The 57671-nt window shown below is 40.2% G+C and carries 56 protein-coding genes (1 of these 56 running past the window's edge); 35 read left to right on the plus strand and 21 right to left on the minus strand.

Features of this window, described 5'->3' with window-relative positions; all coding sequences use genetic code 11:
• Positions 1–238 precede the first annotated feature (238 nt).
• The 3 genes from pyrF to R1T16_RS16565 are packed head-to-tail and all read left to right on the plus strand — an operon-like array spanning position 239 to position 2768.
• The gene (pyrF, locus tag R1T16_RS16555; RefSeq protein WP_317502245.1) at positions 239–1063 is read left to right on the plus strand and encodes an orotidine-5'-phosphate decarboxylase; all 825 of its coding nucleotides are present in this window, start codon (positions 239–241) and stop codon (positions 1061–1063) included.
• 30 nt (positions 1064–1093) lie between these two features.
• Positions 1094–1981 (plus strand): helical backbone metal receptor, encoded by an 888-nt coding sequence (locus R1T16_RS16560; protein ID WP_317502246.1) that lies wholly within the window; start codon positions 1094–1096, stop codon positions 1979–1981.
• Between the two features lie 55 nt (positions 1982–2036).
• On the plus strand, positions 2037–2768 hold the full coding sequence (locus R1T16_RS16565; RefSeq protein ID WP_317502247.1) for a hypothetical protein: 732 nt from the start codon (positions 2037–2039) through the stop codon (positions 2766–2768).
• Here the strand turns inward: R1T16_RS16565 and R1T16_RS16570 are convergent, their stop codons facing one another.
• The 4 genes from R1T16_RS16570 to R1T16_RS16585 all read right to left on the minus strand — a co-directional run bounded on the left by R1T16_RS16570 (position 2769) and on the right by R1T16_RS16585 (position 5479).
• Complete coding sequence (locus R1T16_RS16570) at positions 2769–3209, minus strand: thioredoxin family protein (protein ID WP_317502248.1); 441 nt, start codon at positions 3207–3209, stop codon at positions 2769–2771.
• A 126-nt stretch (positions 3210–3335) separates the two neighbouring features.
• Positions 3336–3746 carry a hypothetical protein gene (locus tag R1T16_RS16575; protein ID WP_317502249.1) on the minus strand — a complete coding sequence of 137 codons (411 nt, stop codon included), beginning with the start codon at positions 3744–3746 and terminating at the stop codon, positions 3336–3338.
• Between the two features lie 262 nt (positions 3747–4008).
• The gene (locus tag R1T16_RS16580; protein WP_317502250.1) at positions 4009–4725 is read right to left on the minus strand and encodes a DUF4197 domain-containing protein; all 717 of its coding nucleotides are present in this window, start codon (positions 4723–4725) and stop codon (positions 4009–4011) included.
• A gap of 16 nt (positions 4726–4741) precedes the next feature.
• Positions 4742–5479 (minus strand): DUF4197 domain-containing protein, encoded by a 738-nt coding sequence (locus R1T16_RS16585; protein WP_317502251.1) that lies wholly within the window; start codon positions 5477–5479, stop codon positions 4742–4744.
• Positions 5480–5734: 255 nt separating this feature from the next.
• Between R1T16_RS16585 and R1T16_RS16590 the strand changes: the two genes are divergently transcribed.
• A complete protein-coding gene (locus R1T16_RS16590) occupies positions 5735–7219 on the plus strand; it encodes a catalase (RefSeq protein WP_317502252.1) in 1485 nt (494 codons plus the stop codon).
• 174 nt (positions 7220–7393) lie between these two features.
• Complete coding sequence (locus tag R1T16_RS16595; RefSeq protein WP_317502253.1) at positions 7394–7897, plus strand: hypothetical protein; 504 nt, start codon at positions 7394–7396, stop codon at positions 7895–7897.
• Between the two features lie 37 nt (positions 7898–7934).
• Here R1T16_RS16595 and R1T16_RS16600 read toward each other — a convergent pair whose 3' ends face one another.
• Together R1T16_RS16600 and R1T16_RS16605 are read right to left on the minus strand one after the other, a co-directional pair.
• Entirely contained in the window at positions 7935–8357 is a 423-nt protein-coding gene (locus R1T16_RS16600; RefSeq protein WP_317502254.1) for a hypothetical protein, read from the minus strand.
• 42 nt (positions 8358–8399) lie between these two features.
• Positions 8400–9293, minus strand: a complete 894-nt coding sequence (locus tag R1T16_RS16605) for an EamA family transporter (protein WP_317502255.1) — start codon at positions 9291–9293, stop codon at positions 8400–8402.
• A gap of 214 nt (positions 9294–9507) precedes the next feature.
• Between R1T16_RS16605 and R1T16_RS16610 the strand changes: the two genes are divergently transcribed.
• From R1T16_RS16610 to R1T16_RS16645, 8 genes are all read left to right on the plus strand, one after another.
• Positions 9508–10155, plus strand: coding sequence for a hypothetical protein (locus R1T16_RS16610; RefSeq protein ID WP_317502256.1), 648 nt, complete (start codon positions 9508–9510; stop codon positions 10153–10155).
• Positions 10156–10185: 30 nt separating this feature from the next.
• A complete protein-coding gene (locus tag R1T16_RS16615; protein WP_317502257.1) occupies positions 10186–10791 on the plus strand; it encodes a hypothetical protein in 606 nt (201 codons plus the stop codon).
• Between the two features lie 353 nt (positions 10792–11144).
• Positions 11145–14573: a methylmalonyl-CoA mutase family protein gene (locus R1T16_RS16620; protein WP_317502258.1), complete on the plus strand. Its 3429-nt coding sequence runs from the start codon at positions 11145–11147 to the stop codon at positions 14571–14573.
• A 108-nt stretch (positions 14574–14681) separates the two neighbouring features.
• Positions 14682–15302, plus strand: a complete 621-nt coding sequence (locus tag R1T16_RS16625; protein ID WP_317502259.1) for a hypothetical protein — start codon at positions 14682–14684, stop codon at positions 15300–15302.
• Between the two features lie 93 nt (positions 15303–15395).
• Positions 15396–15899 (plus strand): hypothetical protein, encoded by a 504-nt coding sequence (locus tag R1T16_RS16630; protein ID WP_317502260.1) that lies wholly within the window; start codon positions 15396–15398, stop codon positions 15897–15899.
• A gap of 453 nt (positions 15900–16352) precedes the next feature.
• Positions 16353–17228, plus strand: coding sequence for a hypothetical protein (locus R1T16_RS16635; protein WP_317502261.1), 876 nt, complete (start codon positions 16353–16355; stop codon positions 17226–17228).
• 86 nt (positions 17229–17314) lie between these two features.
• The gene (locus tag R1T16_RS16640) at positions 17315–18556 is read left to right on the plus strand and encodes a T9SS type A sorting domain-containing protein (protein WP_317502262.1); all 1242 of its coding nucleotides are present in this window, start codon (positions 17315–17317) and stop codon (positions 18554–18556) included.
• A gap of 404 nt (positions 18557–18960) precedes the next feature.
• On the plus strand, positions 18961–20721 hold the full coding sequence (locus tag R1T16_RS16645) for a tetratricopeptide repeat protein (protein WP_317502263.1): 1761 nt from the start codon (positions 18961–18963) through the stop codon (positions 20719–20721).
• On the opposite strand, the gene R1T16_RS16650 is transcribed toward R1T16_RS16645, so the two are convergent.
• A complete protein-coding gene (locus tag R1T16_RS16650; protein ID WP_317502264.1) occupies positions 20707–21273 on the minus strand; it encodes a DUF1543 domain-containing protein in 567 nt (188 codons plus the stop codon). The two genes, R1T16_RS16645 and R1T16_RS16650, sit on opposite strands and share 15 nt — an antisense overlap.
• A gap of 114 nt (positions 21274–21387) precedes the next feature.
• Between R1T16_RS16650 and R1T16_RS16655 the strand changes: the two genes are divergently transcribed.
• Complete coding sequence (locus tag R1T16_RS16655) at positions 21388–21909, plus strand: hypothetical protein (RefSeq protein ID WP_317502265.1); 522 nt, start codon at positions 21388–21390, stop codon at positions 21907–21909.
• A 199-nt stretch (positions 21910–22108) separates the two neighbouring features.
• Here R1T16_RS16655 and R1T16_RS16660 read toward each other — a convergent pair whose 3' ends face one another.
• On the minus strand, positions 22109–24475 hold the full coding sequence (locus R1T16_RS16660) for a glycosyltransferase (RefSeq protein WP_317502266.1): 2367 nt from the start codon (positions 24473–24475) through the stop codon (positions 22109–22111).
• A 161-nt stretch (positions 24476–24636) separates the two neighbouring features.
• Entirely contained in the window at positions 24637–24897 is a 261-nt protein-coding gene (locus R1T16_RS16665; RefSeq protein WP_317502267.1) for a hypothetical protein, read from the minus strand.
• 351 nt (positions 24898–25248) lie between these two features.
• On the opposite strand from R1T16_RS16665, the gene R1T16_RS16670 reads away from it, so the two are divergent.
• From R1T16_RS16670 to R1T16_RS16695, 6 genes are all read left to right on the plus strand, one after another.
• Positions 25249–27438 (plus strand): glutamine synthetase III, encoded by a 2190-nt coding sequence (locus R1T16_RS16670; protein ID WP_317502268.1) that lies wholly within the window; start codon positions 25249–25251, stop codon positions 27436–27438.
• Positions 27439–27654: 216 nt separating this feature from the next.
• Positions 27655–28416: an OmpA family protein gene (locus tag R1T16_RS16675; protein WP_317502269.1), complete on the plus strand. Its 762-nt coding sequence runs from the start codon at positions 27655–27657 to the stop codon at positions 28414–28416.
• Between the two features lie 126 nt (positions 28417–28542).
• Positions 28543–29328, plus strand: a complete 786-nt coding sequence (locus R1T16_RS16680) for an OmpA family protein (protein ID WP_317502270.1) — start codon at positions 28543–28545, stop codon at positions 29326–29328.
• Positions 29328–29810, plus strand: coding sequence for an OmpA family protein (locus tag R1T16_RS16685; RefSeq protein ID WP_317502271.1), 483 nt, complete (start codon positions 29328–29330; stop codon positions 29808–29810). Before R1T16_RS16680 ends, R1T16_RS16685 begins: the two co-directional genes overlap by 1 nt.
• A 156-nt stretch (positions 29811–29966) precedes the next feature.
• Positions 29967–30725 carry an OmpA family protein gene (locus tag R1T16_RS16690; RefSeq protein WP_317502272.1) on the plus strand — a complete coding sequence of 253 codons (759 nt, stop codon included), beginning with the start codon at positions 29967–29969 and terminating at the stop codon, positions 30723–30725.
• A 263-nt stretch (positions 30726–30988) separates the two neighbouring features.
• Positions 30989–31885, plus strand: a complete 897-nt coding sequence (locus R1T16_RS16695) for an OmpA family protein (protein ID WP_317502273.1) — start codon at positions 30989–30991, stop codon at positions 31883–31885.
• A 1076-nt stretch (positions 31886–32961) separates the two neighbouring features.
• Here R1T16_RS16695 and R1T16_RS16700 read toward each other — a convergent pair.
• Together R1T16_RS16700 and R1T16_RS16705 are read right to left on the minus strand one after the other, a co-directional pair.
• On the minus strand, positions 32962–33651 hold the full coding sequence (locus R1T16_RS16700) for a M949_RS01915 family surface polysaccharide biosynthesis protein (protein WP_317502274.1): 690 nt from the start codon (positions 33649–33651) through the stop codon (positions 32962–32964).
• Between the two features lie 6 nt (positions 33652–33657).
• On the minus strand, positions 33658–34740 hold the full coding sequence (locus tag R1T16_RS16705; RefSeq protein ID WP_317502275.1) for a DUF695 domain-containing protein: 1083 nt from the start codon (positions 34738–34740) through the stop codon (positions 33658–33660).
• Between the two features lie 219 nt (positions 34741–34959).
• On the opposite strand from R1T16_RS16705, the gene R1T16_RS16710 reads away from it, so the two are divergent.
• Positions 34960–36153: an AIR synthase related protein gene (locus tag R1T16_RS16710; protein WP_317502276.1), complete on the plus strand. Its 1194-nt coding sequence runs from the start codon at positions 34960–34962 to the stop codon at positions 36151–36153.
• Here R1T16_RS16710 and R1T16_RS16715 read toward each other — a convergent pair.
• Positions 36150–36449: a hypothetical protein gene (locus tag R1T16_RS16715; RefSeq protein ID WP_317502277.1), complete on the minus strand. Its 300-nt coding sequence runs from the start codon at positions 36447–36449 to the stop codon at positions 36150–36152. The genes R1T16_RS16710 and R1T16_RS16715 overlap by 4 nt on opposite strands.
• An 18-nt stretch (positions 36450–36467) precedes the next feature.
• On the opposite strand from R1T16_RS16715, the gene R1T16_RS16720 reads away from it, so the two are divergent.
• Complete coding sequence (locus tag R1T16_RS16720) at positions 36468–37214, plus strand: DUF2071 domain-containing protein (RefSeq protein WP_317502278.1); 747 nt, start codon at positions 36468–36470, stop codon at positions 37212–37214.
• A gap of 241 nt (positions 37215–37455) precedes the next feature.
• Here the strand turns inward: R1T16_RS16720 and R1T16_RS16725 are convergent, their stop codons facing one another.
• Positions 37456–40116, minus strand: coding sequence for a T9SS type A sorting domain-containing protein (locus tag R1T16_RS16725; protein ID WP_317502279.1), 2661 nt, complete (start codon positions 40114–40116; stop codon positions 37456–37458).
• Between the two features lie 179 nt (positions 40117–40295).
• Between R1T16_RS16725 and R1T16_RS16730 the strand changes: the two genes are divergently transcribed.
• Positions 40296–40733 carry a hypothetical protein gene (locus R1T16_RS16730; RefSeq protein ID WP_317502280.1) on the plus strand — a complete coding sequence of 146 codons (438 nt, stop codon included), beginning with the start codon at positions 40296–40298 and terminating at the stop codon, positions 40731–40733.
• A gap of 51 nt (positions 40734–40784) precedes the next feature.
• Here the strand turns inward: R1T16_RS16730 and R1T16_RS16735 are convergent, their stop codons facing one another.
• A complete protein-coding gene (locus R1T16_RS16735) occupies positions 40785–41414 on the minus strand; it encodes a metalloregulator ArsR/SmtB family transcription factor (protein WP_317502281.1) in 630 nt (209 codons plus the stop codon).
• A 71-nt stretch (positions 41415–41485) separates the two neighbouring features.
• Between R1T16_RS16735 and R1T16_RS16740 the strand changes: the two genes are divergently transcribed.
• The gene (locus R1T16_RS16740) at positions 41486–42097 is read left to right on the plus strand and encodes a superoxide dismutase (RefSeq protein ID WP_317502282.1); all 612 of its coding nucleotides are present in this window, start codon (positions 41486–41488) and stop codon (positions 42095–42097) included.
• 6 nt (positions 42098–42103) lie between these two features.
• Positions 42104–42631, plus strand: a complete 528-nt coding sequence (locus tag R1T16_RS16745; protein WP_317502283.1) for an NADPH-dependent FMN reductase — start codon at positions 42104–42106, stop codon at positions 42629–42631.
• 69 nt (positions 42632–42700) lie between these two features.
• Here R1T16_RS16745 and R1T16_RS16750 read toward each other — a convergent pair whose 3' ends face one another.
• From R1T16_RS16750 to R1T16_RS16780, 7 genes are all read right to left on the minus strand, one after another.
• Positions 42701–43819, minus strand: coding sequence for a peptidylprolyl isomerase (locus tag R1T16_RS16750; protein ID WP_317502284.1), 1119 nt, complete (start codon positions 43817–43819; stop codon positions 42701–42703).
• Positions 43820–43838: 19 nt separating this feature from the next.
• Positions 43839–44399 carry a gliding motility-associated peptidyl-prolyl isomerase GldI gene (gene gldI, locus R1T16_RS16755; RefSeq protein WP_317502285.1) on the minus strand — a complete coding sequence of 187 codons (561 nt, stop codon included), beginning with the start codon at positions 44397–44399 and terminating at the stop codon, positions 43839–43841.
• A 4-nt stretch (positions 44400–44403) separates the two neighbouring features.
• A complete protein-coding gene (locus R1T16_RS16760; RefSeq protein ID WP_317502286.1) occupies positions 44404–45417 on the minus strand; it encodes a bifunctional oligoribonuclease/PAP phosphatase NrnA in 1014 nt (337 codons plus the stop codon).
• Between the two features lie 154 nt (positions 45418–45571).
• A complete protein-coding gene (locus R1T16_RS16765; protein WP_317502287.1) occupies positions 45572–46249 on the minus strand; it encodes a DUF4919 domain-containing protein in 678 nt (225 codons plus the stop codon).
• Between the two features lie 65 nt (positions 46250–46314).
• Positions 46315–46551, minus strand: coding sequence for a hypothetical protein (locus R1T16_RS16770; protein ID WP_317502288.1), 237 nt, complete (start codon positions 46549–46551; stop codon positions 46315–46317).
• Positions 46552–46553: 2 nt separating this feature from the next.
• Positions 46554–47114 carry a hypothetical protein gene (locus tag R1T16_RS16775; RefSeq protein WP_317502289.1) on the minus strand — a complete coding sequence of 187 codons (561 nt, stop codon included), beginning with the start codon at positions 47112–47114 and terminating at the stop codon, positions 46554–46556.
• An 89-nt stretch (positions 47115–47203) separates the two neighbouring features.
• Positions 47204–47599, minus strand: coding sequence for a VOC family protein (locus R1T16_RS16780; RefSeq protein ID WP_317502290.1), 396 nt, complete (start codon positions 47597–47599; stop codon positions 47204–47206).
• A 218-nt stretch (positions 47600–47817) separates the two neighbouring features.
• Between R1T16_RS16780 and guaA the strand changes: the two genes are divergently transcribed.
• From guaA to R1T16_RS16830, 10 genes are all read left to right on the plus strand, one after another.
• Positions 47818–49347, plus strand: coding sequence for a glutamine-hydrolyzing GMP synthase (gene guaA, locus R1T16_RS16785; RefSeq protein WP_317502291.1), 1530 nt, complete (start codon positions 47818–47820; stop codon positions 49345–49347).
• A 121-nt stretch (positions 49348–49468) separates the two neighbouring features.
• The gene (locus tag R1T16_RS16790) at positions 49469–49855 is read left to right on the plus strand and encodes a LysM peptidoglycan-binding domain-containing protein (protein WP_317502292.1); all 387 of its coding nucleotides are present in this window, start codon (positions 49469–49471) and stop codon (positions 49853–49855) included.
• Between the two features lie 146 nt (positions 49856–50001).
• Positions 50002–51966, plus strand: coding sequence for a LysM peptidoglycan-binding domain-containing protein (locus tag R1T16_RS16795; RefSeq protein WP_317502293.1), 1965 nt, complete (start codon positions 50002–50004; stop codon positions 51964–51966).
• A 2-nt stretch (positions 51967–51968) separates the two neighbouring features.
• On the plus strand, positions 51969–52367 hold the full coding sequence (locus tag R1T16_RS16800) for an OsmC family protein (protein WP_317502294.1): 399 nt from the start codon (positions 51969–51971) through the stop codon (positions 52365–52367).
• A 101-nt stretch (positions 52368–52468) separates the two neighbouring features.
• Positions 52469–52924, plus strand: coding sequence for a lipocalin family protein (locus R1T16_RS16805; RefSeq protein WP_317502295.1), 456 nt, complete (start codon positions 52469–52471; stop codon positions 52922–52924).
• Positions 52925–53028: 104 nt separating this feature from the next.
• Positions 53029–54321 (plus strand): hypothetical protein, encoded by a 1293-nt coding sequence (locus tag R1T16_RS16810; protein ID WP_317502296.1) that lies wholly within the window; start codon positions 53029–53031, stop codon positions 54319–54321.
• A 7-nt stretch (positions 54322–54328) separates the two neighbouring features.
• Positions 54329–54766, plus strand: coding sequence for a hypothetical protein (locus R1T16_RS16815; protein WP_317502297.1), 438 nt, complete (start codon positions 54329–54331; stop codon positions 54764–54766).
• 113 nt (positions 54767–54879) lie between these two features.
• Complete coding sequence (locus tag R1T16_RS16820) at positions 54880–55605, plus strand: hypothetical protein (RefSeq protein WP_317502298.1); 726 nt, start codon at positions 54880–54882, stop codon at positions 55603–55605.
• Between the two features lie 80 nt (positions 55606–55685).
• Positions 55686–55916 carry a DUF3820 family protein gene (locus R1T16_RS16825; RefSeq protein WP_317502299.1) on the plus strand — a complete coding sequence of 77 codons (231 nt, stop codon included), beginning with the start codon at positions 55686–55688 and terminating at the stop codon, positions 55914–55916.
• A 276-nt stretch (positions 55917–56192) separates the two neighbouring features.
• Positions 56193–57671, plus strand: partial view of a CTP synthase gene (locus tag R1T16_RS16830; protein WP_317502300.1) — the 5' portion only. Its footprint extends 138 nt past the window's final position; the window shows 1479 of its 1617 coding nt (coding positions 1–1479); the start codon lies at positions 56193–56195; the stop codon falls past the right edge of the window.

A 57671-nucleotide genomic window follows, 5' to 3' on the forward strand; every position in this document is an offset into this window, starting at 1 on the left:
TAATTACTTTTACCCTAACATCATGTTTTTCCATATCGTTGACATTTATTAGTCAACTTTTTTCAGGACGAGACAAATCTTATTGAGTTGGAGTTATGTTATTCTGAACGTAGCAAAGCGGAGCTGAAGATCTCAAATCTGTGTTGCCACCTCACAGGCGCAGGGCCATATTGTCTTTTTCTATTCGCCAATACCAAAACAAAATCGTATTTTTGTACCCGAAATAAAAACAACTTTCATGACGACAGAACAGCTTTATGCCCAGATTCAAAAAAAGAAATCTTTTTTATGCATTGGTTTAGATGTAGATTTAAACAAGATACCTAAACACCTCCTTGCAACCGAAGACCCTATATTTGAATTTAATAAAGCTATTATAGATGCCACATACGACCTTGCCGTTTCATATAAGCCTAACACTGCTTTTTATGAAGCTTACGGACTAAAAGGCTGGATGTCGCTTGAAAAAACAATAAAATACCTTAACGAAAAACATCCCGACGTATTTACCATTGCCGATGCAAAGCGCGGCGATATAGGGAACACATCTACCATGTATGCTAAGGCTTTCCTGGAAGACCTGAATTTTGATTCGGTAACTGTTGCTCCGTATATGGGTAAAGACAGCGTAGAGCCTTTCCTTGCGTTTAAGGATAAGTTCACGATCCTTTTAGCCCTCACCTCAAACGAAGGTGCTTTTGATTTCCAGACTAAAACAGCTGATGGTGAAGAACTATATAAAATGGTTCTGAAAACGTCTAAAACATGGAAGAACAGCGAAAACCTGATGTATGTTGTTGGCGCTACAAAAGCTGAATATTTTGCAGGTATTCGCCAGATCATACCGGACAGTTTCCTGCTAGTACCGGGAGTAGGCGCACAAGGCGGCAGTCTTGAGGAAGTATGCAAATATGGTATGAACGACAGGGTAGGTTTACTTATCAACTCATCGAGGGGAATTATATATGCATCAAACGGGGAAGACTTTGCAGAAAAAGCAAGGGAAGAAGCGTTGAAGATGCAGCAGGAAATGGAGCAGCTGCTTAACCACAAAGCCCAATAAGAACGCACAAGATTCACAAAGCTTTGTGTCATGACGAAAAGCTTCGTGCTCTTTGTGGTAAAAAAAACAACATTGGAATCTAAAGCTAAGACTTTTACCGACCAGATAGGTAACACCATAACACTAACCGATACGCCAAAACGTATCGTATCGCTTGTTCCGTCGCAGACTGAATTGTTATTTGATCTGGGACTGGAAGACAAGATTGTGGGTATTACCAAATTTTGTGTGCACCCGTATCACCTAAAATCGACTAAAAAGATAATTGGAGGTACAAAAAAAGTGCATATAGAAAAAATACGCCTTTTACAGCCCGATATCATTATTGCCAATAAAGAAGAAAACACCCTCGAGATCGTTGAATCTTTGCGGGACGTTGCACCGGTTTGGGTTAGCGATATCGTTACGATTGAAGATAACAATGCAATGATAAAGCAGTTGGGGCAAATCTTCTCGGTACGTACTCAGGCACGCCAATGGATTGATAAAATAAACTATGGCCTTGCCGATTTTAAAAAGTTTATAGAAGACAAGCCAGTTAAGCGCGCTGCTTATTTTATATGGAAGAATCCGTATATGGTGGCGGGTAATGATACGTTTATTAATGAACTGCTTACGCTTAGTAAAATTCAGAATATTTACGAAAAGAATGAAGGCCGCTATCCTGAGGTTATCGTTCAGAAAATGAGGATACAGGGCGACCCGCAAATTGTTTTCCTTTCGTCTGAACCCTACCCGTTTAAAGATGAAGATGCTTTTGAGCTTGGCCGCCATACCCATCATGCACAAACTATTTTTGTGGATGGCGAAATGTTCTCATGGTATGGCACTAGGCTGGTAAAGGCTTTCCCGTACTTTAAGCAGATACGGGAGCGAATGGTTGATGACGATGATCATGACCATGGGCATCATCATTAGGCCTGTTTTTTGATATCCCGTCAAATAATCCTTAAATTTAAAAGTTACTATAGTTATGAAATACCTTTTTACTTTTTTATTCTTATCTGTTGTTTCGTTAACTTTTGGCCAGCAGGCTGCAATTGTGCCCGGCAACACTACCCTTCAGACGAAATATATAAAGGAAGATACCTACCAGATGAAATGGTATGTTATCAACGAGAATAAAAAGCACGAAGTAGCAAGGATAAATACAAAGATCCGCCCGGGCAAGACGAGGCTTTCAATCATATCAAGCGTAGACGTAAATAATGCCAAGACTACGTGGATAGATTCGACGGTCGTAACTATTAAAGGGCTTTCTCCGCTACGCCATTATTCTGATAATCTTGAGAGGAGTATCAGTCTTAAATTTGGAACCACAGAAGTTACAGGAAAATATAATGATAAACTGAAAAAGCAGCAGACTACAATAAATGCTCCGGTTAAAGGACAGTATTTTGACAGTAATTTTTATCCGTATTTAGTACGTTTGCTTCCTTTAGCAGAAGGCTACACCCAAAATATAGTTACCTACGACTACAGCCCAGCAAAACAAGGTCTTATCATGGCACAAATTAAAGAAGTAAAATCAGGCGTCTATAAAAATAAAAGTGGCAGCAATGCCGTATGGATTGTTACGTCGCTTGAAACCATAAAAGGACAGCCTGCACAGGTTAATTATTTTATAGACAAAGACGACAGAAGGATATGGAAACAGGAAATATTTGATGGCACGCAGCACACCCTTATTGAGCGTTCAGAATAATCACTTAGCCATTTTTTTGAAAAGCGTAACATATTCCCCGGCAGTTTCCAGATCTTCATAACCTGATTTAGAAAGTACTTTTCCGTTTTTATCGAGCATCACAAAGAAAGGGAAGAAACCGTCACGGTTGTATTTTTCGGCCAATATCATTTTCATGTCGTTTACATTCACAGGCTCAGGATTTCCTTTTTTCTGTAAAAAATCAGCGCGTAACAATACCCAGCTTTTATCGGCCGCAAGCTTAAACTCTTTGCTTGGCCACACTTCTTTATCCATATAGATGCAGGGAGTGCACCAGTCTGACCCTGAAAATACAAGGAGTATGTTCTTGTTTTCGGCCAAAGCTTTCTTTTTAGCAACGCCCAGATCCGTATTCCAGTCCTGTGCCATTGCCATTGTACTTACCATCATAAGGCATATTATAACTACGCTCTTTTTCACTTCTCCTGATTTTTGGCAAAAATAGAAAACTAATAGTTTTCGCAATGTAATGCGGTCTTAATTTTCTATTAAAGTACAAAAAAACCGCTGACGAAAAGTCAGCGGTCATTGAAATATTCTAATTGTTTACCGTCTTCCAAAAAGCATAAACCTCCAGTCTTTGTAGTGTGACAAAAGTATCAAAACTGTAGCTGCCAAGGGGATGCCTGTTTCAATAAGTTCATCAGGCCTATTGTCTATAAGCAGGTGAAACAGAAATATAGTGCCTATGACAGGCATAATCAATATAGTTCCAAGCAGCCTTGTACGCGGAAAAACAAGCAGCAATCCTGCGAGCACTTCAAAGAAGCCAACGATCTTTGTAAATCCCGAACCGCACAATGCAGTCATAAGGTTCATGTAGTCCTGGGGTAATGTACTGTCTGGCCCATATACTTTACAGGGGGATAGGAAATGTTTGTCTACGCCTTTGTAGGCAAAAAACACACCTAATGCAGCACCTAAAAGTGCCATAAGTATAGGTAATAGTGGTTTCATAATGTATAATATTGGTTTCGGTAAATGGTAAAATACTTAATTAAATGTTAAATATAGAGATTATTTAGAATTCGTCTCAATTATTTTGTAGATATTTTCGTGATAAAAAATAAAAATGCCGGTAGTTGTCTACCGGCATTCTTGTAACTAACCCTAACCAAATGTGAGAAAACCATTTATTTGCATTGCAAATTACTTAAATTAATTTGGCAACAATGTTAAGGATATGTTATTTGTATCTGTCTGATAACTAATTTTTTATCTATTTACTGTCTTGTGCTGAAAACACTTTTTTTAACAAAGTGCTGGTTCTGGCGTTAACGTTAGTCCTTATGTCTTTTTCCTCTACGGCTATCATTTTATAAACGCCGTCAAGGGCTTCATTAGTAACATAGTCGGTAAGGTCAGGGTTTACTTTGTTTACCAGCGGCACCTGGTTGTATCGCGTAATAATGTTTTTCCAAACTTTATCGGCACCTACTTTACTGAAAGATGACTTTATAACCGGATTAAATTTTGCATAAAGCTGCGTTGTAGTTTTTGTTCGTAGGTAAGAAGTCGCAGCTTCATCGTTGCCCATCAAAATGTTTCGGACATCGGTAAACGTAATTTCTTTAACTGCGGTTACAAAAATTGGCGTAGCTTCTTTTACGGCATCTTCGGCAGCGCGGTTCATCATCTTAAGGCCCTCGTCGGCAAGGCTGCCAAGACCAATATCACGTAATGTCTTATCTACCTTTTGCAGCTCGGCAGGCAAAAGTATCTTAACCAGCTGATTTTTATAGAAACCATCGGTCTGGGTAAGTTTTGTAACCTGCGTGTCTATCCCTTTATCAAGTGCTTCACGAAGTCCGGCGGCAATATCGGCAGTAGTCAATATGTTTCCCGCCTGCGGAATTTGCGAGGCAACCTGCTGTAATTCGGCACAGCCTGAAAGCGTCAGGCAAAGCGCTGTAAGAGGGATGAGTATTTTTTTCATAGTTGCTGCTTAGGAGTTATTTCTTGTCCTGTAAAGCAAATACTTTTTTCAATATATCTGAAGTACGCGATGATAAATTTGTCCTAATATTTTTCTCTTCCACCGATATCATTTTGAACACGCCATCCATGGCTTTATTGGTTACATAGTCGGTAAGGTCAGGGTTTACTTTTGTAATTAGCGGAATGCTGTTATACTTTGTAATGATCTTTTCCCAAACCACATCTGCGCCTACATTACTAAGCGAAGTTGTTACTACAGGGCTGAATTTTGAATACAGTGGTTTGCTCGTTGAGGTTTGCAGGTAGGTAGTAGCCGAATTGTCTGCACCCATCAGTATGTTTTTAGCATCGGTAATGGTCATGCTTGTAATGGCATTTACAAATATTGGTGTAGCTTCTTTAACAGCATCTTCGGCGGCACGGTTAAGCACTTTAATACCTTCATCTGCCATGCTTGAAAGCCCTATCTGGCGAAGTTTCTTATCTACCTTTTGCAGTTCTTCCGGCAGGAGGATCTTTACCGCTTCATTTTTATAGAATCCTTCTTCGGCAGTAAGCTTGGTTACCTGTTTTGTAACGCCTTCTTTAAGCGCAGCCTTAAGTCCGCTGCCAATATCAGCATTACTTAATGAACCTGTGCCGGTTTTGCTTTCTACAGTACTTTTTGCTTTATCTAAAAGGCCTTTTAATTGTGCATTTGCTCGCGCAGGCACAAGCGCTGCAATTAACAGGGAGAACAGAAGTTTTTTCATAGTGTGAGTGAATTTTTTCAAAAGTAAACAAAAACTGTTCCTTTTTACAGCAAACGCTGGATGTTAGATAAAATTACGGGATATCGTTAAAGAAAAAATAAATCATTATCTTTAATAGGTTGATTTTATTTAATTTGAAAATCAGGCATTTTTTTAGCGTGCTTATCCTGATATAAATAAAATCAATTGCCCCAGGGGGAAATGCGTTTTATTGACAGCTAAATTTGTAAACAGAATCAGTAAAATCAAAATAATATGTCACACAACAAACTAACTACAGCATCTGGCAAGCCGTTTGCCGAAAATGAAAATTCGCAGACAGTAGGCCCCAGAGGTCCTGTTTTATTGCAGGATTTTATCCTTCACGAAAAAATGGCCCACTTTAACCGTGAGCGAATTCCTGAACGCGTAGTGCACGCAAAAGGCTCGGCAGCCTTTGGAACATTTACCGTAACACATGATATCACTAAATATACTAAAGCAAAAATATTCTCTGAAGTAGGCAAGCAAACCGATATGGTTATCCGTTTCTCGACTGTAGGAGGTGAGAAAGGATCGGCTGATACGGAAAGGGACCCGCGCGGTTTTGCCATGAAGTTTTATACCGAAGACGGCAACTGGGACCTTGTAGGTAACAACACGCCGGTTTTTTTTATTAAGGATGCCAAAAAATTTGGCGATTTTATACATACCCAGAAACGCGATCCGCAGACGAATCTTAAGTCGCCTACCATGATGTGGGACTTCTGGTCGCTAAACCCGGAAAGCCTTCACCAGGTACTTATATTGATGAGCGACAGGGGAACGCCCCACGGCTACCGCCACATGCACGGTTTCGGAAGCCATACCTTCTCATTTATCAATGCACAGAACAAACGTTTTTATGTGAAATTCCATTTCCTAACGCAACAGGGCATCAAAAACTTTACCGATGCCGAAGCTGCCGAAATGAAATCGAAAGACCTTGACTTTGCACAGCGTGACCTTTTTGAAAACATTAAAGAAGGAAACTTCCCAAAATGGGATATGAAGATACAGATCATGACCGAAGAGGAGTCGAGATCATACCATATCAATCCGTTTGACCTGACTAAGGTTTGGCCCCATGGCGATTATCCATTAATCGATGTTGGTTTCTTTGAGCTTAACCGTAACCCTGATAACTATTTTGCACAGGTAGAGCAGGCAGCCTTTGCCCCGGCGCACGTGGTAGACGGCATAGGCTACAGCCCGGATAAAATGCTTCAGGGCCGACTATTGTCTTATCCCGATGCACACCGTTATCGCCTTGGCGCTAACTATGAGCAGATTCCTGTAAATCGCTGCCCGTTCATGGTAAACAATTACCAGCGTGACGGCCAGATGCGTGTTGATGGCAATGGCGGAAGCAACCCTAATTACTTCCCTAATAGTTTTGACAACATTGTTGTTGACGAAAGCTATAAAGAACCGGCATGGGAACTGGAAAGCAGCCGCGCCGACTGGTACGACCGCAATGCAGAGGGAGAGAATGATCACTATACACAACCGGGTAACTTATTCCGTTTGATGGATGAGCAGGCAAAGAAAAACACGATAAGTAACATTGTTGGCGCCATGAGCGGTATTGAAGGCCCTATGCGCGACAAGATCGTGAACCTGCAATTGTGCCACTGGTTCAGGGCAGATATTAACCTTGGCATGGGCATCGCACAGGGACTTGGGGTTAACATTGACCCATCTATGTTCAATAAACATTAATATCCCCAAAACTATTATATTTTTACTTCCCTTCCGGATTTGTTTTCGGGAGGGTTTTTTGTTTTGCTGTTATTGGTAAAAATGGGAAAATAAAGTTTATAGTTATTCATATTTGCCGATAGAGATTGTTTTTATTCAAGATTATTAGGTATATTTCAGCATATAGTTATTTATATGAAAATAATCCTGGAACGTAACCTTGATTTTAATCAGTTTAAAAATATATTCATTTTAGATTTTCTGAGCCTAGCATTTTTTGTAGTGCTTTTTAAATTAGAGGCTACACTTGTTTTGCAGATAATTGCAGTAGCAATAATTCTTTTACTGACATCTTTATTATTCATCAGGAAGGGAATAATTGTTAAGAATGAAAGTCTTTTTATTGGTTACTTTTTATTTGGATTACAAATAATTAAAAAAGAGGTCTATCCCGACGGAATGAATATCATTACGCAGTTAGTCTATCAAAAATCAACAAATTATAACTACGGTACAAAATGGGAACCTTGTTTTGATTTTAAAACACCATCATTTGAATTGTATTTCGTAAATGAAAAGCACACTACTAAAAAAAAGATTTTAGGCCTTACTAACGAGGAGAATTCTGAAAAGACAATTAACTTTATATTACTCAATTCAATGTTTCAGTTCCAAAAGTATAGTCCTGATTTTTACTAGGATGCGACTGTACTGTTCACGCCAATTCAGTGCGACACTAATTTTTGATTGATCGTTCTTCCAAATCAGTACTTCCTATCCACTCACCAACCTCCCTCTGTATGTACAGTAATGCGCCATCTATTTTTCTTATGTATACAAAATATTGAACCAATTCTTCTTGATTGCCAATTTTCTCATACTTGATCATTTTGACTTTCCAAATGTCATTTTTATTGACTAATGTGGCCGTAACGGAATTATAAATTTGAAAGTCGATGTTTTGTTTGTAATAATAGGTGCTTAAAAATGTAAGTCCCAGCTTTATTGCATTTTCGGAATTATTTAGAAAAGGATAGGAAATTAAACTCTGCTTTTTATATGGAGCAGAATAAATAATTTTAACAGGATGTTCATATGCAGTTTTACTTTTGCATCCGCATAAAACTGTTATTAATATTAGCATCGCTAAATTTTTCATCTTGTATTCATTACACTATTCTCATATCAGCTAAAATAAGAATTATTCCCCTCTCTTCATCTTCAAATAACTTCCAATATTAAATATCACTATGGATACCACTATTAAAGAATACGAAACTATCTGCTCTAAAGATATATCTTCTTTATAGTAAAATATCGCCAGCATAAAAGCAAACAGTGGGTTGAGGTATATTAGTATCCCCACTGTAGATGAGTTTATGCCTTTCATTGCAAACAGGTTCAGGAACATAGGGATTATGGTAAATAACACCGCAATAAGCAGGATATACAGATAAAAAGACATTTCTACCGGAGGTGCTGCACTATAAACAGGGTAGAATGGCAGCAGTAGAAGCGCGACAACGGCTATTTGCAGTGTGAGGAGTATAAACCTGTCGGGCATCGTGATGCGCTTTTGCAGTACAAGGTACAGCGCATAAGTAGCAGCGACTAAAATACTGAACATAGCATCGTTAAGATTGTTGTAAGCGAGTATGGAGCAGCTTGTAACGCTTATTAAAACCGCAAACCATTGCAGCCGGGTTAGCTTTTCCTTTAGTATTAAAAAGGCAAAAACTGTGGTTAGTATAGGGCATACAAGGTATGCAAACGATGCTGCCTTAACGCTTATGTGGTTCATTACAAAAATGAACATTCCCCAATTACCTATCAGTAAGACAGAACTTCCGGCGATTAGCAGCCATTGATTACGCCTTTCCGTAGGTGTAAGTGTTTTAAGGTAGGTGCGGGTTTCTTTTATCTTATCTCTTCTTATGGCTGCGTTGATTACCAACATTAAAGCGATACAGGTAAAAACGCGGTAAAAAAGAATGTCCAGGGATGGATAGTCGTGCAGCGGTTTTAGTCCGAAACTAAAAAAGCCCCAGATGATAAAAGCGGTTACTGCGGCAAGGTAGTATTTTGGGAATTTCATTATGTGGAAATTTGATGCAAAAGTAATGAATTGCTCTAATGATTGGCTCGTGTTTTGATGTATTTATTATGGATGGAAATTGATAGCATTTTTTATGCAATTAATAAATGAACGTCAATTAAATTACGAATGTGGGAAAACCGAATATTTGTGATTTAATTACGTATTTACAGGAGTATTTATCACTAAATTAGCGTCTTGCACCATACAGAAAATGAATATTATTGAGCTTGAATTACTGAGTGATGACCTTATTGCCACCGAAAAATTTTACAAAAAGGTTTTGGGGCTTAACCCTTCTTTTGTGGAAAAGGAAGCCCTTTTCTTTGAGGTGGGCTACACAAAGCTGATCTTTAAAAAATCGGACAATCAAAAACCCGTTTATCATTTTGCCATAGACCTCCCCAATAACCGCTTCTTTGATGCCCACTATTTCATCAAGGCTAACACAACTCTCATAAAAGTTGAAGACGATGAGATTGCCAATTTTGTGAATTGGGATGCCAAGTCATTTTATTTTTATGACAATAATGGTAACATAGTAGAATGCATAACGCGCTATCCGCAGCGGCCATACGATGAAGCAGCTTTTAGCAGTAAGTCTTACATATCGGTTAGCGAAGTAGGCCTTGTAACCAATAACGTAAAAGAACTTGCCGATACCCTTGCCAGGGAAGAGGGCGTGCCTATTTTTAAACGCCAGCCGCGAACAGATACGTTTACGGTTTCGGGAGATGATGAGGGTTTATTTATTATTGCGCTCAAGGGGCGAGACTGGTACCCTACAACTTTAAAAGCGCAATCTTTTCGTACGCGTGTGCTCTTTATGCAGAATGGCGAACTGGAGCATATTGTAAGATAAATTTGTAAATTTGCTTTTTTTATGTAACAAATGACAGCAGAAAAACTAACAACTATTGCTTATCAATATTTTCCAAAAGGGATTGATAATCGTGCCGAACACGACAGATACGTGACTTCAGCGGAATTCAAAAACTTATCTAACCATTGTATTACTATTTTTAACAAAGAGCAAAATGGTGATTTTGATAATTTTTATGACCGGATCAGGTTATTAGATACTTCGAAGAATTTTCATAACGCTGCGCTTTTTCACTGGAATGACAGATGTTATAATGTACAGCTTGCAGAATTGATTGGCGATAAACATTATTCAGTTTGCTTAAATGTAAGTGTTATCGTTCCGTTCTATTTAGTTTACGTTTTAGAAACCACTTTGACAGATACAACAAATGAACCCGGAAGTTTTGGAATCCCGCGGTTTACAAAACCTGTAATAAATACTGAAAAAGCGAGCGATTATAAAATGCTGATGCAACAAATGGCATCCGTGGCAGAAAGCTATTTTAACGTAAAACCATTTCCTGAAGAATTACTGAATGACGTTATTTCTGATTTGACATTAGAGGACATAAAATTGGGGGCGCTTACTTTTTTCAATGCATTTTTTCTTGATAAATATGAGATACGGATATGAAATACCTTTTTATGCTTTAATAATATTTGCATTAGGATTAACTTTTTATGGGGTTCTAAACGAAAAAGAAATTTTTGTTTTTGATGTTTACCATTCGTATTATGTGGTTAGTTATAAGTTTTTAGGGTTATTTATTTTTGCAATTTCTATCTTTATTGGATTAGTATCTTTTTTGTTAAGACGAATTAAAACAAAGTATGATAGAAATTAAGATAGTGTTTTTCTATCGGATTTAAATTTAATCTGTAAGGTAGTTCTTTAAAGCGTTACTATAACGTTTTTTAAAGCCTGTTTTGCTTTGAAATTTTCAATAAATACGTAAATTGCGAGCTTAAAATTGAAGATTATTCATAATGGAACAAGCACAACCTTATATTCCTAAACATAAAGTAAGAATTGTAACTGCTGCATCCCTGTTTGACGGGCATGATGCTGCAATCAACATAATGCGCCGTATCATTCAGGCTACAGGTGTTGAGGTGATACACCTTGGGCACGACCGCAGTGTGGAAGAAGTGGTAAACACTGCCATTCAAGAAGATGCCAATGCTATTGCAATGACATCTTACCAGGGCGGGCACAACGAATATTTTAAATACATGTACGACCTCCTTAAAGAAAAAGGAGCAGGACATATTAAGATCTTTGGCGGTGGCGGAGGGGTTATCCTTCCGGAGGAAATAAAGGACCTGCATGAATACGGCATTACGCGTATTTATGCTCCAGATGATGGGCGTGAGCTTGGCCTTCAGGGTATGATAAACGATTTGGTGCAGAAATCAGATTATGCTATTGGCGATGTGCTTAACGGTGAGATAAACCATCTGGCAGAAAAGAACCCTACGGCTATTGCAAGGGTTATATCTTCGGCAGAGAACTTTCCTGAGATTGCAAAAGAAACACTGGATAAAATCCACGAACAAAATAAAACGACTAACATTCCTGTACTTGGAATTACCGGTACGGGTGGTGCAGGTAAATCGTCTCTTGTAGATGAGTTGGTACGCCGTTTCCTTATCGATTTCCCGGAGAAAACAATAGGGCTTATTTCGGTAGATCCATCAAAACGTAAAACAGGCGGTGCACTTTTGGGCGACCGTATCCGTATGAATGCCATCAACAACCCGAGGGTTTATATGCGTTCATTGGCTACGAGGCAGTCTAACCTTGCGCTTTCTAAATATGTTGCCGAAGCCATTCAGGTTATCAAGGCAGCAAACTACGACCTTATCATTCTTGAAACTTCAGGTATCGGGCAGTCTGATACCGAGATCATGGAACACTCTGATGTTTCATTGTATGTAATGACACCTGAGTTTGGTGCTGCTACTCAGCTGGAAAAAATCGACATGCTTGATTTTGCCGATCTGGTAGCCATCAATAAATTTGACAAACGCGGTTCGCTTGATGCACTTCGCGATGTTAAGAAACAATACCAGCGCAACCACAACCTGTGGGATGCCAATCCTGATGACCTTCCTGTATTTGGTACGATAGCCTCTCAGTTTAACGACCCGGGCATGAATACCCTTTACAAAAAGATAATGGACAGGGTAGAGGAAAAGACTCAATCAGGCTTAAAATCTACGTTTGAGATTACCCGCGAAATGAGCGAGAAGATATTTGTTATCCCTCCGCACAGAACGCGTTACCTTAGCGAAATTGCAGAGAACAACCGAAAGTATGATGAGGTTGCCCTTAGCCAGCAGGATGTTGCCCAAAAGCTATACGGAATATTCAAAACCGTAGAAACTGTTGCAGGTAAAGTTCCGGCTATTGATAAGGCGGGTATTGTTGAGTCTTCTGTTGAAGTGAAAGAAGAGGACAAACAACTGTTCATGTCGCTGCTTCTTAAGGAGTTTGACCGTGTAAAAATGAACCTTGATCCATACAACTGGGAAATTATCCTTACCTGGGATGATAAGGTAAATAAATATAAGAATCCTGTTTATTCGTTTAAAGTAAGGGATAAAGAGATAAAGATTCAAACGCATACCGAATCGCTTTCGCATTCGCAGATACCAAAGGTGGCCCTGCCTAAATACCAGGCTTGGGGCGATATCCTTAGATGGTGCCTTCAGGAGAATGTACCGGGAGAATTCCCTTTCACATCAGGATTGTATCCGTTTAAGCGTGAAGGCGAAGACCCGTCGAGGATGTTTGCCGGAGAAGGTGGACCGGAGCGTACAAACAAACGTTTCCATTATGTGAGTGACGGATTGCCTGCAAAACGTCTTTCTACAGCGTTTGATAGTGTTACCCTTTATGGTAATGACCCAGATCTGCGTCCGGATATTTACGGAAAAATCGGTAATGCCGGGGTATCTATCTGCTGTTTAGATGACGCCAAAAAATTGTACTCGGGCTTTAACCTTGCCCACCCGATGACGTCGGTAAGTATGACGATAAACGGGCCTGCGCCAATGCTGCTGGGCTTCTTCATGAATGCGGCAATCGATCAGCAGTGTGAGATCTACATCAAAGAAAACGGACTTGAAAAAGAAGTTGACAAAAAGATAAACGATATATTCAAGGCTAAAGGGGTAGAGCGTCCGCGTTACAACGGCGACCTGCCAAAAGGCAACGATGGCCTAGGGCTTATGCTGCTTGGCGTAACCGGCGACCAGGTACTTGATGCCGAAGTATATCAGGATATAAAAGTGCGCACACTTTCTCAGGTGCGTGGTACCGTCCAGGCAGACATCTTAAAAGAAGACCAGGCACAAAATACCTGTATCTTCTCTACAGAATTTGCTTTGCGACTGATGGGAGACGTTCAGGAGTATTTCATCAACAGGAATGTAAGGAATTTCTATTCGGTTTCCATATCGGGCTACCATATTGCTGAGGCGGGTGCCAACCCAATAACTCAGCTTGCCTTTACGCTGGCTAACGGTTTCACGTATGTAGAATACTACCTGAGCCGTGGCATGAATATTAACGATTTTGGTCCTAACCTGTCATTCTTCTTTAGTAATGGTATAGATCCTGAGTATGCGGTTATTGGCCGTGTGGCACGTAAGATATGGGCGAAAGCACTTAAGAATAAATACGGTGCTAACGAGCGTGCACAAATGCTAAAGTACCACATCCAGACATCTGGCCGTTCGCTTCATGCACAGGAAATTGACTTTAACGACATACGAACTACGCTTCAGGCGCTGTATGCAATCTATGATAATTGTAACTCACTGCACACCAATGCTTATGACGAGGCAATCACTACGCCAACGGAAGAAAGCGTTCGCCGTGCAATGGCTATTCAGCTTATCATCAACAAAGAGCTTGGACTGGCTAAGAACGAAAACCCTATACAGGGATCGTTCATTATTGAGGAGCTTACCGATCTTGTTGAAGATGCAGTACTGGCCGAATTTGACCGTATTACAGAGCGTGGCGGTGTGCTTGGCGCAATGGAGACCATGTACCAGCGTTCTAAAATCCAGGAAGAGAGCCTTTACTACGAAACGCTTAAACACACGGGCGAGTTTCCAATTATTGGGGTAAATACGTTCTTAAGCTCAAAAGGGTCGCCTACGGTGGTTCCTGCTGAGGTTATCCGTGCTACCGAAGAAGAGAAGATGTTCCAGATCAAAACGCTTGAAACGCTTCACAAAGCAAATGACCAGCAAGTAAAAGACAGCCTGGCTGTTATTCAGGAAGCTGCCATAACCAATAAAAACATATTTGAAGAGCTTATGGAAGCTTCTAAAGTGTGTTCCCTTGGCCAGATTACAGCTGCCCTTTTTGAAGTGGGCGGACAGTACCGACGTAATATGTAAATCATTTAATGATTTAAAAATTAAAATATTTAGAGATTAAGCCTCCGCGAAAGCGGAGGTTTTTTTGTAAGATAAATTTTGTATTTTGCGATGTAAACGAATACTGTAATGAAATCTATTATCTTCTGTTTTATTTTTCTTTTTACCCTTACTGTTTCGGCTCAAATTGTCAGCAAAGATTCTGTTTATCATCTCAAAGAAGTTGCCATTAGCAAAAAGCAAAAGAAGGCAAAAACGGTTACAATAAAAACTAAAGGAGAAGAGATGGGAGGCGATATTCGCCCTGGACAATCTATCATGAACCGTTTTGATGTGCCGGACGGCGAATTGAAAACCGTTACCATGTATTTTAACTCAGGTTTGCTCAATATCGTAAAAGGGCCTTTGAATATTGAATATCAGGACACCGAATTTACGCTGCTCATCTATGATGTGGACGACAAGGGTAAACCGGGAAAATCATTGATTGAAGAGGTAAAGTTTATCGTGAAAAAGAAACAAAGGGGTGCGCTTGATATCGATGTTAGCGCTTTGCACCTCAATGTTTCAGGTAAACTTTGCATAGGCCTGAAACGCGAAGACAAAAAAAGTAAAAAAGAGCCGATAGCCTTAAAAATAGAGATAAATAAAAATGCTGCCGTTTTTTCCAGAGGATCAGATACTATGGGCTGGGGCAGTGGTGGCGATCATTGGGTAAAAATGAAGCTCAAGATAGCTGTTCCAAAATAAAATTTGGTTTGTAATAACCCAGCTATCATCTGTACTATAATCTTAGCATTTAAATAATTGTATTGTTTACTTTACAGTACCAATCAACAGGATATGAAAAAGATAGATGTTACTCAGGAAAATTACAGGGTGCTTACCGCGCTTGAAAAGGATGTGCAGTTAGGCAGGATTATTTATACCAAATGGTATTCTAACAGTAAATCAGAAATCACCGTAGGAAACAAGGAACTTTACACGATGGTCCCTAAAGGGTTCTGGCAATCGAAATTAGAGATACTTCACGGCGATGTTGTAGTGCTTAAAACCGAAACAAAATTTTCAGGCTACACCATGAGCAGGCCGATAGACCCTGACCGTCCTTACAAGATTAAGCACAAGGGCTTTTTTAAGAATGGCTACATAGTGGTAAATTATAAGGATGAGGTTCTGCTGGAGATTTCTCCCAATTTCAGCTGGAGAAAAATGTATCCCGGTTATACGATTGCGTGCGCCGACACCTTTGGCAATGATGATTTTGAAAAACTTCTCATAATGCTTTCTGTACATTACTGCAGGAATATGCAAAACGCAGCGGCAGCTTCAGCGACAAATGGCTGATACCGTTTTGGAAATAAAAATTAGCCGTTATACTTATGCATTGTTGTAATACGATAACGGCTATTTGTATAAAAAAAACAACTTTAAAAAAGCTGCCCCAGTATATAATACAGTATGACAAATACTATAATTGTGCCTACGCAGCCAAAGCCCATTTTTTTTGCGCCCCAGCCTGCTAATATTGTTTTGAAGAATCCGTTCATGGTGTGTTTGTTTTTAGTGTTTGATTAAAGGTAGAAACATTAAAATTTGAAACGAAGTCCTTTAACTTTTGCTAAAGAATTTGTGATCTCTATGTTATGTGAGATTTTATGCTGAGACTCCCCACCGTGTCAAACAATAAAAGCCATCATTCCAATGGCTTATTTACTGTAGTTTTTTAAGCATTAACCGATTATTCTTTGATATATAATTTTTTTGAACGTATTTAGTAGCGTAAAATCCCCCCAGATTATGAAATTAAAACTACTTATTGCATTTTTTGCAGTTGCGCTTGCATCATGTTCTCATGACAGCAGGAACTTTAACCCTATTGACGAAGACCCGGATAACGGAAATACAAACGGCGATGCAATGAACCGTATCGTGCAGACCGATTTTAACGAAGACGGATCTGTAAAAGTAACTACACGTACTGAGTTTGATGAAAATAATAAGGCGCTGCATATTTTTGAACATGATGCATCCGGCGCATTAACCTCGACTACAGATTATACCTATAATAAAGACGGACAGGTAGAAACCATGGCGTATTTTACGGCTGCGGGTGGAGACCTTCCGGTAAATACATACTCAATTACGTATGATGGAAGTGGAAAGATTGCTAACCTTAGTGAAACAACCGCATCAGTAAATTCATCTACAGATTTTGTTTATAATCCTGACAATACCATTACCGCTGCTAAAACAATTAGCGGAGGCACACTAGAGGTTACAAAATATTTTTTGAGTTCTGCAGGGCTTGTATACAAGAAAACAAGTACCAGTAGCAATGAAGAAATTATTTACAATGGCGAAAATATCCAGACCTATACTACTGCTACTGTTACCTCTACTTACACTTATGATGCTGAACATGAACTAAAAGGGCAGCAGCAGGCTGTAGCAGCTAACCAGTTTAAGGGCAATATGGTAAACACAATTATTGTAAATGGTTTTCAGTCTATAGCGTTAGGAAAGACTAAATATGTATTGCAAAAATTGGATGACAACGGAGATAGATATGATTACACCTATCAGTTTGATGATAATGGCTATCCTGTTAAGGTGCGTTGCTTTAAGAACCAGTCGGCAACCCCATTTTTTATAAGGGAAGTGTCGTATAAATAAGATTGAGCCATCGTTGAGATGGCTTTTTTGTTTAGCTTATGCTAAAGGCTTATGAAAAATCTACAGCTATTGCTATCTTGCTGCTTATGAGTAAACAGGTTTACATATCAATCCTATTTTTTTTAGTAACCGGGTATGTGCATTCGCAGGTGAAAGGATGTACTGATCCGTTGAGCAAAAATTACAACCCGATGGCGACTGTTAACGATGGCAGCTGCGAATATAAATCGGCTTCAGTGAGTGCAGTCTCCTCAGTAAACCTGCCCGAAAAAGTTCTTGAAACCTCAGGGCTTATCATGTGGAATGATGCCTTATACACTCAAAACGACAATACCGATAATAGTCTATATGCTTTAAACCCATCTACAGGATCGATAACCGGTACATTTTCTTTAACCGGTACTACAAATCAGGATTGGGAAGAGATAGCCCAGGATAATGATTACCTCTACATAGGCGACTTTGGCAATAATGTGACCGGCAACAGGAATAACCTTACCATACTTAAAGTAAACAAGTCATCGTTAACGGCAGGGACTCCGCTTATTGAAACCATTGCATTCAATTATTCTAACCAAACCGATTTTTCGGCGCTCGGTAATAACGAAACCAATTTTGATTGTGAGGCCATGGTTGTATCGCAAGACAGCATTTACCTGTTTACAAAACAATGGTCTGCCAAGAAAACAAGTCTGTATAAGCTGCCCAAAACGGCAGGCAGTCATATAGCACAGCTAAAAGCTACGCTGGATGTAAGCGGACTTATAACCGGTGCTGCCTATCTTGAAGACAAAAGACTTATAGTACTGAGCGGATACAACGGTTTGGTACAGCCTTTCGTTTATTTGCTTTATGATTTTAACGGGCATAATTTTTTCTCTGGAAATAAACGAAAGATAACGCTTAGCGGTATGTCGTTTCATCAGGTAGAGGGTATTGCTACTTTAAACGGGCTTGATTACTATGTGTCTAACGAATTGTTTAGCCAGCAGCCATTTGTAAGTGTGGGGCAAAAGCTCAGCAGGTTAAACCTCACTGAATTTTTAGGCGATTACCTTGAAAATCTTTCGCTTGGTAAAATGCAGAATAGCCTCAGGTCTACTCTGCGTATTTATCCTAATCCGTCAAGAGATGTTGTTTTTATAGAGAATAATATCGCATTAAACGGCTATCATTACGTGCTAATAGATGCAAATGGCAGGGAAGTACTTAGGGGGACTTTACAGGGAACAATATCACGCGTGGATGTACATAAGCTGAGCGCCGGATTATATACCATAAGAATTAATGAATATCCTGAATACAGTTACAGGTTAATTAAACAATAGATATCTATATTGTATATAAATTAGGATTACTTCACTTGCTAAGACCGAATTATTCCTACAAAAATTTTAAACTTCAGTCTTTCGTTTTGGGCAATAATATAATTAATGCAAAATTAAAGATGAATTTTTTGAACTGCCATATAACGACTTAAGTTGTTTTTCGTCGATTTAAAAACGCAATTTTAATATTTTGGTTTAAAAACCAGGTAAAAATACGGGTATAAGAATTTGCTTATAACCATCGTTTTGTTGCTGAATAAGCAGAATATCTTACAAATAAATGCTTAAAAAAAGTATAATATCTGTTTTTAGTAATATTTAGCTAAATTTATTAGTGGATTAACATTTTATTTACTTTGTGATTGTTTTTTCATATTTTTGTTAGTGCCCCTAAAACTCAATTAATGAAAAAATACTTACTTTTTTTCGTGCTATTTTGCTGTAGCTTCTGTTTTGCACAGAAGTCGGCAGCTGACCTCCAACAGGAGGCCTCGCAGGAAATCGCTGCGGGTAACTATTCATTTGCAATTGGGTTGCTAAAAGAGAGTGCAGCTGCTGCACGCGAAAGCAAAGACAACAGGGCTTTAGGTAAATCCCTTACGGCTTTAGGCGATGCCTACTCAAAAATAGGCAGTAATGCAGAAGCATTAAAAAACTATCAGCTTGCACTGCCGGAACTCAAAAAAATACACGACAATCTTGGCGTAGCCAATGTTTCTAAGGAATTAGGGAGATTATACGGCCACCTGAATAAATATGAGCTTGCTTTAAAATACTACACCGAAGCAGCAGCCATAGGTAAACAGCTAAATAACGAAATCCTTACTGCCGACTGCCTTAGCGGCGCAGGTCCTATGTATGAGGAAATGCACCAGATAGAGAAAGCACTGGAAGTATACAGCCAGGCACTTGCCATTTACAGGGCAAGGGGCATGGAGATACTTGCGGGCGAAACGCTTAGCAGCATGGGTAACGCCTATAAGAAACATGGCGATTACCCGCAGGCAATATTGAACTATAAAGAAGCTCTTGGTTACTTTAATAGCGCTAACGACCACAAAAAGGTTGCCGATGTACTGAGCAGCCTGGGCAGCGTTCAGGTGCTTATGGAAGACCACAATGAGTCGCTTAGGTTATATGAGCAGGCGTATCTTGATGCAGTAGCTATTCAATATGATAAGGTTATTGTAGAGGCAAGCCTTGGCATGGCTAATGCTTACGAAAATTTAAGGCAGTATCCTGAGTCTGTGCGTTATCATAAGATATACGAGCAAAAAAGCGAGATATACAATAAAAAACTCCAGACAGAAGAATTTGCCAAATACAAAGAGAGAATGGGCAAAGGCAAAACTGTTACTGTGACAACTACAGGAAGCGATACGGCATCATCTACACCATTCATGAAAGACAAATATGCTCTTTTTGGAATAGGTGCTGTAGGTGTACTTTTGCTTATGCTTGTGGCAGGGTTTTTCTGGAGAAGGAGCCTGCTTAAGAAAAATCAGGAAGATACCATGTTTAGCGAAGCCGAAGGGCAGGAGCGCCTAAGGATGGTGCAAAACATACACCAGGACCTTGATACAAAACTGGAGGAGATAAATTCATTAAGTGAATCTATCATGGAAAGGGCAAATGGTATGCCTACCATTAAAATTCAGGGTGAGGCAATGCAGGAAACCACTAAAAAGATCGAAGAGAACATCCGCGACCTTGTGTGGCTGCTTACGCCAAAAACAACCACGCTTACAAACTATTCAGGCAGTATAAAAGAGTACGTTCTTGACTACTTTAGCGACAGCCCTATTGAAGTGCTTGTTTCTGAACCGGAAGGAATGTCAAGCACAATAATTACAAAAGAAAGCCAGCTTGGACTATTGTCTGTAATTAAGGAAACACTTGTATTTATTAAAGAAGATCCTCAGGCATCTAAAGTGTTCTTTGGTATTACGTACAGCGGTACGCGTTTAATGGTGTCTATTAAAGACAACGGACGCGGCAACGATATTACTGATGCCGACAAAAAACGCCTTGACGGACACCTTAGCCCAACGGGCGGTATAATGAGAATGGACTGCGACCCGGGATGGGGAACTACAGTTAAGATCATTATACCGGTAGATAAATCTACAAAGCGTAAGCCTGCGGGAGCCCTAAACTTTTTTTAATTTAGTATAGCCTATGTGCAGTACGTCTTCAATTCCTTCATCGGTCTTGGAGATTTTTATGCTATACAGCGATTTCAAATGCGGGGCAAGAACATCCTGTACCTTATGCATATCGTCTACATCAAGTGCATATTTTTCGTCAATGTGAGATTCGGCGCCTTTGCCTTTAAAGGTATATTGCTGATAAAAAGCCGATTTCTTAGACTCCTTAATTGCCTCAGACATTTTTTTAGCTACGACCAGCGTTTTGTAATGGTACTCTTCAAACTCGCCGGGGCGGTAACCGCCAAGGTTAAGCAGGAACAGGTGATGCTCCGGTACGACGGCTTCTTCTTTGGGAACGATAGTAATATCATAACCATCTATGCAGGTTACTTCGCGCCACGCGTCTATGTGGAGGCCTCCGCTATCAGGCCAGAAGTCGTACATATCATTTGCCATTGACTGTAGCGATGTACCAATCCCAAAAAATATATCATGCTGTTCGGTTAATCTGCCTTTTGGTGTACAGCCCAGCAGAACCATGTATAGTTTTAAATTGTTGTTTGCCATGGTACAAAGGTATTTAAAACTTTTTTTAGTAATTTTTTATCAGTTTAAATTTTTGGTTCAGTTTTTGGAATACTATCTTTAAATCTTTATCAACAACTAACACATTTTTAAAACATGAAAAAAATATTTTTACTTCTAAGCATTGTGAGTGTATTTGGCCTGACGGGCTGTAGCAACGACGATGATGTTGTAGTTTCGGGAGATGGCGATACTTATCCTGAAGTATTTGATACTGCAGCGATCAATTTTACACCGGATGAGAATGGACGATATTCTGCATTGGTTCCTTTAGATCCCGCAATTCTAAGCAGCGACGTTGTACTGGTTTACAGAAGGGTAGTAGATGACGGGTTTACGGTGTGGCAGCCAATACCAGATACTGTTTATCTGCCTAATGGAACAGAACCCGATTTAGAGATTGACTATAAATTCAATTTTACTACAACAGATGTTTTACTTTACATGCAGTCAACGTTCGCGTTATCAACAGTTCCCCAGTATACAAATGGACAGGTTTTCAGAATAGTGCTTGTTCCGGGCTATATAGCTCAGAATTTAGATAATACAAACTATGATACTGTAATGAGTGCCGTGAAAGAAGCAAACGGTTCAGTAGAAATACAGACTATTAAATAATAGTCCTTTTTCGGTCACTTCACTATATATAGATTACTAAACTCTCTGCTTGTGCAGGGAGTTTTTTTATGCACATAATTCAGAGCTATACTATTTCTTTTTCAGGGATTCTATCGATTTACCATCATGCATAAAACCCAAAAAGGCTTCCTGTTACGGAAGCCTTTTCTGTCTTGGGGACACAGCTAAGGTGTGGCTATTATATATCTGAAGTGCGCAGGGCGGCAACTTTTGCTGCTCTCTGCTTCCTTCTAAAGTAAATCATATCGGCATTGCCAAAGTATTTTGTAATGGTAAGCCTTGCCATAAGATAGCTTACTGTACTTTCGGCACCCTGGTTAAGGTTTACGTTGTATTCTTCAAGTCCGTCAAAGCATCCTCCTGTGCACGGATTGTAAACAATCTGCTGTAAGTGGTTATTACCCAGGAACCAGTTGAATGCCATTTCCATTTTAGCAAGGTATTCTTCATCCTTGAATATGTCATGGAACTTGCGTAATGCTAAGATTGTATAAGCAACGTCAATTGGCTGTTCGCCATATTGCTCTCTTTTTCCGCCTTTTTGCAGCCAGCTCCTGTTAGATATTATCTTAATAGAGTGGTCATCAAATGTCTGCGAAAGCAAAAAGTCAAACGATTCTTTTGCTATGTCTTTGTATACTGCATCATTAGTGATGGTGTAGCATAGTAATAACGCCTCAGGTAATACACTATTAGCATAGGTTAGATAGCCTTCAAACCATTTCCAGTCGGCATCAGCCTCGTGGCGGTACATTTGCACAAGCCTGTCGGCAAATAATTTTATGTAAATAAGGGTATCGGCGTCTTTAATCCTGCGGTTGTAATAGTACAGGCCTTTAATTACAAAAGCCATTGCTCTTGTAGAATAGATGTTCTTGGTAAGCGATAGTGTTTTTTGGAACAACGTTGCAGCCTGTGCCGACATTTCAATCGGCAGTATGTTGCCTAAAGAAACGATATATCCTAATGCCCACATAGCGCGACCTGAACTGTCTTCAAGGTTTTCGTTATTATTTTGGGCAGTAATCTTTTTATTTACATCTACATAGTTTATGAATCGGCCATCTTCAAACTGGCAGAATTGAATATAATCAAGGTAAATCTGAATGTATTTAAGTACCGATGGATCTTTATAGCGTTTGTAGTGCTGACCCATAGCGATCATAGCCCTTGCATTATCGTCTATAGTATATCCTGAGTTTACATCGGGCCTGTTCAGCTGGCTAAATTGCAGCATACCAAAATCGGTAGTCATGGCCTTGATGTGGTCAAGGTTTACTTCAGGGTTACGGTATTGCAGTTTTATGCCTCCGGCAGTTTTTGCCAAAAGCTTAGCATGGTTCACCGCAGAGTTTTCCCATGTAGTATGGATTATCTTGTGCAGGCCGTTAAGCACCATAGTATTCCTTAATTCAGGATTGAATAACAGGGTGTTGATTGCTTCTGCAAGTTCGTCGTGGTTTCCAAAGTCAAACGTAATACCTGTTTCTCCTGCCAGTACCTCTTTTGCATGAGGTATTGGGGTAGAGATGATAGGGCATCCGCAGCTAAGGGCATACGAGAAAGTTCCACTTACTGCCTGGTTAGGGTCTTTTGAAGTAAACAGGTAGATATCGGTAAGCTGAAGGTATTCCAAAAGCTCATTAAGGTCTACATATTTATTTATGAATTTTACATTTTCTTCGATACCCAGTTCGGCAATCTTTGCAATAAGGGAATCGCGGTATACCTCGCCCTCATTAAGCGCAACGGTAGGGTGTGTCTTGCCTATGATAAGGAAAAGGACATCTGGTGTTTTGTCTACAACATGAGGCAGTGCCTCAAGAGTAGTCTCTATACTTTTACCGGCACTCAGCAAACCAAATGTAGAAAGTATGGTCCTGTTCTGGAATCCGTACTTGCGTTTTAGTTCATCTTTGTCGGTATGGGCAACAAGGTGGGTGCCGTGAGGGATCATTGTGATTTTTTCGCGGTCTACTATATAGTCGCGTACCAGTATGTCGGCAGCGTTGTTTGTCATTACAATAAGAGAATCGGCACGGTTAAGTATGTGCTGAACATTAGCCCTTAACTCATCGTTAGGGCCGGGAAGTACCGTATGGAAGACCACGGCAAGCGGTTTCCTTACATCGTCTATAAAAGTATTAAAGTTGGCAACGCTCTCGTGAACCAGTCCAAATTCATGCTGTATAAGCACAATCTTCAGGTTCTCATCTTCATTGATTGCATTTGCAAGGTCGGTATACGACTGCGGATCAGATACATTCAGTACATATTTTACTGATGGGTCTGTATAGGTATGTCTTTCGTGCTGGTTTTCAAGGGCACAAATCTTAATGGAGAAAGAATCTACATAATGATCGTTAAGCGCCTTGATAAGGTCCTGCGAATAAGTGGCAATACCGCACTGTCTTGGCGGAAAAGTAGTTACAACTAAAATTTCCGGTAGTACTGTATTTTCGGCATCGATAGCCTGTGCTGCCAGCTGCTCGATCAGGCTGTTGTAAGGTTGGAATTTATGTCCTGCATTTTTTCTCGTTTTCATGGCGCATTAAAGGGTATTAGTAGTTTTTAGTCTTCATTAAATTGTTTTACAGATGTAAAAAGTGAAAAAACCGGCTACATTATATAAGAATATAAATACTAACCGGTTTTTAATCTTAAAAGACAAGCTGTTAAGATTAGCTGGTTGATTTTGGTTTTATGTTATGCGTTGACTTTGTTAACCCAGTCGGTAGCCCTGTCTTTAGCTGAGTTTACAGCATCTTTAAGATCTTCGGCACCATTTTTAAGTTCTCTCTTTGCCTTACGCTCAAGTTCATTAAGCTTTCCTTTAAAATGATCACGTGTTGCGGTGATATCCTGTTCGTAGTTTTTCTTAGCTCTTCTTCTTGCAATTACTACTGCTGCTCCTGCAAGTACTGCAGCTCCGGCAGCAATTCCAAGTATAAGTTTCTTGTTTCTCATGATTATTACGTTTTTTGGTTAAAGAATTAATCTTCGACTAAATTATGTAATCTTCATTCAAAGGGCAATTTGCTTAGTAAATTTTTAACTCAATTAACAATGGTTTGGGAATTTTATATTTTTATTAACTGATGTAGGAATATTATTGAAAATACTGTAATCCCGTATTGAGTTGTTATGTAAATGTAATGAAAAATACCTTTACATGTTAAAATAGGGGTGTTATTGCGGATTTAGTAAAAAAATAATTTTTTGACCCCCTAAAAAAATAGGGGTATTTAAAATTTGAAACATTTTTTTGTACATTTGCACAGAATTTAATTCATCATTAACATTAAAAAATAAAGTTTCATGTCAACATTTCGTTTTCAGGCACTACAACAAACTGCAAGCAGAAAAGCAGTTAAAGTAGAAGAACTAGACAAAAAGTCGATCATTTTTGGTAGTAATGTGTTTAACGACAAAGCAATGCGTCAGTTTTTGACGTCTGAAGCTTACCAGGCTGTGAAAAACGCAGTGCAGCACGGAACTAAAATAGACCGTAAACTGGCAGATTATATTGCAATGGGTATGAAAGAGTGGGCACTTTCTAAAGGTGTTACTCACTATACACACTGGTTCCAGCCACTTACAGGTACAACAGCAGAAAAACACGATGCTTTCTTTGAAACATCGTATGATGGCAGCGACCCGGTTGAAAAATTCGGCGGAAGCCAGTTAGTACAACAGGAGCCGGATGCATCAAGTTTCCCTAACGGAGGTATCAGAAATACATTTGAAGCTCGTGGTTATACAGCATGGGATCCTACATCTCCTGCATTCATATATGGTACTACACTTTGTATCCCTACAGTATTCATCTCTTATACAGGTGAAGCACTTGATTATAAAACGCCATTACTAAGAGCGCTTCAGGCTATTGACGAAGCAGCGACTGATGTATGCCGTTATTTTGACAAAAACGTTAAGAAAGTAACTGCAACCCTGGGATGGGAGCAGGAATATTTCCTTGTAGATGCTGCACTTGCTAATTCAAGGCCAGACATTACACTTACAGGACGTACACTACTTGGACACACTTCGGCTAAAGGCCAGCAGTTAGAAGACCACTATTTTGGTTCTATACCTACACGTGCCCTTAACTATATGAGGGATCTGGAAAACGAGTGTATGCTTCTTGGTATACCGGTAAAAACCCGTCACAACGAGGTTGCACCTAACCAGTTTGAGCTTGCGCCGATATTTGAAGAGACTAACCTTGCAGTAGACCACAACTCATTACTTATGGATGTTATGCAAAAAGTTGCAGAGCGCCATGACTTTAAAGTGCTTTTCCACGAGAAGCCATTTAAAGGAGTAAACGGTTCTGGTAAGCACAACAACTGGTCGCTTGCTACAGATACAGGAGTTAACCTTCTTGGTCCCGGCAAAACGCCAATGAGCAACCTGCAGTTCCTTACTTTCTTTATTAACACTATCAAAGCGGTGTATACTAATGAAGAGCTAATGAGGGCATCTATTGCTACAGCAACTAACGACCACAGGCTTGGTGCTAACGAGGCTCCTCCTGCAATTATATCTGTATTCATTGGGCAGCAGCTTACTAAAGTTCTTGAAGAACTTGAAGGCGTGTCTAAAGGAAAACTTTCTCCGGAAGAAAAAACAGACCTTAAACTTAATGTAGTAGGTAAGCTTCCGGACGTTCTTCTTGATAATACTGACAGAAACAGGACTTCTCCTTTTGCCTTTACAGGTAACAAATTTGAGTTCCGTGCAGTAGGTTCAAGCGCTAACTGTGCTAATGCAATGACAATCGTTAACTCTATCGTTGCTAAGCAGCTTAAAGACTTTAAAGCTTCTGTAGATGCACTTATAGAAGGTAAAGACATGAAAAAAGACGATGCTATCTTTAATGTGCTTAGAGAGTACATCAAAGAAACTAAAGCAATCCTTTTTGAAGGCGACGGTTACAGCGATGCATGGGAGCAGGAAGCGGCTAAACGCGGACTAAGCAACTTTAAGACTACGCCATCGGCACTTAAAGCAAAAGTATCTGCACAGTCTCTTGCTTTATTTGAAGAGCTTGGCGTAATGAACCATGTAGAAGCTGAAGCACGTTACGAAATTGAACTTGAAGAGTACACTAAAAAGATCCAGATAGAAGGAAGGGTTCTTGGCGATATCGCAAGAAACCACGTAGTACCAACAGCTATCCGTTACCAAAACATTCTTATTGAGAACGTAAAAGGCCTTAAAGAGATCTTTGGCAGCGAGTTTGAAACTGTAGGTAAAGAGCAAATTATCCTTATCAAAGAAATTTCAGGACACATTGCAGCAATCAACTCTCAGGTTGAGGAAATGACGGAAGCTCGTAAATCGGCTAATGCCCTTACAAGCGCAGAAGAGCAGGCACATGCTTACTGCGATAATGTAAAACCATACTTTGATACGATCAGGGAGCATGCTGACAAGCTTGAGCTTCTTGTAGATGATGAGATCTGGACGCTTACTAAATACAGGGAATTATTGTTTACACGATAATATATTTCATACAATTAACTGAGTTAGCCCCATGCGTAAGCATGGGGCTTTTTCTTTTATAGAAAGTTGGCACGCAGATGACCCATATTGCGCGAATTACGGATGGTTTGCTACCTTGATAAATAAATCTGTGTAAATCTGCCAGATCCGTTTCATCCGCGTTCCCCAATAATAAATTATCCAGTATATTCGTTATCCTAAAAACCTTACAGCTACATGAAGCTACTTTTACCCATTATATTTTTGTTATGCCTTTCGGCGAATGCTCAGCAGGACCACGAGTTTACCATATATTTTGATTCTGATGCCGATGTGCCCACCGAAGCATCTAAAGCCGCACTAGCCGAATGGATGGAGAGTAACAAGAATGCCGGCATACATACTATTTCCGGATATACAGATACCATTGGCAATACTGAATACAATCGCAGGCTTTCCATACGCCGTATACAGTATCTTATCTTTCGGCTGAATGCAGGATATATGCGAAAAAAATGGAAAATGATGTCGTATGGCGAAACGCAATATACATCGGGTACCGATGCCGAGAACCGCAAAGCTGTTATTACCTACACAAAACAGCAAAAAACCGTAACTTCAGGATTGACCCAATTGTTTAAAGAAGCCAGGGCAGGCGAAAAGATAATACTGCGCGATATTAACTTTGTGGGTGGTACAAGTTTTATAGTAGAGGAATCTAAGCCTATACTTAAAGAGCTTTACATCATAATGCGCGACAACCCAAAACTAAAAATAGACATTCAGGGGCACATTTGCTGTTCTGCTGACGATACAGGTGACCTTTCTAAAAGACGCGCAATGGAGGTCTTTGTGTATCTTCATAGCAACGGTATAAATGGCGACAGATTATCTTATCGGGGTTTTGGCGGAAGTAAGCCAATGCACAAAATACCCGAAAGGAACAAAGAAGAGATGGCAGAGAACCGAAGGGTGGAGATTGAGATACTGGCTAATTAATATATCAATGTAATAATTTTTTAATGTAGCAATTTCAGTCTCGTGAAAGAATGACTATCGATTGAATGAAGTTAATTGATATATTGGTACATTAGAAAATTGCTATATTGCAACCAAACCAACTACATGAAACCAATTGTACAACTACTGCTATTGCTTAGCCTTTCGGCGAATGCCCAGCATAAATTCACGGTCTATTTTGACTTTGATATAGATGAAACCAATGCACCATCTACACAAAGCCTCACAAAATGGATTGCCGATAATCCGCTGGCACGAATTCAAAAGATATATGGCTACGCCGATAAAACAGGCGGTTTGCTTTACAACCAGGATTTGTCAGAAAGGCGTGCGCTGTATGTCTTCGGGCAATTAAAGGCCGCTGATCTGTATGTGGAACAGGTAGAAGAGAAAGGCTTCGGCGAAAGCCAGAGTACTGCTATACGAAATCCTAAAGACCGCAAAGTGGTTATCGAATATGCAAGGCCGGAGGTACAGCCTGCTCCGGCCCCCGTGCCTGTTCCGGCGGGACCATCAGAATTTAAGAAGCAGGTAACCAATGCTAAAAAAGGCGATAAGATAAGGATAAAGGGCATGAACTTTTACAATAATATGGATGTGATGCTGCCATCGTCGCTACCTGCATTAGATGACCTTTTACAGGTGCTGAAAGATATGCCTACGCTCAGGATAGATATTCAGGGGCACGTATGCTGCGAACCCGAAAAGCAAAACATTTCGCTTAAGCGCGCGGTTGTGGTATATAATTATCTTATAAAAAACGGCATCGACAAAGAGAGGCTGTCGTATAAAGGTTTTGGAACATCAAACCCCATATATCCTATCCCTGAGAAAAATGAAGACCAAAAAATTGCTAACCGCAGGGTGGAAATAGAAATTGTTGATAAGTAATGAAGCAGCTTCTATTCATATTTATTGTGCTTTTCAGACTTTCTGCCCCGGCACAGGATCAAGTTGTAAAAGACACCATCAGCCTGATTTATCAGTTGGATGGCGTTACTATAAACGGACACACAACCTGGAAAAAAGGCGATAAGATAGTGCTAGGAAACCTAATTTTTAAGGGGAATACTTCTTTTCTGGAAGTTTCATCAAAGCCATTGCTGGATGAACTGTTAACGGTAATGATAAATAACCCTAAACTCAAAGTAGAGATACAAGGCCATATCTGCTGCTATCCCGATAGGACTCATCCGATTTCTAAAGAACGTGCGCAGGTGGTATACGAATACCTACTGGACAATGGCATAAAGCGGTCACGCATCCGGTATAAAGATTTTGGAGGCAGAAATCCTATTTACCCTATACCCGAGCAGACCAATGAACAGCGTAATGCTAACCGCAGGGTAGAAATAGAGGTGCTGGAGAATTAATTATGAATTTGGAAATATGAATTACGAATCGACGCACCCTAATCTCAAAAGAGGAACTCTTACTCATGCCAAGTCACTGTTGCATCGACTGCGAGTGAAGCTGGTTCCCCTTTTGAGAGGGGTTAGGGGTGTGTCAACAAAAATTGTAAGTTATTTATGAAAAAATATTTACTCTTACTATTGTTGTTCCTAACGGCTTTCTCCTACGCTCAGGAGCAATACGCCATATATTTTGACACTGGTAAAGACACATTAAACAACATATTTTCGGCAGAATTCACAAACTGGATGGACTGGCATAAATCGGTCAATGTTACAAAAATACAGGGATATGCCGATGGGGTCGGCAAGACCGATGCCAACAGCAGCCTTTCCATTCGTCGGGCAAATTATATTGCAGAATTACTGAAAGCTAACGATGTAGACCTTGACGAAAAAGCCGAAATAAAAGGCCTCGGCGAAACAGGTAAAGACAAGGACGATGCCCAAAGCCGAAAGGTTACTATCTATTTTGAAAAAAATAAGCCAAAGGTAAATCCGCTGGAGAAACAGATGAAAAAGGCAAAAGTAGGCAGTAAGATACCGCTGAGTAAACTGGCCTTTGAACGGAATTCGGGCAGGGCGTTGCCGGGTTCAATAAAGATGCTTAACGGCCTGGTTAAAATAATGGAAGACAACCCTAATCTTAAAATCGACATACAGGGGCATATTTGCTGTAATCTTGAAGATACTAAAAACCTGGGGCTGCTAAGGGCAAAGACCGTTTACAACCATCTTATAAATGCCGGTATTGATAAAAGCAGAGTATCCTTCCAGAGTTTCGGCGGCAGCCGTCCTATATATCCTATTCCCGAAACTAATGCCCTTCAGGCCGAAACCAACCGCAGGGTGGAAATTGAGATTATTTCTAATTAATTACGAATTTGAAATTATGAATTACGATTTCCAGTTGAGTGAAGCTGTAGGCATCAGCTGTTTAGCGTAAAGCAAATCATGAGGAGAAGCGTAAAAAGATTTGCTGTTTGAGCGAAGCGAGTTCAAATCTTTTAGTTGAGGCGAATGATTTGTAGCGTAAACAGGTGCCAGCCTCGAATTTTTGTTTCTTTTGTTTCAAGACAAAAGAAAGTATAAAGTAATAAAATAATTCCTAAATTCGTTATACAAACAAACCATTACTCATGAAAAAGCTGTTTTCAGTCCTTATATTCTCAATATTCTTTAGTATGGCAATGCAGGCGCAGGAGCAATTCTCGCTGTATTTTGATACCAATAAGTACGAACTTAAAAAAGGCGAACCGCAGCGCCTTGAAAAATGGCTTGCTGAAAACAAGACTTCAAAGATACTGGCCATCAATGGTTATACCGACGAAGACGGAACTATTGGCATGAACGATACGCTTTCGCAACGCAGGGTTAGCCATGTGTTTGCGCTGATACAAAACAGGGTAAAGATACGTGAGGACTTTAAGACCAGGAGTTTTGGCAAGCTGCATAAGCAATCGCCTGTAAAGGCAGAGAACCGTAAGGTGGTTATCTACTACCTGCTGGAAAAAGACCTTGCCAGGGAAAACGAGATACTGGGCATACCTGACGCTGTTAAGAAACCCGAAGTTAAAAAAGGGCCTGTAGTATACCCATCTACAGTTAGGGTAAAAGGGGCGGGGGGTAAAGATGAAGACCTTACCCTTGACGTTGCCTTTATGAAAAAAATAGGGGAGTCAAAAGCGGGTGATAAGCTGCGCATAGACAACCTGAACTTTTATGAGAATACCTTTGGCATCATGCCTGATTCAAGGCCTAAACTGTACGAGTTGTTAGAAACCATGAAGCTGCACCCTAATCTTAAAATTAAGCTTCAGGGGCACGTATGCTGTATGAAAGCCGACCGCAATGATCTCTCAACAAAAAGGGCAAAAGCCGTGATGCAGTTCCTTAACATTAACGGTATCGAAAAGAGCCGTCTGTCGTTTGAAGGTTTCGGTGTGAGCCAGCCGATGTATCCAATCCCTGAAAAAACTGCCGATGAGCGCGAAGCAAACCGCAGGGTGGAGGTGCTTATTGTGGAGAATAATTAATGTCTCATTACATCTAACAATTAACACACCCCTAGCCCCTCTCAAGAGGGGAACCAGCTTCACTCGGCACTAAAGCAACAGTGGGCTTCGCATGAGTAAGAGTTTCCCTCTTGAGAGGGGCTAGGGGTGTGTTTACTAATACGTTCTGTCATTCTGACCGCAGCGAAGCGTAGCGGAAGAATCTCTTTTAATTCCAATAATCGATATGAGATTTGCTCCGCCAGTTGGGCAAAGTCCTCTAATCGCTCAAAATGACATTTCTTTTAAAGAATATGCTCTGTCATTTCGACCGTAGCGCAGCGAAGTGGAGAAATCTCAATAGAGATTTTTCGACTCCACTTCGTTTCGCTCAAAATGACAGCCGTTTAAAGAGTACATTCTGTCATTTCGACGATAGGAGAAATCTCTCTTAATTCCAATAGAGATTTGCTACGCCGGTCGGGCACAGCCCTCGGGTCTCCACTACGCTGCGCTTCGGTCGAAATGACAGAACGTTGTAAATGGAGACTTCGACTGGAAACTGAATACTGAAAACTGTCACTGTCAACTTGCAGATCCGCGGCTCCCGGGTGTGCCTTCGTACAGATTGGCGTCCTTCCCACAGTAAACATCTGAAAAAAAAGAGAAAAAGAAAAAAATCCAATCAAAAAGTCTCCCCACTTATGATGGACATTTTTTGGTTATTTTTTTAAAGGAGATATTTGAATTTCTTTTTTGGATATGTTTATTATATACCTTAGTTATAATACCTTTATATAGGTCGTGATATAAGTTGAAAATAGTTGGAAATCAAACGCAAATACATTAGGAAATCAATAGGCAATAAGTAGGGCACAGGTTGGCAACTGATATACAATACATCGAAACAGGTATTTTGTAAATGATTGATTAATTGTATTTTACAAATTTTGCTTAAGCAATACCCCAAGCAAACTGTTAAGCAAATGCACAGGCAAATTTTAAAAGTATGTTGAAAATCAATCCGTTACTACATATGTAAAAGATATGATTACGCATAGCGATCGCTACCCGTATCGCAGAGCTTAAGCTGGCTTTAAGCCAAAGCAAAGCCAATCTTAATTCTCGTCAAACTTTGTTTTGTGGTTCTTCATATTCTTTTCCCAGCCGTACGGAAAAATACCCTTGTCGTGTTCCATGATGGTTTTCATGGTCTTTTTTACATGGTTTTGAATAGACTCCGGCAGTTTGTAGAATTTGGAGTCAACTTCAGTATTTCTAACTTCATCAAGCACGCCGTTCTGATGGCGGATGGCAATCTTTTCGCCTTTATAGAAAATCAGTATCTTGATGCGTCCGTCGTCGTAGCCGTTATAGCCGTTGGTGCCGTATACTATGACAGGTTCAACGATGCCGTCTTTGTCGATATCGGTAAACGAGGAATATTTTGTCCAAAACCAAATGGACTCCTCATATTCCGAATTACTAACCAGGGTTACAAAATCATTGATTTCCCAGCTCTTTTCGAGTTTTCCGGCATTGTTTTTTAAACAGACCGCCTTTATCTTATGGTGCAGCGTGTCGGCATCTCTTGTGCCGTCGTTCTTTTCGGTCAGCACGATGTAGAATTTCCCGGCTTTATCGGAATAATTATACACCCTGAACGCCGGGAACTCCAACCCAAATTCTTTCTTTACATCTGGTGTGATAACCTTATCGGCTTCACTTTTAGAAAGGTATGCCTTTTGGCTGAAAACGGTGGTGGTGATTAGGAGGAAGATAATGTAAAATATAGATTTTTGATCCATGATATACTATTGTTTAAATTTTTCAAATGTTTGCCAGTATTTGTCCTTGTAAATCATATAATCAATTTTAAACCTCGTTTGTTGATTGATTAGAGAATCAACAATTAACGAAGACTTACGGAATTCTTTACACGCGAAAAATATATCTCTTGTATTACAGCCGGTCTCTCTACCTAGATTTAAAGTATTATTTTTTTCTTTTAACTGTTCTGTAAATTTTTCTTCGGATGAATCTACCAAAGCTGATACCATCTGATTTGGCATTCCATTGTTAGCTAAACCATCATAAGCAATACTTATCTTCAATATCCATGGATAAGCAGCTTTTGCTTCCCATTGTAATAAATCGGTATTGATAACCCCGATTATCGGATAATCGTCATGTTTGTATTCATAAAGTATATATGTGTCATTATCAGTATTATGCCGTATTCCCTCATATTTTTCCACGAATTCTTTCTCCCGCCAGATGAGATAAGCTTTTAGCTTTTCGATAGGGATTAATTCTTTCTGAGTATCTTTTGTACCTATAACTGATATGTTATCTATAGTTGTGGCAAAATTTATTTCCCCAAGAAAATTATCTAAGAAGATATGAGTTCCCAATATGATTGTATCTTTATTCTCTTCTGTAAAGTCGGAATTTAGAACTGTAATGTCAATCTCATCAGGACGGATTTTATTTTCATTTGAATAAAATGAAATGGTCTTATCTGAAAATGAATAACCATCCATATTTATACCATAAGCCTGTATGTCCAAATCCGGCTTAAGAGCCGTAAATTTCCATCCATTAATTTGAGGGGCATCAGCAACGAGTTCTTCAACAAAAACAAAATTTTTGATATTACCATCGGCTGTAATTACAAGTTCCGCGGTATCATCAGTTAACATACCCGATAAAAAATAATAGCCCTCCCTTAGTTCGTTAAGTTTGTCGGATAATTTGTTGTGAAAGGACTGAACGTTATCGCCTGCTTGTGTAATTTTGAAAAATTCTTTTTCATTTTGCTGAAACCATTTCCAGAAATCAGCATTGGTATTTATTTTTTCTTCTTTTTTACTGAACAGTTTATCTAAAAAGCCCATTTGCAGGATTTTGATTATTTGATTGGAATAGCAAATATATTATAATGTAATTTAAAGGCAGGAAAGCTTAAGCAATAAATATATAGTTTCATTTGCAAATCACTCCATCAAATAATTGTTATATCAATCAATTGATAAATTGCTGCATTAAATAATCGTTGCATTGTATAATTGCTCCATTAAACCTATCTTTGCCGTTCAAATTACAAACCCATATCCATGAGTTCTGATACCAGCAAACGTTACAGCCAAAGGGGAGTTTCTGCCTCTAAGGAAGACGTGCACAACGCCATTAAAAACATAGATAAAGGCCTGTTTCCTAAGGCATTTTGTAAAATTGTTCCTGATTACCTTACAGGCGACAACGACTACTGCCTTATAATGCATGCCGATGGCGCGGGCACAAAATCGTCTCTTGCCTATATGTACTGGAAAGAAACCGGAGATATCTCTGTGTGGAAAGGCATTGCACAGGATGCGCTTATCATGAATATTGACGACCTGCTTTGTGTGGGCGCTGCCGATAATATCATGCTGTCATCTACCATCGGGCGTAACAAAAATGTTATTCCGGGCGAGGTGCTTTCGGCGATCATCAACGGTACCGAAGAGCTTATCGAAGAACTAAAAACCTTTGGCGTTACCATCCACTCAACAGGTGGCGAAACTGCCGATGTGGGCGACCTTGTGCGTACCATTATTGTAGATTCTACCGTAACGGCACGCATGAAACGCAGCGATGTGATTGACAATGCCAACATTCAGCCGGGCGATGTTATCGTTGGCCTTGCTTCTTTTGGCGAAGCGTCTTACGAGAAAGGCTACAACGGCGGTATGGGCAGTAACGGACTTACGTCTGCACGCCACGATGTGTTTGACAATTACCTTGCTAAGGCATACCCTGAAAGCTTTGATGCTTCGGTTCCTGCTGAGCTTGTATACTCGGGCAAAACAAAACTGACCGATGCTGTTGAAGGCAGCCCTATAGATGCCGGTAAACTGGTGCTTTCGCCAACGCGTACCTACGCACCTATCATCAAAAAAATACTGGAGAAATATACTCCGCAAGATATACATGGAATGGTACACTGCTCGGGCGGTGCACAAACTAAGGTGCTTCACTTTGTAGACAACGTCCACGTGATAAAAGACAACTTGTTCCCTGTACCTCCGCTATTTAAGCTGATCCAGGAGAACTCGGGTACCGACTGGAAAGAAATGTACCAGGTATTTAACTGCGGCCACCGTATGGAGGTGTATGTTCCTGAGAACATCGCACAGGATATCATCGCAATCTCTAAATCATTCAACGTTGATGCTCAGATCGTAGGCAGGGTAAGCCCCCTAACCCCCGAAGGGGGAGTTTCTAAGAAACTTACAATTAATAGTGAATATGGTACATTTGAGTATTAAAATTTTACTTTAGTTATAGAATAGAATCCGTCATAACTGGCGGATTTTTTGTTTTTAAAGGAACGCGGACGACGCGGATTTTGGCAGATTAGCGCGGATTTTTCATAGCGTTTTGTCATTTCGACGATAGGAGAAATCTCTTTAAATTCCAATATAATATCTGAGATTTGCTCCGCCAGTTGGCCTTCAGCCTCGTGCTTCGACTCTGTTGCACTCCGCTCAAAATTAAAGGACATATCAAAAGAATGTAATTCATTAAAAAAATGCACAATTCGCAGCAAAAAATCTAAATGCATTTTTTGTATCTTAGAATTATGCAACAAACTATACCAATCAAAAAAAGAACCTTTCTTGATGCTCAGTGGCGCAAGCTGATCATGATGAATTATGCAGTGGATCCCGAACTGCTGAAACCCTATCTCCCTTTTGAAACCGAACTCGACCTGTGGAACGGAACCTGCTATGTAAGCCTTGTTGGGTTTATGTTCAAGGAAACCAAAATGCTCAAGATGCGTATTCCGTTTCATGTGAATTTTGAAGAGATAAATCTGCGCTTCTACGTAAAGTATAAAGACACCGATGGCTATAAACGCGGTGTTGTCTTTATAAAGGAGATTGTTCCGATGCCGTCGCTAACAATGGTTGCCAACGCTCTTTACAAGGAGAACTACGAAACATTACCAACCCGCCATTTGTGGGAAGAAAAAGATGATTCACTAACGGTTAAATACATCTGGAAAAAGGACGGAAGATGGAACATCATCAAAACTGTTTCTGAAAGTAAGCCTGTGGATATTACAGAAGGAAGCGAAGAGGAATTCATTACCGAACATTTTTGGGGCTACACCAGGATCAACGAAAATGTGACGTCAGAATATGAGGTGGTGCATCCGCGCTGGCAGGTGTATTCTATAAAAGACCATTCCATCAGGGTTAACTTTAAATCAACTTACGGACCCGATTTCGCCTTCATGCAAAACTTAAAACCAGTCTCTGTATACCTTGCGGAAGGCTCTGAGATCTTAGTCAAACAGGGGAGGAAGATAAAGGTGAAAAGATAGTGTCGGTTGGTGGTTGTCAGTTGACGGTAGACGGAAAGATGACGAAGCAATCTTAACGGAACGCGGATAACGCGGATTTGGCGGATTGCCGCAGATTTTCTATTATGCTTTTCATTCTGACGAAGGAAGAATCTCGTCTGAGATTTTTCGACTCCACTGCGTTCCGCTCAAAATGACAGAATATAAAACAAAAAAGCTCCCCGCATTGCGGAGAGCTTTTCTACAAACCAACTAATAAAAACTATCTGTTCACGATCAGTTTATGTGTTTCGGTTGTTTTGTCAGAAACGATCTGCATAACATATGTTCCTGATGCGAAGCCATTCATGCCTATTTCTACGCTCATGGCATCTGCTTTCATTTCTTTAACCAGTTTGCCTGTAGCAATTTCGTAGATAGAAATGTTAGCACCGTTGTTGTAGTTAGATGCAAGATCTAATGTAAATATACCGTTAGATGGGTTAGGATATACCATGCTTCTGTTTGCAGCGAAATCTTCGATACCTGCAGTAACACAGTTCTCCTGCGCTTCATAAGAACCTATGTCACGTCTTCCATTAAAAATAGCAAAGCCATTCTGGTCAGAGCTGCTGTCGGCAGGGTCACCCATGTCAGCCGCAGGGCTTGGGCAGCTTAGGATATGTACCGGAGTACCGTCTTCTGTTTCTGTAAGTGCAGAAAGTCCGATTTCTATAGGTAATGTGATAGATCCTGTGATATCATCTTCAGTCGAAACAAATACACTTCCGTCTATAGCAGCCACAAGGTTAAACCCGGCAGAAGTTATTGTATTGTCGTCACCAAAAAGGTTAGCACCCGATATTAAGGCTGTATTAGTAGCCACGATAGTATTTTTAAGGCTTACAGTGCTTGCGCCGTCGTTAGAGATACCACCACCGCTAATCGTTGCACCATTAAGTGCAATCGTGTTTGCGTCTACAGTAAGGGCACCTTTATTGAATATACCACCACCATTAGTTAATGATGTATTGCCTGAGATCGTATTTTTTAACGAAACAGTCGTACCACCGTTAAGGTGAAGTCCTCCGCCACGTCCAAGAAGTCCTGTCGCAGTGTTTAGGGAAAGTGTAGTGTTAGAAACATTTAGCGTACCCCCGTTGTTAAAGATACCGCCACCACCGTCGTTTACTGTTAATCCTGTAGCTGTATTGGCAGTAATGTGAACTCTTTCAACAGTCATAGTACCTGTACCGTTCCAAAGTCCGCCACCTTGCACAGCAATGTTGCCGCTCACTATACTGTTAGTGATAGTTACATTACCTGCAGCTGTCATGTGTACTGCACCGCCATTACCAGGAGAAGCACCTGCATTGTTTAAAGTAAAAGTTACGTTGTCAATATTTACAAATCCGGTCTCACGGCCGTTATCTTCAATTGCACCACCTGCACGTACTGATACGTTGCCTGAGAATTGTGTATCCTCTATGGTTACTTTTCCGCCAACATCGTTTAGTAAACCACCGCCGCTACCTGCAGCGCCATCAGCAGTATTGTTAGATATTACTGCGTCTCCACTAATGTTAAGTGTTCCGCTAAGGTTGTAGATTCCACCACCACCCTGATCGGCACCTGCACCGCTGGCTGTGTTTTCTGTAATAACTGTTCCTGAAATTGTCATGGTACCAGAGCCGTTCCAAAGTCCGCCTCCTTCAGCGCCTGCTTCGTTATTATTTACAGTACCTCCGTTAATCGTAACGGTGCCCGCGCCTGTTACGTGAAGTCCACCGCCGTTACCAGGCATAGTATTTGTAATGTTTCCGTCAAGTGTAACATCAGTCAGTACAACAAAACCTGCCGCACCTGAATTATCTTCTATACCACCGCCTGCACGATTAGAAATGTTGCCTGTAATTGTAGCGTCAGTAATAGTAAGTTTACCTCCTACATCGTTAAGGATTCCTCCTCCGCTTCCGGCAGCGCCGTTTGCTGTGTTGTTTGTAATTTCAGTTTCAGCGTTAATGTTTACTACACCGCTAAGGTTGTATATACCGCCACCGCCGTTATCTGCTAATGCACCGCTTGCCGTGTTTTCGGTAATAACTGTTCCTGCAATGGTCATAATACCTGAACCATTCCATAGTCCGCCGCCTTCAGAAATTGCTTCGTTATTGCTAACTACACCACCTGTAATAGTAGCATTGCTTGCTCCTGTAATATGAAGACCGCCGCCATTACCAGGTGCTGCACCTGTAGTGTTCCCGTCAAGTGTCACGTCGTTAAGCGTAAGGGTAACAGCTGTAGCTGCATTTACCTCTATACCACCACCAGCGCGGTTTGCCATATTTTCTGAGATAGTCGACGCATTTACGTTCAATGTTCCTCCTGTACTTACATGGATACCACCACCACTTCCTGAAGCTCCTGTAGCAGTATTATTTGTAACTGTAGATACATTAATTGTAAGCGAACCATCGGCAAGGAAAATACCACCACCACCGTTAGTTGCGGCTGCACCGGCAGCCGTACTGTTAGATATAGTCGTGTTATTGATAAGTACCGTACTGCCTGATGCAGAAATGGCCCCGCCATTATCAGCCGCAGAGCCATTTGTAAGAGTTAGGTTATTTATGGTAACCTCGCCATCGGTAATTAAAAGGATACGTGTAGTGCCGCCCCCGCTAATAGTTGTGTTTTCTGCGCCGCTGCCATTAATAACAATGTTCTTGTTAATGGTAACTTCGCTTGTAAGTGTAATCGTAGTTCCGTTTAGCGATGCGTCAAATAATATAGCCCCGCCTGCCGCTACATCAAGCACGGCCTGCCTGAAAGAGCCTGCGCCTGCATCGTTAGTGTTGGTTACGGTAACAGACTGCGCATTTGCCGAAAAGGCAAACATGAAAAGTACCGCAATGATCCTTAGATAGGTAATTGTTTTCTTCATAATAAAAAATTGGTGTTAATTGTACATAATTTAAAGTTACGGTGTAATACTCTTAACGGTTTTGTAATGAATTAGTTAAATATATCTTAAAGTAATTAATATTTAACGCAAACCCTTTTGAGTGCTGGATTTCTTTAAATTTGAATACCTTTGCGTTAACAAAAATTTATCAGTTTACTATGAAAATAAATTTAAAATCAGGTGTTGGGGAGTTGCTTTTCGGAATGAAGGAAAAGGATGTTAGAGGCGTTTATGGCAATCCTGACAGGCAGTTTAAAGACGAAGACGGTAACATCATTTACCTGTATAACGATAAAAAATTAAGACTTACTTTTTATCAGGATGAAGATATGCGATTAGGCTATATCATTGTTTCTAATCCATCGTCTGAGATTTTCGGTTCTAAGGTTATCCGCGAAAACTGGACAGCTATTGAAGCTGCTGCCAAAACAAACGGACTCAAGGATTTTGAAGTGGAGTCATTTGACACTATAGACAATCATTTTAATGAAGCCAACTGGATCATTTTCCAGGTGGAATTTAACGAGGTTATCAAAATCGAGATAGGGGCTACCATCAATAAGAATGATGAATTCGACTGGAAGTTCAAGGCATAATTAATGCTGTAGCGTATATGATGAAAGGGATTCTATTTTGGAATCCCTTTTTTATTGTTGTGTAATTTTATAAGCACATCTTCGGGCTCCTGCCAATATGTGGTCTGTTCTTTCTACCAGTACGCCTTCGCCCAGTACCTGCTGAAAAGTTTGCAGTTCTGTTTTACAGAAACCTACACAGGCAGCGGCAGCGGCGCAAATAGGGCAGTGGTTTTCTACCAGCATATAGCCGTCTCCTTCTTTTGAGTAGGATGCCATGTAACCTTCGCCATCGCGATAATCGGCTAAAATTTTAATTCGTTCTTCAAGGCTGTTAACTCCGGCTACGGCATTACAGTATTTATTGCGTAAGTCTAAACTGTTCGCTTCAATAACTAGGTTTAGTGCTTCTTCGCCCAGCAGTTCGCGCGTTTTTTCTATTAGTTTTACTGTAAGGTCGGCGTGAGTATCAGGAAAACGGGTATTGCCCAATGCAGTAAGCGACCATATCTGCTGCGGCCGGCCTCTTCCTTTAGATTCTGATGCAGAGGTAACCAAACCCTCTCCGGCTAATTTCAGTAACTGAAAACGAGCGCCTTCGGTTGTTACATTCATTTCCTTGGCTAAAGAAATAAGCGTAGACGGCCCCTTGGTTTTTAATATCCAGATAGCACGCTCATTATCGGGAAATTTTATTTTCATAATAAACAAAGTAAATATTTGGTTTATTATGCAAATGTAGTAATTTTGTTCCAACATAAAAAAATAATATCATGACTTATATATTGCCTAAACTTGAATACGCTTATAATGCGCTTGAGCCTTTTATAGATGCCAAAACAATGGAAATCCACCACGCTAAGCATCATCAGGCTTATGTAGACAATCTTAATAAAGGCCTTCAGGATTCCGGATACGAGGACCTGACCCTTGATGAGATATTTGAAAAGGCATCTGAACTGCCGCCTGTGCTGCGCAACAATTCGGGTGGACATTACAATCACAGCCTGTTCTGGAAGCTTCTTACGCCTAATGCTAAAAAAGAGCCAACAGGCCAACTTGCAGAAGCTATAAATGTTACCTTTGGCTCGTTTACAGCTTTTCAGGAAAAATTTGCCGCAGCTGCAATGGGCAGGTTTGGTTCGGGCTGGACCTGGCTGTTTGTTAATGAAGAAAACAAACTTGAAATAGGCAGTACGCCTAACCAGGATAATCCGATAATGCTGCACACTACGATAAAGGGTATTCCGGTACTTGCACTTGATGTTTGGGAGCATGCATATTACATAAGTTACCAAAACAGGCGTGCCGATTATATCACACAGTTCTGGAACATTATAAACTGGGATTTTGCTGAAAAGCTTTATACCAACGCAAACCAATAAATACAAATGAAAATATTACTTTTTAACGGAGCAATGGGTTCCGGTTTTAATAGTACGGCAGATGCCATTACAGGTTTTCTTAAAGATAAGATTACTGCGATGGGTTCTGAGGCTATTATCTTTAATATAGATGACAGCAATATCCCTATGTTTAGCACCGCTAGTGAGGTGTCGTCTTCGGTACTTAATATGGTTGAGGCTTTCAGGCAGGCCGATGCCCATATCTGGCTTACGCCTTTATACCATGGCGGTATGCCGGGTGCGATGAAGAATTGTCTTGACTGGCTGGAACTAAGCGCTAAGCGCGAAATTCCGTACCTTACCGATAAAAAGATAGGGCTTGTATGCTGGGCAGATGGCGCACAGGCAATGCAGGGTATCAATAATATGGATGCTGTGGCAAAATCGCTTAGGGCGTGGTCATTGCCTTATAGTATTCCTGTAGTACGCAGGCTGCTGTTTACCGAGAGCAAAACAGTGTCTGAAGAATATGAAACTAAATTTGATATTATGCTGAAGATGCTTGTAAAGTAAATTCAGGTTTTACTAATCGAAAAAGGGATTCCATTTCGGAATCCCTTTTTGCATTTTATGAGGTGATGATTATTTTCCTGTTGTTGTAGTAGCAGGCATCATTTCAAACATTTCAATTTCGAATATAAGGTTGGCGTTAGGGCCAATTCCTCCGCGTGGTGCACCTCTTTCTCCATACCCTAAGTGAGAAGGGATAAACACTACTGCTTTATCACCAAAAGATAATTGCTCGATACCTTCTATAAATCCAGGGATCATACCTGTTTTTGTACCTGCTGTAAAAGGGATTGGCACATAAGCGTTAGCTGCATCTTTTTGAGCGATATAGTTGCCAAAAGCTTTAGCTACAGAAGCCTCGCTTGAGTCAAACATTGTACCTGAACCGTTGTCAAGGTAACCGGAGTAACCAATGTAAACCTGAGATCCGGGAAGTGCTTTTTTACCTGTTCCTTTTTTCACGATCGCATATTGAAGCCCTGAAGCTGTTTTAGTGGCTGTTTTTTTAAGATCTGCAAAGTAAGCAACCTTATCAGCTTTAGTCTTAGTTACAGCTTCTGCTTGCTTTTTCTGCTCATTAGCTGCTTTCTCGTAGTATTCTTTAAATACTTTAGGAGCGTCAAACTTTTTAGCGTCTTTACCGTTACGGATAATTTTTATTGTCTTGATCTCGTCATTCTGCTGGATAGCGTTAACCACATCCTGTCCTTCTACAACATGGCCAAATACTGTGTGCATGTTATCAAGGTGAGGCGTAGGGCCGTGCGTGATAAAGAACTGGCTTCCGTTAGTACCTTTTCCTGCATTAGCCATAGAAAGTGTACCTGCTTTGTCATGCCTAAGCGACTGGTCAAATTCATCGGCAAATTTATAGCCCGGTCCTCCGGAACCATCGCCATTAGGGTCTCCGCCCTGAATCATGAAGTCGGCAATTACACGGTGCCATTTTAGTCCGTCATAAAAAGGTTTTCCTTTGTATTGAGCGCTTACCATATCGTTTTTACCTTCGGCAAGAGCCACGAAGTTAGCAACGGTAAGGGGTGTTTTCTGGTACTCAAGCTGAAGTACGATCCTACCTTTGTTGGTTTCAATCTCAGCATAAAGTCCGTCGCCCAGCTTTACAGGGTCGGCAGATGGTGTAGTGTTACATGAAAAAAACAAAGCCGCAAGGCTTACAAAAAAACTTGTCATTGGTTTCATTTATATTAGATTAATTCTCTTTTACCTGGCTTTCAGGCTTAATGTCGTTTAGGGTAACGGTACATATAAGCGGCTGGTTGGTGCCAATTCTGTCATTGTCGCCATGATAGCCAAAGCCCATGTGCGAAGGGAAAAGGAAAGTAACTTTTTCGCCTTCGTTCATAAGTTTGATGCCGTCACGCAGACCCATCATTATATTTTGTTTGTCAACATGGTACACCTGCGGTTTTAGTTCTGTCTCGCTGTATATCACATTGCCTTTTATATCCTTAATATCATAGTTAAAGAAGGCCACATCACCGCGTTTAGGGCGTATGGTATCTGCAGCATTCTCCATTTCATAATGATACCAGTAACCTTTATCAGATGCTATGTACTTAATTTCAGGATTGCTTTTTATGATAGAATCTATCTGAGACTCTTCGCTGGCTACCAGCTTTTTGTTTCGCTTTATAGATTCTTTCATGAATGTTCCCGATGTGTGCGAAACAGGCCTTCTTGCCTGCTGTTGTGAGCAGGACACGATAAGCACTCCTAAAAGAATAAGCGGTATAATAAATGCCTTCTTCATTGTATCAGTCAATTTTTGTGTGTGCTAAAGTAGCAATAAATTTTTGTATGGTAGCTTCTAAACTTTCGTTAGATCGGCCGCCTGCCGCATTTATGTGCCCGCCACCGCTAAAATGCTCACGTGCATACTGGTTAACGTCAAAACTGCCCTTAGAGCGGAATGATATTTTTATGATGCCTTCGTCTTTATTCTCGGTAAAAAATGCCGTAAACACAATGTCTTTCATGCTCAGTCCATAATTCACAATGCCTTCGGTATCGCCTTTACTGTGGCCAAAGCTATTAAGCTCTTCCTGGCTAAGCGTGGTGTATGATGTCTTGTATGCGGGCATTACTTTCATGTTCTGCAAAGCCCTTGCCAAAATTAATACACGGTTGTGCGAATGGTTATCAAACAGCAGGCTGTGTATGGCAGTATTGTCTATTCCCAGGTCTATAAAATCGGCAACTACCCTGTGTGTTATACCTGTAGTAGATGGGTAACGGAAAGAACCTGAGTCGGTTACGATTCCTGTGTAAAGGCACGTAGCAATAGTTTTATCTATAAGTGCTTTTTCGCCCATTGCCACGATAAAATGATAAATCATTTCACAGGTAGACCCAAATGATGTATCAGAAAACGTAAACATGGCATAATCGCCGGGTTTCTGATGGTGGTCTATCATTACATAAGGAGCAATAAGTTCTTTAAGTACGGCTTCCATCTGGTCGCCGGTACGGCTCAGTACGTTAAAGTCGAGTGTAAAGATCACATCAGCTTCCTTAAGTATTTTGGTAGCAGATTCAGTTTCCTTTTCAAATACCCTTACGGTATTGAATGAAGGCAGCCAAGCCAGGAAATCAGGCGACTCGTTAGGCGTTATCACTATAGGATCATGCCCTTTATATTTCAGGAAATGGTACAGCCCCAGGGTAGAACCCATGGCATCGCCATCGGGGTTACGGTGGGGTATAATGGCAATCTTTTTTGGTAAAGCCAGCAATTGCTTCACGCCATTAATATCTTCGTTATTCATCATGATGCGAATTTACATTTTTTTCTGTTATAGCCAAGTTATAAAACACGGCAGCTTACAAAACAAAACTCCGTAAGTAATAGTGCTTTACGGAGTTATATGTGGTTTTTGATTGAACTGTAGTTCTTTCTCTATAGCCGTTTTATGCCTGGAGGAATTATTTTCCGTGGAAACTTTCAAAAAGGCGGGAAACATTAAAATAGAAACCTTTAAGATTGTACGAGTTCTCATCTAAGTTAAGGTAATCGTATTTTGCCTCAATAAGTTCCTGCTCACCGCCAAAACGGAAACCAAGTATATCTATGATCTCATATTCATTTGAGGTGTTTATTACGTGAAAGCTTTTTTCTTGTGTTGAACCGTCACCCGAACTCAATATGGCATCGATGACCATAGCTGCCTGGATTTCTTCGGCATTAGCCTCTTTTAGACGGTTCAGTTGTTTAAAGGCATAAATACGGTACTCCTTAATACGTATGCTGAATGGAAAATCTTTAAGCACCTTGTCAGACAGCTTAATGAGTTTTTCCATTGTTTTCTTATCGGTTTGCTGGGTTCTCAGCAGTTCGGTAAACTCTTCCTGAGCATCAGATACTTTGTAAGGAGAATATTGTTTCTGAAACGAATAACCGTAGTACAAATGCCTTCTTTCATTGGTTGTCATTGTGCTGTCGGCTTTATTATAACGGCTCATCAGGGTAGTAAAATAGTAAGGGGATCTTTTATCCCCGGTATTTTTTTCGATAAGTTTATAATCTGGTGAAACAGGTTCTTCTGTCTGGCAGAAGGCTCCTGCTGAGAATAGCAGGAATAAAAACGAAAAGAAGTGATTCATTTAATTTGAATTAGGAAACCTAAAGGTAAGTAAAAATCCTAATTCAGAAATTTTTGGATGTTAAATTAATCGCCGCCACCACATCCTCCTCCGCAGCCGCTGCATCCACTCGAACAGCCACTACTGCTGCATCCGCTGCTGCCATCGTGCGAAGAACATCCGCTATCGCCATGGTGAGAAGAGCATCCGCTGTCTCCGTCTCCAAAAGTAGAGCAGGCAAAGTTGGTGCCGCCCTCGCTGTCTGTCCTGTTGTTTTTATTTTTACGGTCTTTTTTACCGTTAAATGCGAAGGCGATTATCAACCCTATGATAAAGCAGATGAAAGGAAAACCGTTGCGGCAAGCATTAGGATAAAGGTAAATACCGCGGGCTTAAATTTTATATCCGGCTTTTTGATGAGCCAGTATTTCGACAGGTTTACGCGTTGAAAGTTAATGTCAGTAAATCTTGTGTTGTTATCGTGCCAGATATCAGGCGGCGGATTCATACCGAATTTTTCAAAATACATGTGGTGAAGCCCGGTATACAGGTTGTTGAACTTTTGCTGCTCTTCTTTACCGCCTCTAGTAGGGTTGTGATGAATTTCCCTTTCCAAGATGTTTTTGCATAAGTCGTTCCAGTACGATTTTGTGTAGGTTAGGTGCAGGTGCCACGCCTGGTCTACGGGGTCGCTGGGTGTTACGGGATCTGGCGAAGTGCAGCACAAAAAGAGGAACTTTTTGTATTCTTCTATAACCCGTTGGGTGTAATTTAGGTTCCAGCCATTCTCGCGTGCAAGCCGCTGTGAGAAGGTTAACCTGACATCAGTTTCATCAAGCTGGTAGGCTTCAAGCCTGTTCCACAGCAGTGTTTCAGTTTTTGTCATTTTTGTTTTAAAGGTACATAAAAAGCAAAACGGCCATACTTTTTGCACGGCCGTTTCGCTTCATTTAAAAGCCTGTTTGTTACAGATTTTCAGCTGAATTTTTCTATCGCTTCCGGAGTAACCGGAGTGAAGAAATTTATCAGGCTGCCATCAGGGTCACGGAACAATAAAGAGCGGTTGCCCCATGGCATTGTTACAGGTTCCTGAACAATGTCTTTAGTTATCTCCTTAATCCTGATATAGTGGTCATCAACATTTTCTACGCAGAATTCTATAATGATGCTTTTGTTGCTTGCAGGCTCTGCAATGGCACCTCCAAAGAAATCCAGCGTATTTGTGCTGCCTATCGCTATGGTGCAAGTGCCTGTATTGATTTCTGCGAAATCTTCGGTAAACCATTTTGCGGAAAGTGCTGTTGCTTTTTCGTAAAAGTGTACCAGGCGCTTAATGTCGGCGGTTATAATTCGTAGTGATTGTAAGTTCATAATTTGTCTTTTTAAATATGTAAGACAAAAGTAGAATCGTGTAGTGACAACAGTATGTCAGCAGGGTTTTGGTTTTAATTATTTTAAAAAATCCATAAAGCTTTGTTTCCCTTTGCGTAAAACTTTGCGTCCTTTATGTTTAAATTCTTAAAAATCAAACAATCTAAAAATCTGTAAATCCTGTTTTTAATTTTCAATTATAAGCATTACTTTTGCGCATGCAACACAACGTACTTATTCTAGATTTCGGTTCGCAATACACTCAGCTTATTGCGAGAAGGGTTCGCGAGTTAAATATCTTCTGCGAAATTTTCCCTTACAACAACCCTCCGGTTGATTTATCATCTTATAAAGCGGTAATATTATCAGGAAGCCCATTTTCTGTAAGGGCGGAGGATGCACCGCATCCTGATCTTTCGCAAATTCGCGGCAAGCTGCCTTTACTGGCTGTTTGTTATGGCGCGCAATACCTTGCCCATTTTCATGGGGGAGAGGTTGCACCGTCTAACATTCGCGAGTATGGCCGTGCTAACCTTTCTTATATTAAAGAAGGTGAACCGTTCCTTGAAGGTGTTTCGGCTAACAGCCAGGTATGGATGAGCCACAGCGATACCATCAAAAAACTGCCTACAAACGGTGTAGTGCTTGCAAGTACTAAAGATGTGGAAAATGCAGCTTACAAGATTGAAGGCGAAACTACATATGCTATACAATACCACCCTGAAGTTTACCACTCTACAGATGGTAAGCAGATGCTGGAAAACTTCCTCGTAAAAATTGCAGAAGTACCGCAAAGCTTTACGCCAAACTCTTTTGTAGAGGATATCGTAGCAGAGCTTAAAACAAAAATTGGTACAGATAAAGTTGTTCTAGGCCTTTCAGGAGGTGTAGACTCTACGGTTGCTGCCGTGCTTTTAAATAAGGCTATTGGCGAAAACCTTTACTGTATCTTCGTTAACAACGGGTTACTTAGAAAGAACGAATTTGAAAGCGTTCTTGATCAATATAAAGATATGGGGCTTAACGTGAAAGGTGTAGATGCCGCTGACCGTTTCCTGTCTCAGCTTGCAGGTATCGATGATCCTGAAACAAAACGTAAAACGATCGGCCGTGTATTCATTGAAGTATTTGATGATGAGGCACACCTTCTTACAGATGTAAAATGGCTTGCTCAGGGTACGATTTATCCAGACGTTATCGAGTCGGTATCTGTTAAAGGGCCATCGGCAACTATAAAATCGCACCACAATGTGGGCGGGCTTCCTGATTTCATGAAGCTTCAGGTTGTTGAACCACTTAGAATGTTATTTAAAGACGAAGTGAGAAGAGTAGGCGCTACTTTAGGTATCGATCCCGAACTTCTTGGCCGTCACCCTTTCCCTGGTCCCGGACTTTCTATCAGGATCCTTGGTGATATTACACCTGAGAAAGTACGTATCCTTCAGGAAGTTGATGCAGTATTCATCAACGGACTTAAAGAACACGGACTGTATGACAAAGTTTGGCAGGCCGGAGCTATCCTTCTTCCTGTAAACAGTGTAGGCGTTATGGGCGATGAGCGTACGTATGAAAAAGTTGTTGCACTTCGCGCTGTAGAATCTACAGACGGTATGACAGCAGACTGGGTACACCTTCCGTACGAATTCCTTATGAAGATATCTAATGAGATCATTAATAAAGTAAAAGGCGTTAACCGCGTTGTTTATGACATTAGTTCTAAACCGCCGGCCACTATTGAGTGGGAATAGTCTTTAAGATTTATAATACAAAGCCCTGCACATTATGTGTGGGGCTTTTGGTTTTTAACAACAATAGTTTGTGGGTTTTAGCCTAAAATTATTACTTTAGGCCTTCCAAATCATACCTCTTATGAAAAGACTACTACTTATCTTATTTGCGCTCATAGTGTTCCAGTCGTTATCGGCACAGGATAATAATCAGGCAGCCGAAGGTGAACCGGTAGATTACGACACCTATTTTATAGACCATAAAACTACAATGGGTGAAAGGATGGTTATGCTTTCTAAAAAATATATGGTAGATCCTGATGAGATCTATAAATACAATGAGGTAGAAACTGATCAGTATGGAATCAAAGCAGGGCAGGTGTTAAAAATTCCGCTGCATGAATCAAAGAAAAAAGACCTTGATAAATTTAAGGAAGAACTCATAAAGAAAAACGGGGGTAACCCAATACAGGTGCCGGCAGTACCGCCATTAAAGAAAAAAGAAGCAGAAGAAGAGGAGGACGAATAGTCTTCCTTTTTTTTGTGCAGGAAAACTGTAAAATGCTTTTGGTATGGGTTTTGCATTTTTAACTGAAATTTATAAGATAAAAACCATCCTGTAGAGGAAGAAAACATAAATTTGCAATTGTTAAATTGTTCCAAAAAAACCTTACCATGAAGTATTTCGTAGTTTTAATTTTTTCATTTTTATTGCTTTCAACGCCTTTGTATGCACAGGATTATAAAAAGCATACCGTAGAAAAAGGTGAAACGGTAGTAAGCATTGCAAAAAAATATAAAATTACCCCTTACGACATCTACCGCATTAATCCTGATGCGAAGAATGGAATTAAAGAAAATACCGTCCTGCTTATACCGGGAACGAGCAAAGTACCAAAAGCTGAGCCTGAAAAAGTGAAGCCTACAAAAGTAGCTAACACAATACACGAGGTAACAGCTAAGGAAACACTTTTCAGCCTGGCAAAAAAATATGATGTATCTGTTGATGATATCAAAAAAGCCAACGGGACAGCGCTTGATAACGGCCTGCAGATAGGGCAGAAGGTTATAATACCTATTAAAGGCAGTGGTGTTGCAGCCCAGGTTAAAGCTGAGAAAAAAGAAGACAAGAAACCAAACAGCCCATCCTATTTCTTTCATACTGTTGAAGCAGGCGAAACAAAATATTCTATTGCAAAGCAATATGGCATGAGCCTTCAGCTTCTTGAAGAGCTTAACCCCGAAGTAAAAGATACGCTGCCTCTTGGCTACAAGCTAAAACTTGATAAGAAGGCGGTGGTTGAAAAAGATAAGACACAGCCAATACCTGTTGCAGCTACTAAAAAAGCATACGCTGATTATACAGTGCAGCCTAAGGAAACAGTGTACAGCCTTACTAAAGACAACGATATTACCGAAGCTGAATTTTTTGAACTGAACCCTCAGGCAAAAGAAGGTTTAAAAGAAGGTATGGTGATCAAGCTTCCTGTGGCAGGTGGAGCTGCAGCTTCTACTAGTACCGTTGCAACTGCGCCTGTATTGGGTAACGCGTCTAAGGCTATCTCAGGATTGGCGGGTACGCTTAAAAAATCTGAAACTAAGGATCTTGCACTCGTGCTTCCGTTTAACCTTTCGAGAATAGAATCGGATACGGTGCGTTCTAAGCTGCTTCGTTCGGATAAATTCCTAAACATGACATTAGACTTTTATGCGGGTGCACTTATGGCTATAGATTCGGCTAAAGTGCTTGGTCTTCCGTTAAAGGTAAAAATTATAGATGCTAAAGAAACAAAATCGTCTTTTGATGCTGCCGGAGTTGCCGCGAGCGTTGGCGGGATGGATGCTGTTATAGGTCCGTTCTTTCCTAACAATGCAGAGAGCCTTGCATCGGCACTTGCCTCAAAAGGAATTCCTGTTATTTCACCTTTATCTAAAGACGATACAAAACCATATTCTAATTTATTCCAGTCGGTACCATCTCCTGAAAGGGTAAGATTGTCTATGCTGGATTATCTTAAAACAAAAGGAGGTAATATAATTGCGGTGGTAGATGCTAAAAAAGCAAGCTCTAAGCAATTTATAAAAACCAACCTGCCATCGGCACAGTTTGCTCCTTTAAGCCCTGACGGAACCATAGTGGTTGAAGGCCTTAAAAATATGCTGGTTAAAGGCAAAGTGAATTATGTAATCCTTGAAACAGAGCGAAGCGGAATGATACTGGGAACTACAAAAACGCTTGTAGATGCCCTTGCAGAATACCAGATACAACTTGTGGTTCTTGAGCGTTACGATGCGTTTGATAATGATGAACTGCCACTTACAAGACTTGCTGTACTAAAAATGTTGTATCCTTCCGTTACAAACGACAGCGACACGCCGGAAGGAATATTATTCGGAAGAATTTTTAAAGAGAAAAATAATATAATGCCTAACCAGTTTGCGACACGTGGTTTTGACGTTACGTTTGACGCGATCCTTCGCCTTTTCCAGCAGGACAGCTTTAAAGAGGTTATGACAGAGAAAGCCTCTGAAGCGGTGGAGAGCAAGTTTGATTATGCCTCGCAAAACGGAGGTAATTATAACACAGGCGTATACATTTTATATTACGATCAGGATCTAAGCACTAAAGTAGCCCAATAATTATGACATCTAAAGTAACATACCAGGGGGAGTTAAGAACATCTTCTATACACCTGCAGTCAGGTACAGAAATCATTACCGATGCGCCTACCGATAACCACGGAAGGGGAGAGGCTTTTTCGCCAACAGACATGGTGGCTAATTCATTGGCTACCTGCATGTTTTCTATAATGGGAATCAAAGCCCGTGAAATAGGGGTTAACCTTGAAGGTTCAACAGCTGATGTAACTAAGGTTATGCAGCCAAGCCCGAGAAAAATTGCAAAGATAGAAGTGGTGTTTACGATGAAATCTGATGCTGATGAAAAGTCAAGGGTAATATTAGAACGCGTGGCACATACGTGTCCAGTAGGGCTAAGCCTGCATCCGGATATTGTTCAGGATATAACATTCAATTGGTAAAAAGCCTTAATGATATATAGGTGAAATCCTCCCAATATGGGGGGATTTCTTTTTTCATAGCCATAGTATTTTTGATTTAAATAATACTAAATCTTTATACCATGAGAACAATTACCCGATTTTTAAGATCAAATGCAATGATTTGCCTTTTGCTTGGCGCATCCCTGTTTGTTTCCTGCCAGGATGACGATAGCGATAAGGGTGGCTCAGGCAATTCTATTGTAGGTGTCTGGCAAAAAACAAAAGAAGAGACCAGATTAGGCAGTGGAACCTGGCAGGCCGTTACAGAAGACTGTGACCTTGATGATACCGAGGAGTATAAGTCTGACGGCAGCTGGACATTTTATCCGGGCACTGTAACCTGCGGCAGTGCAGCTGTGCTTAACGGCACGTGGAAGCTCAGGGCAAATGATACGAAGGTTCTTTTTACGTATGACGGAGTTGACGGTGCTTATGAAAGCACGCTGGAAGAGCTTACCGATTCTAAACTCGTGCTGACACACAGCGCGGGAGATGTTGAAGATACCCAATACAGGGATACCTATAAAAGAAAGTAGATGGGTAAAACACTGATCGTTAATAGCTAAAAACCTCCTTTAATGGAGGTTTTATTTTTTACATCAATACTAATTTTGGCTGTAACCAACTAAAATTCAGTATTATGAAAAACAAACATCTTACATTTTTCTGCATACTTGTAAATGTGCTGATTATGTCTGCACAGGAAAAATCAGAAGACATTGACCAAGACAACCCGATATTTAAGATCGTCAAAGAAAACAAAGAAAGAAGTTCTAAAATAGGAACTTTTGAAATGACAAAGGAAAAAGTATCTGTTCATATTGATGACAGTTTGATTAAGCCTAAGGTGAAAATCAAAAAGTGTACTTTTGAAATTGATAATGGATTTGTAAAAGATATCTCTGTAGAAACGGAAGGCGGAGATAACTTTAGTAACAGTATTGCAATTTCACTGATTAGATTTCGGTCAAGATATAATGACAGGCTTTACAATGAAAATCCAAACAAGAAAAGTCAGTTTATAAAGTTAGGAGATGTATTAAAATACACTTGTGAGATGGGGAATAATTTTACCCCTGATAACATTAAAATCAGCCTTCCCGAAAAAAAACAGGTTAAACTTACTGAAAGAAATATCATTGTTGATAGTGGCGACGGTACTCAACGGTTAAAAAAAGAAAGTCTGGTTGGGTTGAATGTTTTTAAGGATACCCTGATTTATAATTCTGATATCAGTTTAGATGACGGCATAAGTAACCTTATTGATTACCGGGTTTATTCTGATTTTCTGGGTTTGATAGAGTCGACTACAAATGGGATCGTAAATTTTGAAGCCAAAATTTGCATACCGGTAAACCCAACAAATTTCTCGGGGACAAATTTTTATATTTTCAGGTCTATTTCTCCACATGTCAGGTATAGCAGGTTTGATAAAGAAGACAGGGCTATTGATATCGACTCGTTACTATTACCATCGTATGTAGTAAATAATAAAATTCAGTTGATCCAGAAATCATTCGTTAGTTGTGGAGTTGCTGTAAGTGTGCTAAACTGGAATCCTAAACATTCTTTTCTGGAATTCAATATACCTTTTACAACCCAGTTTTATTTGGCGGAAGCTATCCCCGGAATCGAAGAAAATATTACAAGTGTAAGTTATGGTACGGGTTTAGAGCTTAAGATAACGCGCAGTAAAAATTTCGGGGTTAATATTGGTTCATACGTTAATAAGCTGAGGCATTTGTATAACAGGAAATACATGATTGAAAAAATTGAACCCTTTAATTTTTTTAATGCCTGTGCAGAGGTGTTTTTTTACGGAGGAAAAAAAACCGATGCGTTATTCCTTAGGTTTAATTACACTAGTGTGTTTGGAGATTCAAATAATTTTTTTCAGTTTCAGATAGGGTATAAATCAGGATTAAACTTATAAGCTAAAGATGAAAAATATATACATGTTATTCGTTCTGTTGTATGGTATTAATGCGGCAGGTCAAAATAAAACCTTTAACGAGACTGCTGATTATGTAAAAATAGCGGTTATAAAATATGCTGTTAACTTTAATGACAAAGATGATTTAAAAGTCGCATCAGTTGTAATTGAAAACTCGGGTATTATAACGCTTAAGTACAATAAGCCTAAAGTTAAAAAAGAGTACTCATTCAACCTTTTCAATCTCCATAAACTTAAATTTGACAATGATACTGGTAACTGCAATTGCGGTATAACCTTATATAACGATGCCATTACATTTTGGGTAGACCGGGATCAGGGTATAAGTATCAAAGTAGTAGATTCTCAGTCAAAATTGATTTACAATGCATTTGTGCATCTCCAAACATTACGGGATAATAAAGACCCGTTTTTAGATAAATAGAGTTGGTTAGGTAAAATCCCGGATAGGTTATAGGGTTTATCCCTGCCTGTCTGGGTTTTTACTTTTTTCCGCCGGTGGTAATTTTGTTTCATAATCAACTAAACGCTATTATTATGAAAAAAATTACTTATCTATTTAGAATGACCGGGCTATTGTTTTTAATGTTGGCTTCGGTAACAATTATCTCTTGTGAAGACGAGGACGAAGAAAACATAGGAGGCGGAAACAACTCTTCTTTTGCAGGGGTATGGACGAGGCTGCCCGGCCCTAGCGGCGACAGGACAGACCTTGCCATAGGAGGCATAGACGGAGAATCGTCTGACCGGGTGTACATGTGCGAAAAGAAAGGCTCTACTGCTGCCGGTCTTTATAAAGGCTACATTGAAGGTAGTTACATTACATGGGACTCTGAATACGGACTGCCCGATACTTATCTTGAAATTGTAAACGGAACACTTGAATTTTCTTATCCTGCCTGTGAGGTTTGCCTTGTAACTGATTATAAAAAAGGATCATGGGGCGGCGATTGCGGTTCTCTTAGCGGCGGAGGTGGTGGAAATGGCAACGGAAACGGCGGAGGAAGCGGAAATGGTAACGTGATGTTCTGGACCCAAAGTGATTTTGGCTGCGGTTTTATTACGGTGAATATATCAGGAAGTTCAGGCACTATCAGCGGGTATTACAGCGGAGGGTCGCCATCTTGCGGTGCATCTTCGGCGGCTAACTTTTCACTGCCCGCCGGTAGCTATTCATTTACTGCCAGCTGTGACGAATTAACATGGGATGGCACGGTGACTGTCACATCGGGCGGCTGTTATAAAATGCAGCTAACCCATTAAAAATATAAGGATACTTTAAAAATAGATTACTTTTGCCTCTTTGCCCAAAGAGGCATTTTTTATTATTTAAAACTTCACTTTTGGACCAACAACAGGAATTTCTCGTCAAGTTAGCACATACTAAAATGCCCTTTGGTAAATATGAAGGCTATGATCTTATAGAATTGCCTGAATATTATGTGGTGTGGTACCACAACAAAGGCTTTCCTGCCGGTCAGTTGGGACAGATGCTTCAGCTGGTATATGAGCTCAAGCTAAACGGGCTGGAAAACCTGATACGAAATATCAAAAAACACTATCCCAAGAGATAATGTAACAATTTATCAATTTTCTAATGTAACAATTAAATGAAGAGTAGATAAATTGGTACATTGAGTAATTAGTATATTGGTACATCAGCAAGACAGTTTGTCATATTTATAATCATAGCATTATTATTGAGTATGTGGTGATAATTGTTGTATAGCCTACAGGATATTGGGGCGTGTGTTAATGGTACATTAAAAAATTGATACATTGAACAATCAAAAAAAATACGTACTTTTGCCACGTTTTTTACAACAACAACACAACACATATTTTTACAAATGAATCAGACAAAGTATATTTTTGTTACAGGAGGTGTGTCTTCTTCTTTAGGAAAAGGAATTATTGCAGCATCACTGGCAAAACTACTGCAAGCGAGAGGTTACAGGACAACAATCCAGAAATTTGATCCCTACATTAATGTAGACCCGGGTACACTTAACCCGTACGAACATGGAGAATGCTATGTTACCGATGATGGTGCCGAAACAGACCTTGACCTTGGCCACTATGAAAGATTCTTAAACGTACCTACTTCTCAGTCTAATAACGTTACTACAGGAAGGGTTTACCTTTCGGTTATTGAAAAAGAGAGAAGAGGGGAGTTTCTTGGTAAGACCGTTCAGGTAGTGCCTCACATCACAAACGAGATTAAAGAACGCATGCAGCACCTGGGCAACACAGGTGAGTATGATATTGTTATTACCGAGATAGGTGGTACAGTGGGTGACATTGAGTCACTTCCGTACATTGAGTCGGTAAGGCAGCTGGTATGGGAACTTGGTGAAAATAATGGTATCGTTATTCACCTTACGCTTATACCGTATCTTGCCGCTGCAGGAGAGCTTAAAACAAAGCCAACACAGCACTCGGTTAAAACATTGATGGAAAGCGGAATTAAAGCTGATATCCTTGTTTGCCGTACAGAACACGAACTTTCGTCTGACCTTCGCCAGAAGCTTGCAATCTTCTGTAATGTTAAGAGAGAGGCTGTTATACAGTCTATAGATGCTTCTACAATTTATGAAGTACCTAACTTAATGCTTGAAGAAGGACTTGACAGGGTTACACTTAAAAAACTGGACCTTCCTGAGAAAAACACTCCGGACCTTAAAAACTGGAACCAGTTCCTTTTCAGGCTTAAAAACCCTAAGCATACGGTAAACATTGGCCTTGTAGGTAAGTATGTAGAGCTTCAGGATTCTTATAAATCGATAATCGAAGCATTTATCCATGCGGGTTCTGCTAACGAGACTAAAGTTAACGTTATAAGCATCCACTCAGAATATATCGACAGGGATAACGCTATTGAAAAACTAAGCGGCCTTGATGGTATTCTGGTTGCTCCGGGATTTGGAGGCAGGGGTATAGAAGGAAAAATCGAAACGGTGCGTTTTGCAAGAGAGAACAATATACCGTTCTTAGGTATATGTCTAGGTATGCAGATGGCTGTTATAGAATACTCACGAAATGTATTGGGATGGAAAGAGGCAAACTCTACAGAAATGAACGAGCACACGCCGCATCCTGTTATCAATATAATGGAAGAGCAAAAAACAATTACAGACAAAGGCGGAACAATGCGTCTTGGTGCATGGAAATGTTCTCTTGAAACAGGAACGCTTGCAAGCAGCATTTACGATGGTAAGGAGGAAATAATGGAGCGTCACCGTCACCGTTATGAGTTTAACAGCGCATACAAAACAGATCTTCAGGGGGCTGGGCTTAAAACATCTGGTGTTAACCCGGATACAGGGCTT

This window comes from Flavobacterium sp. DG1-102-2 (assembly GCF_033042555.1).
In the GTDB taxonomy this organism is placed as follows: Bacteria; Bacteroidota; Bacteroidia; order Flavobacteriales; family Flavobacteriaceae; genus Flavobacterium.

What these genes read in the sequence shown, in the direction of transcription:
- R1T16_RS16800 (WP_317502294.1), top strand. Translation starts at nt 51,969, where the DNA reads ATGACATCTAAAGTAACATACCAGGGGGAGTTAAGAACATCTTCTATA.
- R1T16_RS16645 (WP_317502263.1), top strand. Translation starts at nt 18,961, where the DNA reads ATGAAAAAATACTTACTTTTTTTCGTGCTATTTTGCTGTAGCTTCTGT.
- R1T16_RS16640 (WP_317502262.1), top strand. Translation starts at nt 17,315, where the DNA reads ATGAGTAAACAGGTTTACATATCAATCCTATTTTTTTTAGTAACCGGG.
- R1T16_RS16625 (WP_317502259.1), top strand. Translation starts at nt 14,682, where the DNA reads ATGAAATCTATTATCTTCTGTTTTATTTTTCTTTTTACCCTTACTGTT.
- R1T16_RS16680 (WP_317502270.1), top strand. Translation starts at nt 28,543, where the DNA reads ATGAAACCAATTGTACAACTACTGCTATTGCTTAGCCTTTCGGCGAAT.
- R1T16_RS16815 (WP_317502297.1), top strand. Translation starts at nt 54,329, where the DNA reads ATGAAAAATATATACATGTTATTCGTTCTGTTGTATGGTATTAATGCG.
- R1T16_RS16780 (WP_317502290.1), bottom strand. Translation starts at nt 47,599, where the DNA reads ATGAACTTACAATCACTACGAATTATAACCGCCGACATTAAGCGCCTG.
- R1T16_RS16655 (WP_317502265.1), top strand. Translation starts at nt 21,388, where the DNA reads ATGAAAAAAATATTTTTACTTCTAAGCATTGTGAGTGTATTTGGCCTG.
- R1T16_RS16585 (WP_317502251.1), bottom strand. Translation starts at nt 5,479, where the DNA reads ATGAAAAAACTTCTGTTCTCCCTGTTAATTGCAGCGCTTGTGCCTGCG.
- R1T16_RS16730 (WP_317502280.1), top strand. Translation starts at nt 40,296, where the DNA reads ATGAAAATAAATTTAAAATCAGGTGTTGGGGAGTTGCTTTTCGGAATG.
- R1T16_RS16605 (WP_317502255.1), bottom strand. Translation starts at nt 9,293, where the DNA reads ATGAAATTCCCAAAATACTACCTTGCCGCAGTAACCGCTTTTATCATC.
- R1T16_RS16630 (WP_317502260.1), top strand. Translation starts at nt 15,396, where the DNA reads ATGAAAAAGATAGATGTTACTCAGGAAAATTACAGGGTGCTTACCGCG.
- R1T16_RS16740 (WP_317502282.1), top strand. Translation starts at nt 41,486, where the DNA reads ATGACTTATATATTGCCTAAACTTGAATACGCTTATAATGCGCTTGAG.
- R1T16_RS16690 (WP_317502272.1), top strand. Translation starts at nt 29,967, where the DNA reads ATGAAAAAATATTTACTCTTACTATTGTTGTTCCTAACGGCTTTCTCC.
- R1T16_RS16650 (WP_317502264.1), bottom strand. Translation starts at nt 21,273, where the DNA reads ATGGCAAACAACAATTTAAAACTATACATGGTTCTGCTGGGCTGTACA.
- R1T16_RS16600 (WP_317502254.1), bottom strand. Translation starts at nt 8,357, where the DNA reads ATGAAAAATTTAGCGATGCTAATATTAATAACAGTTTTATGCGGATGC.
- R1T16_RS16715 (WP_317502277.1), bottom strand. Translation starts at nt 36,449, where the DNA reads ATGCATTTAGATTTTTTGCTGCGAATTGTGCATTTTTTTAATGAATTA.
- R1T16_RS16575 (WP_317502249.1), bottom strand. Translation starts at nt 3,746, where the DNA reads ATGAAACCACTATTACCTATACTTATGGCACTTTTAGGTGCTGCATTA.
- R1T16_RS16795 (WP_317502293.1), top strand. Translation starts at nt 50,002, where the DNA reads ATGAAGTATTTCGTAGTTTTAATTTTTTCATTTTTATTGCTTTCAACG.
- R1T16_RS16705 (WP_317502275.1), bottom strand. Translation starts at nt 34,740, where the DNA reads ATGGGCTTTTTAGATAAACTGTTCAGTAAAAAAGAAGAAAAAATAAAT.
- gldI (WP_317502285.1), bottom strand. Translation starts at nt 44,399, where the DNA reads ATGAAGAAGGCATTTATTATACCGCTTATTCTTTTAGGAGTGCTTATC.
- R1T16_RS16790 (WP_317502292.1), top strand. Translation starts at nt 49,469, where the DNA reads ATGAAAAGACTACTACTTATCTTATTTGCGCTCATAGTGTTCCAGTCG.
- R1T16_RS16610 (WP_317502256.1), top strand. Translation starts at nt 9,508, where the DNA reads ATGAATATTATTGAGCTTGAATTACTGAGTGATGACCTTATTGCCACC.
- R1T16_RS16735 (WP_317502281.1), bottom strand. Translation starts at nt 41,414, where the DNA reads ATGAAAATAAAATTTCCCGATAATGAGCGTGCTATCTGGATATTAAAA.
- R1T16_RS16620 (WP_317502258.1), top strand. Translation starts at nt 11,145, where the DNA reads ATGGAACAAGCACAACCTTATATTCCTAAACATAAAGTAAGAATTGTA.
- R1T16_RS16665 (WP_317502267.1), bottom strand. Translation starts at nt 24,897, where the DNA reads ATGAGAAACAAGAAACTTATACTTGGAATTGCTGCCGGAGCTGCAGTA.
- R1T16_RS16615 (WP_317502257.1), top strand. Translation starts at nt 10,186, where the DNA reads ATGACAGCAGAAAAACTAACAACTATTGCTTATCAATATTTTCCAAAA.
- R1T16_RS16775 (WP_317502289.1), bottom strand. Translation starts at nt 47,114, where the DNA reads ATGACAAAAACTGAAACACTGCTGTGGAACAGGCTTGAAGCCTACCAG.
- guaA (WP_317502291.1), top strand. Translation starts at nt 47,818, where the DNA reads ATGCAACACAACGTACTTATTCTAGATTTCGGTTCGCAATACACTCAG.
- R1T16_RS16660 (WP_317502266.1), bottom strand. Translation starts at nt 24,475, where the DNA reads ATGAAAACGAGAAAAAATGCAGGACATAAATTCCAACCTTACAACAGC.
- pyrF (WP_317502245.1), top strand. Translation starts at nt 239, where the DNA reads ATGACGACAGAACAGCTTTATGCCCAGATTCAAAAAAAGAAATCTTTT.
- R1T16_RS16710 (WP_317502276.1), top strand. Translation starts at nt 34,960, where the DNA reads ATGAGTTCTGATACCAGCAAACGTTACAGCCAAAGGGGAGTTTCTGCC.
- R1T16_RS16750 (WP_317502284.1), bottom strand. Translation starts at nt 43,819, where the DNA reads ATGACAAGTTTTTTTGTAAGCCTTGCGGCTTTGTTTTTTTCATGTAAC.
- R1T16_RS16580 (WP_317502250.1), bottom strand. Translation starts at nt 4,725, where the DNA reads ATGAAAAAAATACTCATCCCTCTTACAGCGCTTTGCCTGACGCTTTCA.
- R1T16_RS16700 (WP_317502274.1), bottom strand. Translation starts at nt 33,651, where the DNA reads ATGGATCAAAAATCTATATTTTACATTATCTTCCTCCTAATCACCACC.
- R1T16_RS16675 (WP_317502269.1), top strand. Translation starts at nt 27,655, where the DNA reads ATGAAGCTACTTTTACCCATTATATTTTTGTTATGCCTTTCGGCGAAT.
- R1T16_RS16595 (WP_317502253.1), top strand. Translation starts at nt 7,394, where the DNA reads ATGAAAATAATCCTGGAACGTAACCTTGATTTTAATCAGTTTAAAAAT.
- R1T16_RS16635 (WP_317502261.1), top strand. Translation starts at nt 16,353, where the DNA reads ATGAAATTAAAACTACTTATTGCATTTTTTGCAGTTGCGCTTGCATCA.
- R1T16_RS16760 (WP_317502286.1), bottom strand. Translation starts at nt 45,417, where the DNA reads ATGATGAATAACGAAGATATTAATGGCGTGAAGCAATTGCTGGCTTTA.
- R1T16_RS16685 (WP_317502271.1), top strand. Translation starts at nt 29,328, where the DNA reads ATGAAGCAGCTTCTATTCATATTTATTGTGCTTTTCAGACTTTCTGCC.
- R1T16_RS16810 (WP_317502296.1), top strand. Translation starts at nt 53,029, where the DNA reads ATGAAAAACAAACATCTTACATTTTTCTGCATACTTGTAAATGTGCTG.
- R1T16_RS16725 (WP_317502279.1), bottom strand. Translation starts at nt 40,116, where the DNA reads ATGAAGAAAACAATTACCTATCTAAGGATCATTGCGGTACTTTTCATG.
- R1T16_RS16670 (WP_317502268.1), top strand. Translation starts at nt 25,249, where the DNA reads ATGTCAACATTTCGTTTTCAGGCACTACAACAAACTGCAAGCAGAAAA.
- R1T16_RS16805 (WP_317502295.1), top strand. Translation starts at nt 52,469, where the DNA reads ATGAGAACAATTACCCGATTTTTAAGATCAAATGCAATGATTTGCCTT.
- R1T16_RS16720 (WP_317502278.1), top strand. Translation starts at nt 36,468, where the DNA reads ATGCAACAAACTATACCAATCAAAAAAAGAACCTTTCTTGATGCTCAG.
- R1T16_RS16695 (WP_317502273.1), top strand. Translation starts at nt 30,989, where the DNA reads ATGAAAAAGCTGTTTTCAGTCCTTATATTCTCAATATTCTTTAGTATG.
- R1T16_RS16565 (WP_317502247.1), top strand. Translation starts at nt 2,037, where the DNA reads ATGAAATACCTTTTTACTTTTTTATTCTTATCTGTTGTTTCGTTAACT.
- R1T16_RS16820 (WP_317502298.1), top strand. Translation starts at nt 54,880, where the DNA reads ATGAAAAAAATTACTTATCTATTTAGAATGACCGGGCTATTGTTTTTA.
- R1T16_RS16590 (WP_317502252.1), top strand. Translation starts at nt 5,735, where the DNA reads ATGTCACACAACAAACTAACTACAGCATCTGGCAAGCCGTTTGCCGAA.
- R1T16_RS16560 (WP_317502246.1), top strand. Translation starts at nt 1,094, where the DNA reads ATGACGAAAAGCTTCGTGCTCTTTGTGGTAAAAAAAACAACATTGGAA.
- R1T16_RS16745 (WP_317502283.1), top strand. Translation starts at nt 42,104, where the DNA reads ATGAAAATATTACTTTTTAACGGAGCAATGGGTTCCGGTTTTAATAGT.
- R1T16_RS16765 (WP_317502287.1), bottom strand. Translation starts at nt 46,249, where the DNA reads ATGAATCACTTCTTTTCGTTTTTATTCCTGCTATTCTCAGCAGGAGCC.